General features: G+C 38.4%; 62 protein-coding genes, 1 tRNA gene and 2 pseudogenes (1 of these 65 only partly in view). 46 read left to right on the top strand and 19 right to left on the bottom strand.

Annotated elements, in window-relative coordinates; all coding sequences use genetic code 11:
- Window positions 1-907, bottom strand: partial view of a methionine--tRNA ligase gene (gene metG, locus PHO43_RS03515; protein WP_045089026.1) — the 5' portion only. Its footprint begins 1,160 nt before the window's first position; 907 of the gene's 2,067 nt are visible here — the first part of the coding sequence; it begins with the start codon at window positions 905-907; its stop codon lies beyond the left edge, outside the window.
- Window positions 908-1,028: 121 nt separating this feature from the next.
- On the opposite strand from metG, the gene PHO43_RS03510 reads away from it, so the two are divergent.
- On the top strand, window positions 1,029-1,817 hold the full coding sequence (locus PHO43_RS03510; protein WP_045089027.1) for an SDR family oxidoreductase: 789 nt from the start codon (window positions 1,029-1,031) through the stop codon (window positions 1,815-1,817).
- A gap of 41 nt (window positions 1,818-1,858) precedes the next feature.
- Here the strand turns inward: PHO43_RS03510 and PHO43_RS03505 are convergent, their stop codons facing one another.
- Window positions 1,859-3,574: an alanine/glycine:cation symporter family protein gene (locus tag PHO43_RS03505; RefSeq protein ID WP_288009709.1), complete on the bottom strand. Its 1,716-nt coding sequence runs from the start codon at window positions 3,572-3,574 to the stop codon at window positions 1,859-1,861.
- Window positions 3,575-3,716: 142 nt separating this feature from the next.
- Between PHO43_RS03505 and PHO43_RS03500 the strand changes: the two genes are divergently transcribed.
- Window positions 3,717-5,087 (top strand): Gfo/Idh/MocA family protein, encoded by a 1,371-nt coding sequence (locus PHO43_RS03500; RefSeq protein WP_045089029.1) that lies wholly within the window; start codon window positions 3,717-3,719, stop codon window positions 5,085-5,087.
- 158 nt (window positions 5,088-5,245) lie between these two features.
- On the opposite strand, the gene PHO43_RS03495 is transcribed toward PHO43_RS03500, so the two are convergent.
- The 4 genes from PHO43_RS03495 to PHO43_RS03480 all read right to left on the bottom strand — a co-directional run bounded on the left by PHO43_RS03495 (window position 5,246) and on the right by PHO43_RS03480 (window position 7,263).
- Window positions 5,246-5,803, bottom strand: a complete 558-nt coding sequence (locus PHO43_RS03495; protein WP_045089030.1) for an NADPH-dependent FMN reductase — start codon at window positions 5,801-5,803, stop codon at window positions 5,246-5,248.
- Window positions 5,804-5,962: 159 nt separating this feature from the next.
- Complete coding sequence (locus PHO43_RS03490) at window positions 5,963-6,349, bottom strand: hypothetical protein (RefSeq protein WP_053826733.1); 387 nt, start codon at window positions 6,347-6,349, stop codon at window positions 5,963-5,965.
- A gap of 181 nt (window positions 6,350-6,530) precedes the next feature.
- Window positions 6,531-6,965 (bottom strand): nucleoside deaminase, encoded by a 435-nt coding sequence (locus tag PHO43_RS03485; protein WP_045089032.1) that lies wholly within the window; start codon window positions 6,963-6,965, stop codon window positions 6,531-6,533.
- Between the two features lie 73 nt (window positions 6,966-7,038).
- A complete protein-coding gene (locus PHO43_RS03480) occupies window positions 7,039-7,263 on the bottom strand; it encodes a hypothetical protein (protein ID WP_053826732.1) in 225 nt (74 codons plus the stop codon).
- Between the two features lie 129 nt (window positions 7,264-7,392).
- Here PHO43_RS03480 and PHO43_RS03475 point away from each other — a divergent pair, with 129 nt between their 5' ends.
- From PHO43_RS03475 to PHO43_RS03435, 9 genes are all read left to right on the top strand, one after another.
- Window positions 7,393-7,755, top strand: coding sequence for a YraN family protein (locus PHO43_RS03475; RefSeq protein WP_288011308.1), 363 nt, complete (start codon window positions 7,393-7,395; stop codon window positions 7,753-7,755).
- Window positions 7,756-7,767: 12 nt separating this feature from the next.
- Window positions 7,768-8,130, top strand: a complete 363-nt coding sequence (locus tag PHO43_RS03470) for an MmcQ/YjbR family DNA-binding protein (RefSeq protein ID WP_045089035.1) — start codon at window positions 7,768-7,770, stop codon at window positions 8,128-8,130.
- Entirely contained in the window at window positions 8,114-8,866 is a 753-nt protein-coding gene (locus PHO43_RS03465; protein WP_288011305.1) for a biotin--[acetyl-CoA-carboxylase] ligase, read from the top strand. The genes PHO43_RS03470 and PHO43_RS03465 overlap by 17 nt, the downstream gene beginning before the upstream one ends.
- Before the next feature lie 19 nt (window positions 8,867-8,885).
- Window positions 8,886-9,590: a UMP kinase gene (pyrH, locus tag PHO43_RS03460; RefSeq protein WP_045089037.1), complete on the top strand. Its 705-nt coding sequence runs from the start codon at window positions 8,886-8,888 to the stop codon at window positions 9,588-9,590.
- A gap of 79 nt (window positions 9,591-9,669) precedes the next feature.
- The gene (gene frr / locus PHO43_RS03455; protein ID WP_045089038.1) at window positions 9,670-10,227 is read left to right on the top strand and encodes a ribosome recycling factor; all 558 of its coding nucleotides are present in this window, start codon (window positions 9,670-9,672) and stop codon (window positions 10,225-10,227) included.
- Window positions 10,227-11,189, top strand: coding sequence for a ribosome small subunit-dependent GTPase A (gene rsgA / locus PHO43_RS03450; protein WP_045089039.1), 963 nt, complete (start codon window positions 10,227-10,229; stop codon window positions 11,187-11,189). The genes frr and rsgA overlap by 1 nt, the downstream gene beginning before the upstream one ends.
- A 2-nt stretch (window positions 11,190-11,191) precedes the next feature.
- A complete protein-coding gene (gene cls / locus PHO43_RS03445; protein WP_288011302.1) occupies window positions 11,192-12,616 on the top strand; it encodes a cardiolipin synthase in 1,425 nt (474 codons plus the stop codon).
- Between the two features lie 7 nt (window positions 12,617-12,623).
- A complete protein-coding gene (locus tag PHO43_RS03440) occupies window positions 12,624-13,175 on the top strand; it encodes a shikimate kinase (RefSeq protein ID WP_045089041.1) in 552 nt (183 codons plus the stop codon).
- Window positions 13,176-13,183: 8 nt separating this feature from the next.
- On the top strand, window positions 13,184-14,392 hold the full coding sequence (locus PHO43_RS03435; protein WP_288011299.1) for an alanine dehydrogenase: 1,209 nt from the start codon (window positions 13,184-13,186) through the stop codon (window positions 14,390-14,392).
- Here the strand turns inward: PHO43_RS03435 and PHO43_RS03430 are convergent.
- The 3 genes from PHO43_RS03430 to PHO43_RS03420 form a co-directional block, all read right to left on the bottom strand.
- Window positions 14,389-15,768: an MATE family efflux transporter gene (locus tag PHO43_RS03430; RefSeq protein WP_288011296.1), complete on the bottom strand. Its 1,380-nt coding sequence runs from the start codon at window positions 15,766-15,768 to the stop codon at window positions 14,389-14,391. The genes PHO43_RS03435 and PHO43_RS03430 overlap by 4 nt on opposite strands.
- A 134-nt stretch (window positions 15,769-15,902) precedes the next feature.
- Window positions 15,903-16,394, bottom strand: coding sequence for a 6,7-dimethyl-8-ribityllumazine synthase (ribH, locus tag PHO43_RS03425; RefSeq protein ID WP_045089043.1), 492 nt, complete (start codon window positions 16,392-16,394; stop codon window positions 15,903-15,905).
- A gap of 5 nt (window positions 16,395-16,399) precedes the next feature.
- Window positions 16,400-17,104: a tetratricopeptide repeat protein gene (locus PHO43_RS03420; protein ID WP_288011293.1), complete on the bottom strand. Its 705-nt coding sequence runs from the start codon at window positions 17,102-17,104 to the stop codon at window positions 16,400-16,402.
- A gap of 275 nt (window positions 17,105-17,379) precedes the next feature.
- Here PHO43_RS03420 and PHO43_RS03415 point away from each other — a divergent pair, with 275 nt between their 5' ends.
- From PHO43_RS03415 to PHO43_RS03370, 10 genes are all read left to right on the top strand, one after another.
- Window positions 17,380-17,940: a DUF4468 domain-containing protein gene (locus tag PHO43_RS03415; protein WP_288011290.1), complete on the top strand. Its 561-nt coding sequence runs from the start codon at window positions 17,380-17,382 to the stop codon at window positions 17,938-17,940.
- 224 nt (window positions 17,941-18,164) lie between these two features.
- The gene (gene rpmB / locus PHO43_RS03410) at window positions 18,165-18,404 is read left to right on the top strand and encodes a 50S ribosomal protein L28 (RefSeq protein ID WP_045089046.1); all 240 of its coding nucleotides are present in this window, start codon (window positions 18,165-18,167) and stop codon (window positions 18,402-18,404) included.
- A gap of 32 nt (window positions 18,405-18,436) precedes the next feature.
- The gene (gene rpmG / locus PHO43_RS03405; RefSeq protein WP_053826724.1) at window positions 18,437-18,625 is read left to right on the top strand and encodes a 50S ribosomal protein L33; all 189 of its coding nucleotides are present in this window, start codon (window positions 18,437-18,439) and stop codon (window positions 18,623-18,625) included.
- Window positions 18,626-18,639: 14 nt separating this feature from the next.
- On the top strand, window positions 18,640-18,798 hold the full coding sequence (locus tag PHO43_RS03400) for a DUF4295 domain-containing protein (RefSeq protein ID WP_074010743.1): 159 nt from the start codon (window positions 18,640-18,642) through the stop codon (window positions 18,796-18,798).
- Between the two features lie 151 nt (window positions 18,799-18,949).
- On the top strand, window positions 18,950-19,903 hold the full coding sequence (ftsY, locus tag PHO43_RS03395) for a signal recognition particle-docking protein FtsY (protein ID WP_288009338.1): 954 nt from the start codon (window positions 18,950-18,952) through the stop codon (window positions 19,901-19,903).
- A gap of 20 nt (window positions 19,904-19,923) precedes the next feature.
- The gene (gene rimO / locus PHO43_RS03390; protein ID WP_288011287.1) at window positions 19,924-21,219 is read left to right on the top strand and encodes a 30S ribosomal protein S12 methylthiotransferase RimO; all 1,296 of its coding nucleotides are present in this window, start codon (window positions 19,924-19,926) and stop codon (window positions 21,217-21,219) included.
- A gap of 43 nt (window positions 21,220-21,262) precedes the next feature.
- Window positions 21,263-22,168, top strand: coding sequence for an HU family DNA-binding protein (locus tag PHO43_RS03385; protein WP_288011285.1), 906 nt, complete (start codon window positions 21,263-21,265; stop codon window positions 22,166-22,168).
- Complete coding sequence (locus PHO43_RS03380) at window positions 22,116-22,544, top strand: LysM peptidoglycan-binding domain-containing protein (RefSeq protein WP_045089051.1); 429 nt, start codon at window positions 22,116-22,118, stop codon at window positions 22,542-22,544. The genes PHO43_RS03385 and PHO43_RS03380 overlap by 53 nt, the downstream gene beginning before the upstream one ends.
- Window positions 22,545-22,631: 87 nt before the next feature.
- Window positions 22,632-24,026, top strand: coding sequence for a Gfo/Idh/MocA family protein (locus PHO43_RS03375; protein ID WP_288011281.1), 1,395 nt, complete (start codon window positions 22,632-22,634; stop codon window positions 24,024-24,026).
- Between the two features lie 30 nt (window positions 24,027-24,056).
- The gene (locus PHO43_RS03370) at window positions 24,057-24,836 is read left to right on the top strand and encodes a 3-keto-disaccharide hydrolase (protein WP_288011278.1); all 780 of its coding nucleotides are present in this window, start codon (window positions 24,057-24,059) and stop codon (window positions 24,834-24,836) included.
- A 26-nt stretch (window positions 24,837-24,862) separates the two neighbouring features.
- Here the strand turns inward: PHO43_RS03370 and sucD are convergent, their stop codons facing one another.
- The 4 genes from sucD to PHO43_RS03350 all read right to left on the bottom strand — a co-directional run bounded on the left by sucD (window position 24,863) and on the right by PHO43_RS03350 (window position 28,509).
- The gene (gene sucD / locus PHO43_RS03365; protein WP_045089054.1) at window positions 24,863-25,729 is read right to left on the bottom strand and encodes a succinate--CoA ligase subunit alpha; all 867 of its coding nucleotides are present in this window, start codon (window positions 25,727-25,729) and stop codon (window positions 24,863-24,865) included.
- A 13-nt stretch (window positions 25,730-25,742) separates the two neighbouring features.
- Window positions 25,743-26,888: an ADP-forming succinate--CoA ligase subunit beta gene (gene sucC / locus PHO43_RS03360; protein ID WP_045089055.1), complete on the bottom strand. Its 1,146-nt coding sequence runs from the start codon at window positions 26,886-26,888 to the stop codon at window positions 25,743-25,745.
- 348 nt (window positions 26,889-27,236) lie between these two features.
- Window positions 27,237-27,839: a helix-turn-helix transcriptional regulator gene (locus PHO43_RS03355; protein WP_045089056.1), complete on the bottom strand. Its 603-nt coding sequence runs from the start codon at window positions 27,837-27,839 to the stop codon at window positions 27,237-27,239.
- Complete coding sequence (locus tag PHO43_RS03350) at window positions 27,832-28,509, bottom strand: hemerythrin domain-containing protein (RefSeq protein ID WP_288011275.1); 678 nt, start codon at window positions 28,507-28,509, stop codon at window positions 27,832-27,834. Before PHO43_RS03350 ends, PHO43_RS03355 begins: the two co-directional genes overlap by 8 nt.
- A 211-nt stretch (window positions 28,510-28,720) precedes the next feature.
- Here PHO43_RS03350 and PHO43_RS03345 point away from each other — a divergent pair, with 211 nt between their 5' ends.
- The 4 genes from PHO43_RS03345 (at window position 28,721) to nadD (ending at window position 31,539) form a co-directional block, all read left to right on the top strand.
- Window positions 28,721-29,284: a nitroreductase family protein gene (locus PHO43_RS03345; RefSeq protein ID WP_288009326.1), complete on the top strand. Its 564-nt coding sequence runs from the start codon at window positions 28,721-28,723 to the stop codon at window positions 29,282-29,284.
- A gap of 8 nt (window positions 29,285-29,292) precedes the next feature.
- On the top strand, window positions 29,293-30,435 hold the full coding sequence (gene nspC / locus PHO43_RS03340; protein ID WP_288009324.1) for a carboxynorspermidine decarboxylase: 1,143 nt from the start codon (window positions 29,293-29,295) through the stop codon (window positions 30,433-30,435).
- 173 nt (window positions 30,436-30,608) lie between these two features.
- Window positions 30,609-30,851 carry a GlsB/YeaQ/YmgE family stress response membrane protein gene (locus PHO43_RS03335; RefSeq protein ID WP_045089060.1) on the top strand — a complete coding sequence of 81 codons (243 nt, stop codon included), beginning with the start codon at window positions 30,609-30,611 and terminating at the stop codon, window positions 30,849-30,851.
- A gap of 82 nt (window positions 30,852-30,933) precedes the next feature.
- Window positions 30,934-31,539 (top strand): nicotinate (nicotinamide) nucleotide adenylyltransferase, encoded by a 606-nt coding sequence (nadD, locus tag PHO43_RS03330; protein WP_045089061.1) that lies wholly within the window; start codon window positions 30,934-30,936, stop codon window positions 31,537-31,539.
- Here the strand turns inward: nadD and PHO43_RS03325 are convergent.
- From PHO43_RS03325 to PHO43_RS03310, 4 genes are read right to left on the bottom strand one after another with little or no spacing between them, the layout of a single operon-like run.
- Window positions 31,509-33,740: a tetratricopeptide repeat protein gene (locus PHO43_RS03325; protein WP_288009320.1), complete on the bottom strand. Its 2,232-nt coding sequence runs from the start codon at window positions 33,738-33,740 to the stop codon at window positions 31,509-31,511. The genes nadD and PHO43_RS03325 overlap by 31 nt on opposite strands.
- A gap of 8 nt (window positions 33,741-33,748) precedes the next feature.
- Complete coding sequence (locus PHO43_RS03320) at window positions 33,749-34,597, bottom strand: hypothetical protein (protein WP_053826713.1); 849 nt, start codon at window positions 34,595-34,597, stop codon at window positions 33,749-33,751.
- A 25-nt stretch (window positions 34,598-34,622) separates the two neighbouring features.
- Window positions 34,623-35,855, bottom strand: a complete 1,233-nt coding sequence (gene serB / locus PHO43_RS03315) for a phosphoserine phosphatase SerB (protein ID WP_053826712.1) — start codon at window positions 35,853-35,855, stop codon at window positions 34,623-34,625.
- A 20-nt stretch (window positions 35,856-35,875) separates the two neighbouring features.
- Complete coding sequence (locus PHO43_RS03310; RefSeq protein WP_053826711.1) at window positions 35,876-36,718, bottom strand: DUF4922 domain-containing protein; 843 nt, start codon at window positions 36,716-36,718, stop codon at window positions 35,876-35,878.
- Between the two features lie 115 nt (window positions 36,719-36,833).
- Here PHO43_RS03310 and PHO43_RS03305 point away from each other — a divergent pair, with 115 nt between their 5' ends.
- The gene (locus tag PHO43_RS03305; protein ID WP_045089066.1) at window positions 36,834-37,307 is read left to right on the top strand and encodes a DUF4348 domain-containing protein; all 474 of its coding nucleotides are present in this window, start codon (window positions 36,834-36,836) and stop codon (window positions 37,305-37,307) included.
- A gap of 9 nt (window positions 37,308-37,316) precedes the next feature.
- On the opposite strand, the gene cdd is transcribed toward PHO43_RS03305, so the two are convergent.
- A complete protein-coding gene (gene cdd, locus PHO43_RS03300) occupies window positions 37,317-37,799 on the bottom strand; it encodes a cytidine deaminase (protein ID WP_045089067.1) in 483 nt (160 codons plus the stop codon).
- A gap of 6 nt (window positions 37,800-37,805) precedes the next feature.
- On the opposite strand from cdd, the gene PHO43_RS03295 reads away from it, so the two are divergent.
- The 17 genes and pseudogenes from PHO43_RS03295 (at window position 37,806) to PHO43_RS03215 (ending at window position 51,818) form a co-directional block, all read left to right on the top strand.
- On the top strand, window positions 37,806-38,753 hold the full coding sequence (locus tag PHO43_RS03295) for a glucosaminidase domain-containing protein (RefSeq protein WP_045089068.1): 948 nt from the start codon (window positions 37,806-37,808) through the stop codon (window positions 38,751-38,753).
- Between the two features lie 73 nt (window positions 38,754-38,826).
- A complete protein-coding gene (locus tag PHO43_RS03290; protein WP_045090786.1) occupies window positions 38,827-39,420 on the top strand; it encodes a DUF4290 domain-containing protein in 594 nt (197 codons plus the stop codon).
- A gap of 6 nt (window positions 39,421-39,426) precedes the next feature.
- Window positions 39,427-39,948: a ribosome maturation factor RimM gene (rimM, locus tag PHO43_RS03285; RefSeq protein WP_288009315.1), complete on the top strand. Its 522-nt coding sequence runs from the start codon at window positions 39,427-39,429 to the stop codon at window positions 39,946-39,948.
- A 34-nt stretch (window positions 39,949-39,982) separates the two neighbouring features.
- The gene (locus tag PHO43_RS03280) at window positions 39,983-41,011 is read left to right on the top strand and encodes an ABC transporter ATP-binding protein (RefSeq protein WP_288011272.1); all 1,029 of its coding nucleotides are present in this window, start codon (window positions 39,983-39,985) and stop codon (window positions 41,009-41,011) included.
- Between the two features lie 53 nt (window positions 41,012-41,064).
- On the top strand, window positions 41,065-42,240 hold the full coding sequence (locus PHO43_RS03275; RefSeq protein ID WP_045089071.1) for a 1-deoxy-D-xylulose-5-phosphate reductoisomerase: 1,176 nt from the start codon (window positions 41,065-41,067) through the stop codon (window positions 42,238-42,240).
- A 12-nt stretch (window positions 42,241-42,252) separates the two neighbouring features.
- Window positions 42,253-43,575 carry an RIP metalloprotease RseP gene (rseP, locus tag PHO43_RS03270; RefSeq protein WP_045089072.1) on the top strand — a complete coding sequence of 441 codons (1,323 nt, stop codon included), beginning with the start codon at window positions 42,253-42,255 and terminating at the stop codon, window positions 43,573-43,575.
- Window positions 43,576-43,638: 63 nt separating this feature from the next.
- Window positions 43,639-44,589, top strand: a complete 951-nt coding sequence (locus tag PHO43_RS03265; RefSeq protein WP_045089073.1) for a methylenetetrahydrofolate reductase — start codon at window positions 43,639-43,641, stop codon at window positions 44,587-44,589.
- Window positions 44,589-45,698 carry a DNA polymerase III subunit gene (locus PHO43_RS03260; RefSeq protein WP_288011271.1) on the top strand — a complete coding sequence of 370 codons (1,110 nt, stop codon included), beginning with the start codon at window positions 44,589-44,591 and terminating at the stop codon, window positions 45,696-45,698. The genes PHO43_RS03265 and PHO43_RS03260 overlap by 1 nt, the downstream gene beginning before the upstream one ends.
- 138 nt (window positions 45,699-45,836) lie before the next feature.
- Window positions 45,837-46,979, top strand: a pseudogene (locus PHO43_RS03255) (PSP1 domain-containing protein); the annotation flags it as partial.
- Window positions 46,942-47,463, top strand: coding sequence for a gliding motility lipoprotein GldH (locus PHO43_RS03250; protein WP_288011268.1), 522 nt, complete (start codon window positions 46,942-46,944; stop codon window positions 47,461-47,463). The pseudogene PHO43_RS03255 and the gene PHO43_RS03250, both read left to right, overlap by 38 nt.
- Window positions 47,464-47,545: 82 nt before the next feature.
- On the top strand, window positions 47,546-48,310 hold the full coding sequence (locus PHO43_RS03245) for a Rossmann-like and DUF2520 domain-containing protein (protein ID WP_288011266.1): 765 nt from the start codon (window positions 47,546-47,548) through the stop codon (window positions 48,308-48,310).
- Window positions 48,307-48,828, top strand: a complete 522-nt coding sequence (locus PHO43_RS03240) for a KdsC family phosphatase (protein WP_053826705.1) — start codon at window positions 48,307-48,309, stop codon at window positions 48,826-48,828. The genes PHO43_RS03245 and PHO43_RS03240 overlap by 4 nt, the downstream gene beginning before the upstream one ends.
- A gap of 76 nt (window positions 48,829-48,904) precedes the next feature.
- The gene (locus PHO43_RS03235) at window positions 48,905-49,135 is read left to right on the top strand and encodes a 4Fe-4S dicluster domain-containing protein (protein WP_045089078.1); all 231 of its coding nucleotides are present in this window, start codon (window positions 48,905-48,907) and stop codon (window positions 49,133-49,135) included.
- Between the two features lie 37 nt (window positions 49,136-49,172).
- Window positions 49,173-50,255 (top strand): 3-methyl-2-oxobutanoate dehydrogenase subunit VorB, encoded by a 1,083-nt coding sequence (locus PHO43_RS03230; RefSeq protein ID WP_045089079.1) that lies wholly within the window; start codon window positions 49,173-49,175, stop codon window positions 50,253-50,255.
- 12 nt (window positions 50,256-50,267) lie between these two features.
- Entirely contained in the window at window positions 50,268-50,429 is a 162-nt protein-coding gene (locus PHO43_RS03225) for a hypothetical protein (protein WP_157360202.1), read from the top strand.
- A gap of 42 nt (window positions 50,430-50,471) precedes the next feature.
- Window positions 50,472-51,233 (top strand): thiamine pyrophosphate-dependent enzyme, encoded by a 762-nt coding sequence (locus PHO43_RS03220; protein WP_045089080.1) that lies wholly within the window; start codon window positions 50,472-50,474, stop codon window positions 51,231-51,233.
- Window positions 51,234-51,251: 18 nt separating this feature from the next.
- A complete protein-coding gene (locus PHO43_RS03215; RefSeq protein WP_288011262.1) occupies window positions 51,252-51,818 on the top strand; it encodes a 2-oxoacid:ferredoxin oxidoreductase subunit gamma family protein in 567 nt (188 codons plus the stop codon).
- A 635-nt stretch (window positions 51,819-52,453) separates the two neighbouring features.
- Here the strand turns inward: PHO43_RS03215 and PHO43_RS03210 are convergent.
- A pseudogene (locus PHO43_RS03210) lies at window positions 52,454-53,722 on the bottom strand (DEAD/DEAH box helicase); the annotation flags it as partial.
- Window positions 53,723-53,898: 176 nt separating this feature from the next.
- On the opposite strand from PHO43_RS03210, the gene PHO43_RS03205 reads away from it, so the two are divergent.
- From PHO43_RS03205 to PHO43_RS03195, 3 genes are all read left to right on the top strand, one after another.
- Window positions 53,899-53,983: transfer RNA gene (locus tag PHO43_RS03205), tRNA-Ser, on the top strand.
- A 274-nt stretch (window positions 53,984-54,257) separates the two neighbouring features.
- Window positions 54,258-55,493 carry a site-specific integrase gene (locus PHO43_RS03200; protein ID WP_288011260.1) on the top strand — a complete coding sequence of 412 codons (1,236 nt, stop codon included), beginning with the start codon at window positions 54,258-54,260 and terminating at the stop codon, window positions 55,491-55,493.
- A gap of 84 nt (window positions 55,494-55,577) precedes the next feature.
- Window positions 55,578-56,108 (top strand): ORF6N domain-containing protein, encoded by a 531-nt coding sequence (locus PHO43_RS03195; RefSeq protein ID WP_288011258.1) that lies wholly within the window; start codon window positions 55,578-55,580, stop codon window positions 56,106-56,108.
- The last annotated feature ends 280 nt before the right edge of the window (window positions 56,109-56,388 follow it).

Here is a 56,388-nt window from a genome sequence, read left to right as displayed (position 1 = left end):
CAATACAATGGAACACTATGTTGTCTTTTCCGATGAAATGAATCAGACGGGTATCTTCATCTTTCCACCATTTCTCCCAATCGTCAGGCAGAAGCTCTTTTGTATTAGATATATATCCTATTGGAGCATCAAACCATACATAAAGTACTTTGCCCTCGGCTCCTTCTACCGGCACAGGGACACCCCAGTCGAGGTCGCGACTCACAGCACGAGGCTGCAATCCAAGATCGAGCCACGATTTGCACTGACCGTATACGTTACTCTTCCACTCTTTGTGCTCTTCCAATATCCATTGGCGCAGCCATGATTCATGTTTGTCCAGCGGGAGATACCAATGCTTTGTCTTGCGCATAACCGGTACGCTGCCACTTAGTGTTGATTTAGGATTGATAAGATCGTTGGGACTTAGTGATGTGCCACACTGTTCACACTGATCACCATATGCGTTTTCGTTGCCGCAATGGGGACAAGTGCCTGTGATATATCTGTCAGCAAGAAACTGCTGTGCCTCTTCATCATAATATTGCTCACTCTCCTGTTCACTGAATTCACCTTTTTCATAAAGTTTGCGGAAAAAATCTGAAGCTGTTTCCTTATGAATTTCAGAGGTGGTGCGAGAGTATATATCGAAAGTTATTCCGAACTCCTTAAATGACTTTTTAATCAATTCATGATATCGGTCCACAATATCCTGTGGCGTTACACCCTCTTTGCGGGCCTTTATTGTAATAGGAATACCATGTTCATCAGATCCTCCAATAAAGAGAACCTCTTCACCTTTCAGCCTTAGATAGCGGGCATAAATATCAGAAGGAACATAAACACCGGCGAGGTGACCAATATGCACCGGACCATTGGCATATGGCAGTGCAGATGTAATCAGTGTACGTTTAAATTGTTTTGACATGTCATGTATTAATTAAGTTGCAAAGATAGACAAAATCATAAATATATTTGTTTAAATTTGGTTCCACTTATTACTTATCCTGTGCAGTTTGGATGAATAAACGGAAATTTGTAATTAAGCTATGAACTTAAATTTAAAAGGAAAGACCGCAATTATTGGCGGCAGCAGTAAGGGTTTGGGCAAAGCATGTGCTGTTTCTCTTGCACGTGAGGGGGTAAATGTTGTAATATGTGCAAGAAACGTTGAGGCTTTGAAAAAAACAGAGATGGAGATAGAAGCACATGGAGTTGAGACACTGGCGCTTACTGCTGATATGTCTGTTGCAGATGATAACCGGAGAATAGTAAGTGCTACTATTGAAAAGTTTGGTGGTGTTGATATACTGATAAATAATTCAGGGGGACCAAAACCGGGTACGTTTCGTGAAGTTTCTGAGGATGATATGGATGAGGCTTATAATTCAGTTTTAAAATACAATATACGTATGATAAATCTTTGCCTGCCTTATATGGAGAAAAAGGGGTGGGGCAGAATTATTAATATTGCATCGGTAAGTGTTAAAGAGCCGTTGCCAAATATTGTATTGTCGAATATATTCCGTTCAGCAGTAGTTAGTTACGCCAAGACTATCAGCAGAGATCTGATCCCAAAAGGAATAACAGTGAATACAGTTTGTCCCGGTTACTTTAAAACTGATCGCATAACTCAACTGATAAACAGGGGTGCTGAAGCAGAAAATATCTCTGTTGAGGAGTATGAGAGGAGGGCAATTGAAGATTTTCCTCATAAGCGATATATGGATCCAATGGAGTTGGGTGAGATGGTTTGTTATCTATGTTCAGATCAGGCACGATCAGTTACAGGTACCACTATTCAGATTGATGGTGGACTGGTTAGTGGTTTGCTTTGATTTTAAGACTTTTCTGAATTAGATACACATCTGGAATCTTTTTATTCTTTTGGAACCTTTTCATTGGGATGCTCCTTACGGAAATCAACCCAGTAACTTCCTATTACAGACTTAACCTCTTTGTGCAGTATTAACAGGCCGATCAGATTTGGAACTGTCATAAAGGCTACTGTAAGCATCGACAGGTTCCAGATTATTGTTGTATCTACAAACGATGCAATAAAGAATGCCATAACAAATATTATCCTGTAAATCATAACATATTTTGCCCCAATAAGGTAGGTGATTGCCCTGTCGCCATAATATGACCATGCAATTGCAGTTGAGAACGCAAATAGAAGTAATCCGATAGCTACCACGTATTTGCCAGATTCACCAAGAAAGCTCTGTGTATAAGCAAGAGTGGTGAGTGGCGCACTATGAATAAGTGATTTGCCACTGAAAATAAGATCATTGGGCGTATCAGCTACACTTCCATTTGTTACAACTATTTCGCCACTATATAACACACCTCCTTTTTTTACCACTATATCTTCTGCAAGAGATCGGGCATGAATAATGGAGTTATTGTCAAGGATTTTACCATCGATGACTGTTAAAGTACCTGTGTAAAGCGGAATATCAGATTTGTTATTCAGATAATTACTCAGTTTTGCAACATTATCTTCACTTGATTCAGTATAGCTCCCTGCCAGCACAATAATATCTGTTTTCTGAAACTGATTGGGAACCTTTTCACTCCAAACTCCGGATGAAAGAATAACCATTCCGGTAAGAAAACAGATAATGACAGTATCAATGAATGGCTCAAGAATGGCAACAATACCTTCCGAAACAGGCTCATGTGCTTTTGCAGCAGCGTGTGCAATTGGAGCAGAGCCTTGTCCCGCCTCATTGGAAAAGAGTCCCCTGTTTACCCCATTATTGAATGCAAAAGCGAATCCGGCACCTAGAAATCCACCTATAGCTGAAGTGCCTGTGAATACATTCTCAAATATTGATAAAAATGAAGGAATAATATTTTGATAATTTGAAGCTATTATTGCAATTGCGGTTAGAAAATAGATGATGGCCATGAAAGGAACAAGTTTTTCAGTAACACTAGCAATGCGGCGTATACCTCCAATAATTATAAGAGCCAGTAATACAGCCATTACAGCACCAGTGATTATATGCTGAACTCCAAAAGTGGCAAATATAGCATTGGAAATACTGTTTATTTGAGGCAGACTTCCGGTTCCAAAAGATGAAAGTACAGTTGCAATTGCAAAAAAACCACCCAGCCAGTAACCGGTTTTTATCATTTTATTGTTCTTCAAAGGGATGTTTAGTCGCTTCCTCATGAAATACATGGGTCCACCCGCAACCATTCCTTTCTCATCAAACTCGCGATATTTATGAGAAAGAGTAACTTCAACAAACTTAGTACACATACCCAGAAATGCTGTAACCAACATCCAGAACAGGGCAGCCGGTCCTCCTAAATGAACAGCCAGGGCAACTCCGGCAATGTTACCTGTGCCAACTGTTCCTGAGAGTGCAGTTGCCAGCGACTGAAAATGGGTGGTATCTCCTTTGTCTGTAATTCTATCATATTTGCCTCTTACCACCCTGACAGCATGTCTGAAGTATCTTATTTGAGGAAATTTTAGATATAGAGTGAAAAACAATCCTGTTCCTAAAAGAAGGAAAATAAACCAGTTGTTACCTCCGATGTATTGATGTAATGTTGTAAAGATCTCGTTGAGTTGCTGCATATATAAGCAGAATAATGGTGAGAAAATAATTATACAAAAATTCAAATATATATATTTTTTTTAAACATGCACATTGAGGCTGTTAACTTTATTATCTTTGTAATTCATTAATTACTATATTTGTCAATCAACATTTATTATCATGGATAGACGAAATTTTCTTAAAAAATCAGCTATTACAGCAACAGGTTTAAGTCTGACACCATTAATGGGGAAACCTTTTAACTCAATATTTGGGCAGTCGGCACCTAGTAATAAAATAAAAATAGGATTAATAGGGTGCCGTAATCAGGGGTGGAGTAACCTTACTACATTTTTACAATATCCGAATGTGGAGTGTGTATCTCTTTGTGATATTGATGATCAGTGGCTTTATCAGCGAGCTTCTGAACTGGAGGAGATGACAGGCAAAAAACCTCCTCAGTTGGTAAAGGACTGGCGCCGTGTTATTGACAATAAGGATGTTGATATGGTGATCATTGGGACTCCTGATCACTGGCACTGTCTGCAGACTATTGCTGCCTGTGAAGCAGGGAAAGATGTTTTTGTAGAGAAACCACTTGCGAATACTATTGAGGAGTGCGACCTGATGGTGAAGGCTGCACGTAAATATAACAGGATAGTTCAGGTTGGTCAATGGCAGAGGAGTGATCCTCACTGGGATGAGGCTGCTGCTTATGTGCAGAGTGGAGTTCTTGGTAAAGTTAGAACTGTTAAGGTATGGGCATATCAGACAAGTAAGTGGACACTTCCTGTTGTTCCTGACTCTGCTCCTCCGGCGGGTGTCGATTATGATATGTGGCTTGGACCGGCTCCTAAACGTAATTTCAACCAGAACCGCTTTCATTATAATTTCAGATTTTTCTGGGACTATGCCGGGGGGTTGATGGCCGACTGGGGTGTGCATCTTCTCGACTATGCTATGAAAGGGATGAATGCTGGTTTACCATCATATGTTTATGGTGCAGGTGGTAAGTTTGGGTATCCTGATGATGCTATGGAAACACCGGATACATTAATGGCAACTTATAAATATCCCGATTTTAATATTATTTGGGATCATGCATGTGGAATTGGCAATGGGTTGTTTGACAAACGTGAAGGTGTTGCATTCTTTGGTGAGAACGGAACACTTGTGCTTACAAGAAGTGGCTGGGAGGTAATCCCGGAGCAAGCTGTGAATAGTAGAAATTTCCCATATTGCTATCCATGTGATGATGAAAGAAAACCAAACAGTTTGAGAATGGAGGCGGTTGAAATGCATAAGGGATTGGGAAAGGGACTTTATATGCATGCGGGTAATATGCTTGACTGTATAAGAACCAGGGAACTGCCTAACGCTGATATTGCAATAGGAGCTGAGGTGGCTAAACTGAGTCATATGGCAAATATATCATGTAGGGTAGGTTCTGCATTAAGATGGGATAATAAGACAGGGTTGTTTGATAATGAAGAGGCTAACCTGTTGGCAAAGGCTAATTACAGATCACCCTGGAAGCTTCCTGTTTTGTAATATTAATATTTAGATGAAGTACTATTGATCTGATAAACAGGATAGAAGTGCTTCTCTTAAAACTACTATAAAAAGAACATAAAAGGCAGAATATAGTAAATCTATACTCTGCCTTTAATATTTAGTTATTTGCCTTTTATCTGTGGTCTGTAATGATATTAATCATTATAGAATTTATGGACCCATGCTTCGAATGCTTTCAGCCAGTTATCCAGAAACTTACGAGTCTCGGGATTTGCAATTTCGTTATTCTCATTAAAGAGTGTTGTGGTGTTGCCAATATAAGCTTCAGGTTGTTGCATCATATATACATCAATGAAAACCATTGGCTGACGAAGTACATGGTTTGCAGCCTCTCCACCAAGCGCACTGATTGAACTGCTGACTATTGCACCTGGCTTGCCTCCCCAGTTGTTTTGTCCATATGGTCTTGATCCGACATCGATTGCATTTTTCAATACACCTGGAATTGATCTGTTGTATTCAGGTGTAAAAAACAGATAGCCATCTGCTTCTTTAATTTTTTTGCGGAATTCTACCCACTCTGCAGGTGGATTATGATCCAGATCCTCATTATAATGGGCTAGCTGACCTATTTCAACTATTTCCATATCTAATGTGTCGGGCTGCATTTTAATTGCATCGAGAGCTAATTTTCTGTTATAGGAGTCTTTTCTTAAACTGCCTACTATAACTGCGATTTTTTTCTTGCTCATATCTTTGTTTTTTTATGTTTATATAATTTTATATTTATGGTAACATTTAGATAATTACTTTTTTGTAAAGCAACTAAAAATCAATTACCTGTAAGTTCATATTTGAATATATAAACGCCATATAGAACAATTTGTTCTATAGTTAATATTTATAAGCTATTATTTGGGACGTATCAGTTTTTTTAGAGGAGAGATTTTAGTCTCACCTGTATTTAAGTTTCGAATATAATACTGTACAGATGAATCAGGCTTACTTACAATCATCGAGAAATTATAATTGGGTGGAACAATTACAGGCATTTGATCAATAGGGGATTTGAATGGCTTTATTTCCGATTCAGTAAACTCTCTTCTTAGCTTTTCCCATATACTATTGGGAATTGTATCTCCGGGGTAAAATCTGATTGTGTCTGGCAAGACAAATTCTCGTGGAAGCTGAGGCTTATATGGCAGAAAAAATGTATTGTCCTGAGTTAATACATCTTTTTGAGCAACAAGGGAAAAAGTAATAGATACAATAATACTTATTAGAATGAAGTGTTTCATAATCGTAAATATTATAGAGTTAGTATTGTTCTCAAAAATATTTATTTATTCTGGATTATGATACTGATATGTATTCTAATAACCTAAATTTTAATTATTTAACCTGCATGCTAGGGAGCAGATTAATGTTGTGTGTGACATCAGACTTCAGGTAAATAATAATTTGTAAATTAATCTCAAATCAACGAATGTTCTTAAAAAATGTCTGCATAAGTTCAGAACATTCATTTGCCATAACACCTTTTGTTACTGTAGTTTTTGGATGAAGTAAGAATGGCGAAATTGTTGAGTAACCTCTTTTCTCATCTGAGGCACCATAAACTAATCGTGATAATTGTGCCCAGCGAAGTGCTCCGGCACACATGGGACAAGGCTCTACCGTTACATATAGTGTACAGTCGGTAAGATATTTTCCTCCCAAAACATTAGTAGCAGATGTAATTACCTGCATTTCTGCATGTGCTGTAACATCATTTAGCAGTTCTGTAAGATTATGTGCTCTTGCAATAACTCTTTGTTCAGAAACTACAACAGCGCCGACCGGAATCTCATTTTTATTGAAGGCTTTTTGTGCTTCCTGCAGGGCCTGTTTCATAAAATACTCATCATCAAACATATATCTAACGCAATAAATTATATTATTATTCCCTGATAAAATCTTATTATCGTAATGTTTCAAGCCTCTGCTGTCAACGTCTCATTTCATTTTCTTCAAACAGAGTGGGGTAATCCTTTTCCATACTTTTTAAAACATGAGAAAGAATAGTTTCTCTATACCATCTTGATCTATTAGTAATTTTATATTTCTTAAGATAGAAATGAATTAAATCATACTCCTCTTCAGCAAGAGCAAAGACCACTTTTTTTGTGCGTGGTCTGGTTTTAACGTTCAAACTCTGTTTTTTAGTTCCCATTAAGTTATAATTGAAAATAGGGTATCCCTTTGTACATACAAAAAAACAAAATATTTTCGCTAAAAGGAAGTATTTATGCGGTAAATTTGTATTTTTACACTGTATATAGCGTTTTTCGTACTATATCTGATGGCTGATCATAACGATTTAGGAAATAAGGGTGAAGATAAAGCAGTGGCTTTTCTGAAGTCAAAGGGATATAGGATTATTGAAAGAAACTGGACTTTTCATGGTTACGAAATTGATATCATTGCAGAAGACAGCGAGTTTATAATATTTACCGAAGTAAAGACCCGGGCAACGGATGTCTGGGGAAATCCTGAAGATGCTGTAAGCAGACAGAGAATGAGGAGAATGATAAATTCAGCAAGTCACTATTTGAAAATTAACTGTATTGATAAGCCTGCCAGGTTTGATATTATCGCTATAGTCTGGAATGAAGGCAAACCTGTTCTGGAACATTTTGAAGATGCCTTTATGGCTTTCTTATAGCAGAACCTGATTATGGATATTGAAGAGCTGTTTGATTATTGTATGTCTATTCCCGGTGCAGAGGCTACCACTCCTTTTGATGATGTAACTATTGTCATGAAGGTGATGGGGAAGATGTTTGCATTAATACCAACTGATAATGAAAGGTTTAGCATTACTCTGAAGTGTGACCCTGAAAAAGCAATATTATTGCGTGAATCTTATGAATGTGTGGAGAGCGCATACCACATGAATAAAACCTACTGGAACACAATCTTTCTGGATGGTGATTTGCCGGATAGTGAAATTAAGGTGTGTATCGATAATTCAGTAGAGGAGGTAATAAAGAAATTGCCAAAAAAATTACAAAGGGAATATTATGGAACTTTTAAGTGAAGAAAGATTGGTTGTGCATCTCGACGAAGTGGATTCTACAAATAATTATTTACATAGTCTGGTCAGAAAGCAAAAACCTGAAGAGGGATCTGTTGTAATTGCAGAATTCCAGCTGGGAGGACGCGGACAAATGGGAAATGGCTGGTTCTCAGAAAAAGGTAAGAATCTTCTGTTTAGTTTACTTATCTATCCTGATAATGTGGAGGCAAACGCGCAGTTTATAATTTCCCGTATAGCATCACTTGCTGTAAAAAATACTTTAGACCAGTTTACTGATGATATTCGTATAAAATGGCCTAACGATATATATTGGAAAGATAAGAAAATTGCAGGGATATTGATTGAAAACGATATCAGTGGAAGGGTGATAACAAATTCGATTATCGGAATAGGAATAAATATAAATCAGGATCAATTCCCTGAAGAATTGCCTAATCCTGTTTCATTAAAACAGGTTACAGGGTCTGAGTTCGATAGAGACTATATTCTGGATAATTTCGTTAGAGAGTTCTTTCTTATTTATCGTGAATTCCAGAATGGAAACGAGAAAGCTATAGAAGATGAATATATGCTAGATCTCTATAGAATCAATGATTACTACTGGTTTGAAGATGATAATGGACGTTTTAAAGCAATAATAAAAGAGGTGCTTCCTTCGGGTCATCTGGTACTAAAGACTCTTGAGACAGCTGAAGAGAGAGTATATGCTTTTAAAGAGGTCTCATTCGTGGATTAAGTTGATACAAAAACTAGATATGGAATATAACAGAATTTTACTGAAGCTCAGTGGAGAGTCGCTTATGGGTGACAAACAGTATGGTATTGATGAGGTAAGACTAAATCAATATGCAGAACAGATACATGAAGTGGCTCAAATGGGTATTCAAATTGCAATTGTGATTGGTGGAGGTAATATCTTCCGTGGACTGAGTGGTACCTCAAAAGGGTTTGATCGTGTTAAGGGTGATCAAATGGGTATGTTGGCAACAGTGATAAATAGTATTGCATTGAGTTCTGCGCTCACTAATGTGGGTCAGCGAAACCGACTATATACAGCTATCCGCATGGAGCCTGTAGGTGAATTATACTCTAAATGGAAAGCGATTGAATCAATGGAAAAAGGTGAAGTTGCAATAATTTCAGGTGGTACAGGTAATCCTTTCTTTACTACAGATACTGCCTCTGCATTAAGAGGGATTGAGATTGAGGCTGATGCAATGTTAAAGGGAACCAGAGTTGATGGTGTGTATACTGCTGATCCGGAGAAAGATCCAAATGCTACTAAATTTCAGACTATATCTTTTGATGAGGTTTATAAAAGAGGGCTGAAGGTGATGGATCTGACAGCAACTACTATGTGTAAAGAGAATAATTTGCCGATAGTAGTTTTTAATATGGATATTTACGGAAATCTGAAAAGATTGATGCAGGGCGAAAACATCGGTACTGTGGTTAAATAGTTGTTCTATAGATTTTATTCACTATTTTTGCTTATTAAACAGATTATAACAGAAAAACAAAATAAAACGATATTTTTATATGGATACATTAGCAATAAGACAAGAGGCTGAAGAAAAAATGAAAATGACCCTCGAGTTTTTGGATGAAACTTTTTCACGTATAAGGGCAGGACGTGCAAACACTCATATCCTTGATGGAATTCGTGTTGAATATTATGGAAGTAATGTTCCTCTATCAAATGTTGCCACAGTGACTACACCTGATGCAAAAACGATTGTGGTGCAACCCTGGGAAAAATCAATGCTTAAGGTTGTGGAAAAAGCAATAATGGACTCCGAGGTTGGTATTACTCCCGAAAATAACGGAGAAGTAATTCGATTGGGTATTCCTCCACTTACCGAAGAGCGCAGAAAGCAGCTTGTAAAACAGACCAAGCAGGAAGCTGAGGATGCTAAAATAAGTATTCGAAACGCACGCAGAGAAGGTATGGAAGAGATAAAAAAGGCTGTTAAGAATGGTCTGCCAGAGGATATGGGTAAAGATGGTGAAAATGAACTACAGAAACTGCATGATAAATATATCAAGCGAGTGGATGAGGCTTTTGCCGAAAAAGAGAAAGAAATTTTAACCGTTTAATGGTAAACGAACTTGATGAAAGAACCCGGAAAGGTGTTAAAGGTCTTGTAATTAAGAATACCGGTAACACCTATTTCGTCCGGGATTACAACAATAACGAGTATATATGTAAGGCTAAGGGTAACCTTAGGCTTAAAGGAATAAGGAGTACAAGTCCAATTGTTGTAGGTGATATTGTTTTCATGGATGTTAATGCCGATGGGACTGCTTTTATTTCGGATATAGAAGACAGAAGAAATTATATCGTGAGAAAGGCCTCAAATCTATCAAAGCATTCACATATACTTGCTGCAAATATTGATTTGGCATTGTTCTGTTTTACTGTACGATATCCTGAAACAACTACTGTATTCACAGACAGATTTCTTGTTACTGCAGAAGCATACTCCGTACCCGTACATATTATATTTAATAAGATAGATCTTTTTAATGAAGAGGAAAAAGAGTATCTTGATGCAATAATTAATCTTTATAATACGATTGGTTATCCCTGTCTTAAAACTTCGATGGAAACTGGTGAAGGGGTAAATGAACTGAAAGATATTACTACGGGTAAAACGGTTCTGCTTGCAGGACATTCAGGAGTTGGGAAGTCTACAATAATTAACACCCTGATGAAAAAACAGGTTCAGAAAGTAGGAGAAATATCGGATTACCATTTTAAAGGAAAACATACTACAACATATTCAGAGATGATTGAACTTGATAATGGGGGGTTCATTATTGATACACCAGGCATAAAGGGGTTTGGTACAATTGATATGGGTGTTGAGGAGGTTTCACACTATTTCCCGGAAATATTTAAAATATCAAAAAAATGCAAGTTCAATAACTGCCTTCATGTAAATGAACCTGACTGTGCAGTGCTGGATGCTGTACAAAATCACTATATCAGCGAAAGCAGATACAACTCTTATCTGAATATATTAGTGGATATCAATGAAGGTAAATACCGCTTGTAATCATGCAGATCAACGCAGCATTACTACTGATAATTGAAATTCTATATTTGCTTACAGTTGTGAGTATCGTGGTTGTGGTTATCTCTGAAAACCGTAACCCGATAAAAACTGTTGCATGGATTCTTGCTGTTCTTTTTCTACCTTTTATAGGAATTATCTGGTATGCTATTTTTGGGCAGGATACCACAAGGAAGCATATAATTTCCAAGAGGATGTATAGTAAATTAAAAAGGAGACCTCTTGATGAAATGGGAACACCGGTAGAAATTAAAGTCCCTGATGAGCATGAAAATCTGGTTGAACTGCTTCGTAATATTGATTATAATCCTCTGTTGGGAGGGAATGATGTCAAGATATTCACAAATGCCAAAGATAAGTTCGAACATCTTTTTGCTGATATTGAGAATGCAAAAGAGCATATTCATATAGAGTATTATGTGTTGCAATGTGATGAGATTGGAGAGAAGTTTAAGAATGTTCTAATCAGAAAGGCAAAAGAGGGTATCGAAATTCGTATCATATATGATAGCTTTGGCTCTCGTAAGCTGAAGAAACAATTTATTGAAGATTTCAGGATGGCCGGTATCGAGATAGAGCCGTTCCTAAAGCTATCCTGGAGTTCATTTACCTCAAGACTAAATTATAGAAATCACCGGAAGATAATAGTAATTGATGGTCAGGTTGGCTATGTCGGAGGTATGAATATTGCAGATCGTTATATTAAGGGGTTTGATTGGGGAGAATGGAGGGATACTCATGCTCGTATCGAAGGTAAAGGAGTGCAGGGGCTGCAGTCTGTGTTTCTGATCGATTGGTATTTTGTGTCTCAAACACTTATCACTTCAAGAAAATATTTCCCTTTACTGGAGAATTTTGGAGATGTGCCAATGCAGATTGTAAACAGTGGACCACTAATTGATGATAAAAATATTTCACATGGAATAATCCAGGCTATTTACGATTCTAAGAAATCTATCTTTATTCAAACTCCCTATTTTTTTCCTCCAGAGGCAATGATTGATGCATTGCATGCTGCCGCCATTCGTGGTGTTGATGTAAGAGTGATGATTTCTAAACGCTCTGATGTGGCTTTGGTACAGAAGGCTTCACGATCTTATATCAAGAGTATTCTTGAGTCAGGTGTGAAAGTCTATTTTTATAAAAAGGGTTTCTTACACTCAAAGATGATGGTGTTTGATGACTCACTAACATTAATAGGATCGGCAAATTTTGATACCAGGAGCTTCGAACAGAATTTCGAAGTTGAAGCATTTATATATAGTGAGGAGGTGGCTAATGAAGCAAATGAGATATTTGTTGAGGATCAAAGCCATTCTGAGCAGGTTGTGTTGAAAGAGTGGTTGAAACGTCCATTGTTACAGAGATTTTTTGAATCTGTATTGCGCCTGTTCGCACCTCTGTTATAATAAAAGTATGAAAAGAGTATTTCTAATAGGATATATGGGATCGGGGAAAACAACAGTTGGTAAGAAACTGGCAAGTTTACTCAAGCTCTCATTTATTGATCTTGATGCATATATAGAAGGTAAACACAGGAAGAAAATATCAGAAATCTTTGCTGAGAAAGGTGAGGATGAATTCAGAAAAATAGAAAGAAGAGCTCTTATTGATGTGTCTCAGATTGAAAATGCAATAATATCAACCGGTGGAGGCGCACCCTGCTTTTTTGATAATATGAGTTTGATGAATGAGTCGGGTGTAACTGTTTATATTGAGGCAGATCCGGAAGAACTTGCTGCGAGGCTAATGGCATCTAAGACAGTGCGACCTCTTATTGCAGGGAAATCTAAAGATGAGCTTATACCTTTTATTACGAAACATTTAGCTGATAGAGAGCGTTATTACAGGAACGCAAAAATCATTTATCATACTGAAAGAATGATTTCCAAAGAGGATGTATACCTGACAGTAAATGGAATAGCAGAGCAATTGAATAAATATCTACCTGAAAGTTTTCAGAAATAAACATAGAAATGATCTATAAATCTCAAAAAAAGAATCAGTTTGTAGTAAGTGAACTTATGCTGAAAACTGATAAGCATAAGGTTACAACTGTTATTGGTGTTCCAAAGGAAAATCAGGAAACGGAGAAAAGGGTTCCTATTACTCCTGAAGGGGTGTCATTACTTGTTTCAGCTGGGTACAGGGTGCTGTTTCAGAAAGGTGCCGGATTGACTATAAACTATTCAGATTCATACTACGCTGAATCGGGTGCGGAAATCGTGGATACGGCTAAAGAGGTTTTTCAGGCTGATATTATTTTAAAGATAATGCCTCCCACACTCGAGGAGGTTGAAATGATGCGTCCCAGAACTTCAGTGTACTCTTTTCTTTATCTTCATAACTTGTCGAGAACCCTTCTGGAACATATGATGGAAAAGAGAATAAACGCACTCTCTTATGAGCTGATTAATGATGATACGGGTGCATCTCCTTTTGTAACTGCAATTTCGGAAATAGAGGGTGCCTCATCTATTACTCTTGCGGCAGAGATGTTGAGTAATGCAAATGGCGGTAAAGGTATTCTGCTGGGTGGGATTCCAGGAATTACTCCAGCTGAAGTTGTAATAATAGGTGCTGGTGTTGCAGGTACAATGGCTGCCAGGGTTGCTATTGCAATGGGTGCTTCTGTAAAGATATTTGATAATGATATTATAAAACTTAGGGCAATACGTCACGAATTAGGAAATCCTGTATATACTTCCACGCTGCAACCGAAGGTCTTAAGAAATGTTTTTCGCTCTGCTGATGTCGTAATTGGAGCATTGCAATATATAAACAAAATACATTTTTACAGAATTTCCTCAGACCTTATTAGCGAAATGAAAGAGGGAGCTATTATAATAGACCTTCGAATGGAACAGGGTGGATGTTTTGAAACTACAATGGAAGCATGCTTGCCTGGTCATCCATCTATATTTGAGAAATATGGTGTGCTGCATTTTTGTGAGATGAGTTTGAGTTCACGTGTTGCGCGCACTTCATCAATTGCTTTGAGCAATATTTTTGTATCTATGTTCAATGCAATGGGTGATTCTGGAGGAATTGATCATTTTGCACGGTTTGACCGTGGGTTTGCTTCAGGTTTTTATACCTATTCAGGTAAAATGGTGAATTCTTATGTGGCAAGTCATTTTAATTTGCCTGTTTCTGATATCGGACTATATCTGCAGGGTTTCTAAATTGAACTTAAGTTCGGTTCCTTTAATACTCTTCTTTTTAGTAAAAGATACCAGATAAATAGTATTGAGCCTTTAAATATTGAAGTGATAGTAATTGCCCACCATACACCGGTAACTCCAATTCGTGAACCTAAGAATATTGCAAGTGGTATTCTAAGTGTATTGAAAACAATACTAATTATTGCAGGAGGCGATGTCCTTCCTAATCCGTTAAACATTCCCTGAGTAGTAAGTTCAAGCATCATAAAGAGCTGAGATATTCCCAGTACAAAAAGATATTCTCCACCTGCCATGTAAGCTTCTTTCTCGGGTACAAAAAGCGAGAATATCTCTTTTCCGTAACCCATAAATGCGATACTGGCTATTCCACCCAAAATACCCATTAGAATTAAGGTTGTTCTAAAGGCATTTTTGGCACGATTCATCTTTCCGGCAGCATAATTTTGTGCCACAAAACTACCCAATGCAGTGGAGAATCCTGATGATGAGTTCCATGTGACTCCTTCAATCTGACCACCGGTCGTTTGACTCATTATTCCAAGATGTCCCCCATATAGTGATGCTATGCGTGCAAGGTTCATATTTATAAATGCAAAATATACATTCATGGCGGCAATTGGAAGTCCCAGTTTAAGTATATTTATAGTGTAGCTCTTGCGTGGTCGAATAAAATATGAGAAACCTCCAAATAGACCTCTTTCCTTTTTTAAATGGTTGATAAAAAGAAATACTACAACACCCTGAGATATAATAGTAGCCAGGGCAGCTCCTTTAACTCCCATTTCCGGAAAAGGTCCAATACCGAAAATAAGCAATGGGTCAACTATAATATTAATAATTAATCCTGCAGAATTAAAATAGAATGGTATATCACTTCTCCCTGAGCCAATATATATCCCTGAGAAATTAAGGCCCAGAAATACGAATGGTATTCCAAGTGAAATAATTCTAAGATAACCTTCAGCCTGTGCTGCAATGTCATTTTCGAGTTGATAGAATGAAACATAAGGATTCGGAAAGAGGAAGAAGGTCACTCCAAATGCTATTCCCAGTATTATAGCAATAGTGGTTGTATGAGAAGCATAAATTGAGGCCTTATCTAATCTGCGAGCCCCAATAGATTGGCCAATTGTAATTTCTGCACCAACCTTTGAAATAAGAGCAAAGGAGTTCATCATCCACATCAGCATACCTATGGATCCAACTGCTGCTACCGCTTCGCTTCCAATACGCCCAATCCAAAGAATATCTATGAGGTTATAAGCCATCTGAATAAAACTAATGGCAAGTAGTGGTAATGCAAGTGAGAACAGCTCACGGGTGATATTACCCTGAGTCAAATCACGCACATAATTGTTTGATTGTTGTTCTCTCACAGTTAAATAGGGCTTTTATTATTGCTATTTGAATATTATAGAATATATAATAGCGAGGCTTTTATTTCGGACAGATTAAAAAAAAGAAGTAACCGCTAAGTTACTTCAATAATTTATATATAAATAAATGCAGATTATTTATAACGTTGCTGAAGTTCAATCATCTTCAGAGCAGTGACTGCCGCTTCATCACCTTTATTTCCATGCCTTCCACCTGATCTGGCAATTGCCTGATCCAGAGTGTTAGTAGTAAGTAGTCCAAAAACTACAGGAACATTATATTTTAAATTAAGTTCAGTTGTTCCCTCTGTAACACTGTTGCATACAAAAGTAAAATGAGGTGTTTCACCTTGTATAACGCATCCAAGAATAATTACACTGTCAACATCTGTATTCTCAATGAGTACCTTTGCACCATATGTTAGCTCAAAACTTCCGGGCACATGTTCAATGATTATATCTTCAGCGTCCACACCAAATTTTACAAGTGTGTCATACGTGCCTTTTAACAGGCTGCCTGTTATGTTTTTATTCCAGTCAGAAACAACTATTCCAATCTTTTTTCCTTTGCCATCAGGAATTGAATCATGATCGAATGAAGAAAGATTTTTTAGTTCTGTTGCCATAATATTTATTTAGACTCTTTTTGTAACTCTGCCTGTTTGATGAATTTATCTGCTTCCTGGCCTTCAGGTGAATTCAGATAGTCATTCTTCAACATTGTAAATGTTTCCAGTGCTTTGTCGAAATTGCCTATATGTAAATAAGCTTCTCCTGCTTTTTTGTAATAAATAGGGCTAAGCATATCATCACCTGCTTTTTTAGCAGCTTTCAGATATTGTGAAATAGCTTGTTCTGTTTCTCCCATATTCATGTATACATCACCTATTGCACCTGCTACAGATGGTGTGATAAGGATATCTCCACCTTTAAATTTCTTGAGGTGTTCAAGTGCTTTTTCATAATTACCCAAACGATTGTAAGAGATACCGGCATATGCATGTGCAAGATCAGCTGTTTTTGTTCCTTTGTACTGATCGATAACTGATTCAAAGCCAATATAGTCATTGCCATTGCCAAACAAAGCAAGGGAGTCCTCACCTTCCTGGAAATAGCGTTCACCTTTATATATTGCAGCCTGAGCTTCGTTATTACGAGGCAATTTGTATAGATAGTGGTACGCCAGAAAAGCACCAACAATAACTATTACAACCAGCAATCCGGTTAAAATACTTTTTTGATTTTTTTCGAGAAACTGTTCCGTTGTGGTTAACGCTTCACCAATATTTTCGAAGTTCTTCTCGGCCTTCGATTCTTTAGTTTTTTTAGCAGACATATTTTACTGAAAAAATGTTACGTTTGATTTTTGAGTTGCAAAAGTAATCGTTTTTAGCAGATAAATAAAATTTAATCAGCTGTTTTTAATAAAAAGTGACTGCCTAATTTAATCTTTTTCGTATGTTTGTAGTCAAAGGGTTGTTTTTGGAACATATTTAGTATGATTGAAACTCTAAAATACAAAATAAGTTTTACGGAATTTGAAAATATAATGTTGTCGAGTTTAATGATTTATATATATGTTTCAAGGAATTAAGACCAATATATATAATTATGAAAAAAACAGTACTTACAATAAGCCTTTTACTTGCAATAATACTAAACCTTACAGCCCAGAATGATGCTGTGTTTAGCTCTGTACCAGTTGTTAACGGTAAGGTTGTATTTGAGCAGTTTATTATAACAAATTCAAATAAATCAGCTGAACAGAATTATGCACAACTACAAAATTGGGTGAAATCAAAATATAGCGGAAGTCCCTTACTGTCAGGTATCAGATTTGATGAAAAATCAAATTTCGTTACAGTTAGTGCCGGAACAAATCTCATACTACCGGCAAACAAAGCTGGTGTAAGGGAAGAAATGACAATGAACTACCGTTTTGATGTCTCAATTACAGGTGCCGGATGCATGCTGGTTGTAAGAGATATAACTTATCAGAGTGCGAAGAAAGATGGAGACTCCTTTTTCCCAAAAAAATATACAGCCGAGCAAACTATAACGGATCAATCTGTGAACGTATCCGGAACTGAAGGCGAGCTTAGGGCCAACCTCAGGAAGGCTTCTCTGGATTTCTTAAACGGGCTCTATTCTGAAATAAACAAACTGTTTTAAATTTTTATTTAAAGAGATATTGCAGATTGATTGTATAAGTTTACAGATATATTGAGATAATTACCGAATACAAATTTGAATTAAATAGTTGAACCTGATTGAAATTAATTTACTAAAACCTTTGGTAAATTAAAATTATCTTCTTAATTTTGCGCCCTGATTTGTGAGGAATGTTCTGTTTTTAAGGACGTAAGGAACCAAATAATAAAATACACTATATAGCAATGTCTAAGATTTGTCAAATAACAGGAAAAAAAGCAATGGTTGGAAACAACGTTTCGCACTCTAATACTAAAACGAAACGTAAATTCAACGTGAACTTGTTTAAAAAGAAATTTTATTGGGTGGAAGAAGATGTATGGATCAGTCTGAACATCTCAGCAGCAGGATTGCGTACCATTAATAAAATTGGATTGGATGCAGCAATAAAAAAAGCTGCCGAAAAAGGATATTTAAACGCGTAATCTATACGCAATAAAAAGAGGAGGAAGCAGAGATGGGTAAAAAAGCTAAAGGAAACAGGGTACAAGTGATTCTTGAATGTACAGAACACAAAGAGAGTGGTATGCCCGGTACATCCAGATATATTACAACTAAGAATAGAAAGAATACAACGGCAAGACTTGAATTGAAAAAATACAATCCCGTCTTAAAGAGAATGACCGTTCATAAAGAAATAAAGTAAAATTATTATAGACTATGGCAAAGAAAGCAGTTGCGGGTTTCCGCGATAAGACAACCACTACAGGACGAAGCCACACAAAAGTAATCAGAATGGTTAAATCACCTGAAACTGGTGCATATAGCTTCAAAGAAGAAATGATCCTTAACGATAAGGTAAAAGATTACTTTAAATAGGATATTCGTCGTTGAGGTTAGTACTCACGATAATATTCGTTAATAATATCTAAAAGCTTCCCTGTGCCAAAACGCAGGGAAGTTTTTTATTTACTATTTAGTAGATTTGCAAACATATCAATTCCGCCTATAATTTAATAATCACTTCAATATGGGTTTATTTAACAGATCCTCTAAAGGGAAAAAAGATGTACTCGATAAAGGTCTTGAGAAAACAAAAGTCAGTTTTTTCTCTAAAATCACTCGTGCGGTAGCAGGAAAATCTAAAGTAGATGATGATGTTCTCGATAATCTGGAAGAGGTCCTGGTGTCATCTGATGTTGGCGTTGATACCACATTGAAAATTATTGAAAGAATAGAGGCACGTGTGGCAAGAGATAAGTATGTTGGTACAGATGAGCTAAATAGTATACTACGTGATGAAATAACATTAATGCTCACCGAGAATCAATCAACTGATGTTGAGGATTTCACTGTTGCAGGAGATAAAAAACCTTACGTTATAATGGTTGTAGGAGTCAATGGTGTTGGCAAAACCACAACCATAGGAAAGCTTGCTTATCAGTTCAAACAGAACGGAATGTCTGTATATCTTGGTGCAGCCGACACTTTCAGGGCCGCAGCAGTAGAACAGCTTGACATTTGGGGACAACGAGTCGGAGTACCGGTAGTAAAGCAGAAGATGGGATCAGATCCTGCCTCAGTTGCTTTCGACGCGGTAAGTTCAGCTAAAGCACATAATGCAGATGTGGTAATAATCGATACTGCAGGCCGTTTACATAATAAAGTTAACCTGATGAATGAGCTTACCAAGATCAAGAATGTTATGGGCAAAATTGTTCCTGATGCACCTCATGAAGTTCTTCTTATACTTGACGGATCAACCGGACAGAATGCATTTGAACAGGCTAAACAATTTACTGCAGCTACTGAAGTAACAGGTCTGGTAATTACAAAACTCGACGGAACAGCAAAGGGTGGGGTAGTATTGGGTATCTCAGATCAGTTTAAGATACCTGTAAGATATATTGGTCTGGGAGAACAGATGGAAGATCTTCAGGTATTTCGCAGAAAAGAGTTTGTTGACTCTCTCTTTGGCGAGTAATAGAAAAGGAACGATTTCATATGATAAAGAATAGGATAGATGTGGTAACCATGGGTTGCTCAAAGAATCTTGTAGACTCTGAGCTGCTGATGCGTCAGCTTATCGCTAACGGATATACTCTTGAGCATGATCCCGAAACACCTAAAGGTGAAATTGCTGTTATTAATACTTGTGGATTCATAGGCGATGCAAAAGAGGAGTCTATTAATATGATACTCTCGTTTGCTGAAGCCAAGAAGGAGAGGGGTCTTAAAAAACTTTATGTTATGGGCTGCCTTTCTGAAAGATACAGAGAGGAGCTGCAGAAAGAGATACCAGAAGTTGATAAGTTTTATGGCAAGTTTGATTGGCGAGGACTTATTTCTGATCTTGGGAAATCATATAATAAAGAGCTTGAGTTCGATCGTTCTTTGTCAACGCCACCTCACTACGCATACCTAAAGATTTCGGAAGGGTGCGACAGAACCTGCTCCTATTGTTCTATACCAATTATTACAGGTAAATATAAATCCCGTCCTATCGAAGATATTGAAGATGAAGTTCGCCGTTTAGTTACCGGGGGTGTAAAAGAATTTCAGTTTATTGCTCAGGATCTTACCTATTATGGTATTGATCTCTATAAATCGATGAAACTGCCTGAATTGGTTGAGAGAATATCAGATATAAAAGGGGTTGAGTGGATCCGATTGCATTATGCCTATCCTGCTCATTTCCCTGTCGACCTGCTCAGGGTTATGCGTGAGAGGGACAATGTATGCAACTATCTGGATATCGCTCTTCAGCATATCAGTGACAGGATGCTTAAAATAATGCGCAGAAATATAACCAAACAGCAAACTTATGATCTGATTAAGCTCTTCCGTAATGAGGTGCCGGGCATACATATCCGTACAACAATGATGGTTGGACATCCTGGAGAGACTGAAGAGGACTTCAATGAACTTGTTGATTTCGTAAAGGAGATGAAGTTTGAGCGACTGGGTGCATTTCCTTATTCTCACGAAGAAGATACTTATAACGATAAGAATTACTCAGATGATGTGCCCGCTTCTATTAAACAGGAGCGAATGAATACTCTGATGGAAATGCAGGAGGGTATCGCTCTTTCTGTTAATGAAACGAAGGTTGGGCAGACCATGAAAGTGATCATAGATCGCGAAGATTCGGATTACTTTGTAGGACGAACCGAATTTGATTCTCCTGAAGTTGACGGAGAGGTATTAATCAGTAAGGCCAAAGATCTTGTTGTAGGTGAATTCTACAATGTAAGAATCGAGGCAGCTTATCCTTTTGATCTGCTCGGTACTGTTATTTGAAATTATTTCATTTACCGTATAATCTTAACAAAATCCTAAAGGAATGACACAAAAAGAGTTTATAGCGAAGCTTGCAGCCAAACTTCAGTGGGATGAATCTAAAACTTCTGCGATTCTGAGTGATATTGTAGATGTTCTTACTGAACAGTTGTCTGATAACAATGTGGTGACGGTTGATAATTTTGGTCACTTCTCTACTCACAAATTTCCGGAATATATTTTAGTAGACGCTGAAACTAAGGATCGTTATCTAATGCCACCCGAGGTAGTTGTGCTATTTGAACAGGAAATGGATGATACCTCAGTGTCTGTGGAACCAAAGCACTATATTTCTTTTGAGATTGATGATTCATTTAAAAGCAGTATCAACAGTGCTTTTACTAACTTCGAACCCACGCTGTTAAACGAAGGGGTAGAGTTACCAGGAATTGATGTTATCAGTACCAAGCAGCCTGAAGAAGATGTAGAGGAGATTAAAGACGAAGCTGTTCCGGAAATTGAGAAGTCTGAGATTGAAGAGAGTCTTGTTGTCGAAGAATACGATAATATTCATGAATCAGAAGTAGAAGAAACAGACATTAGTGATGAATCCTCGGAAGATACTGATGATTATAAAGATCTATTAGCCGAAACATCAGAAGATGAGGTAGTTGCTAGTCTCAGCGAGTATGCCGATACTGAAACAGAACCCGATCTTAATTTAGAACCGATGCCTCAAGATCTACCGGAACCACTTTTAGTCAGACAAAGAACAACATTTCCTGAGCATCAGTCCGAACAAGTTTTGCAATCAGGACGGAGTCCGAAATCCAGATCCCGTTCCCATAAAAGCTCCAGAGTTTTTGTTCCTATATTAGGTGGTGTAGTCATTGTTATGGCAACTCTTTTTTTTTTCAATGGCGTTGCAAACAGAAAAAAAACCAATAAGCGAAAAGGACATAGAGGTTGAAACATCACAAGTTTCAAGTGATGCAGAGCAAATCACATACTCCAGTAAAATGGAATCTGATATTGAATCAGATCAAATAACAAATTCCGAAACAGCTGCTGAGAACATTGTAAAACCTGAGAAACAGCTCCCTGCATCAATAACACTTGGTCAAGGGGAAACTTTACGTACAGTCGCACTTGATCTGTTCGGAAGTAAAGAGTTTTGGGTCTATATCTATCAGGAAAACATGCATAGCGTCATAAATCCAAACGTAATCCCTGTAGGTACAAAACTATTACTTCCTGATGTTGAGAAGTATGATATCAATGCCAACGATCCACACTCAATTGCCAAAGCAAAAGAAAAAGGTGCAAGGATAATTAATGGTTTGTAGTATTCTTATATAAAATAAGTATATTTACATTCTTAAGCTATAACTACTCCACCATGAGTCTTTTAAACATAAAAATACTAACATTCTATGCATAAACATTTTGTATTGATAGCCATACTGCTGGCTATGCTACTTACTACTGGTTGCACTACAAACAACAAAACCAAGAGTAGTCAGGTTATTGAACCAATTCAGGTTGATGTGCCTTTACGACCCGAAGGTCAAAAGGATGTTCTGGAACTGAGAACCCCAAAAATTGATACTGTCAGGGTAGGTTTTATTGGCTTAGGTTCAAGGGGACCGGGTGCTGTTCAACGTTATGTACATATTCCCGGTGCAAAAATTGTAGCACTTTGTGATATTTATGAAGAGAATGTGGAAAAAACTCAAGCTATACTTGATAAAGCTGGGTTACCAAGGGCTACAGGTTATAGTGGCAGTGAAGATGCCTGGAAACAGCTGTGTGAGAGCGATCAGGTGGATCTTGTATATATTGCAACCGACTGGAAGAATCATGCAAAAATGATGATCTATGCGATGGAGCAGGGTAAACATGTTGCATGTGAAGTGCCGGCAGCAATGACTCTCGACGAGATATGGGCTATAATAGATACTGCAGAAAGAACTCAAAAGCATGCCATGCAGCTTGAGAACTGTGTATATGATTTCTTTGAACTTACTACTCTGAATATGGCACAACAGGGTGTTTTTGGAGAGGTGCTTCATGTTGAGGGGTCATATATCCATAATCTAAACAACAATTGGGAAAGGTATGTAAACGACTGGCGCTTGCAGTATAATAAAGAGTTTCGTGGAGATGTTTATCCAACTCACGGTATTGGTCCTGTGGCTCAAGTACTTAATATACATCGTGGTGACAGGATGAAAACATTGGTTTCAATGGATACTAAACCGGTAAATCTCCCAGAATATCTTATAGAGAAACGTGGTGTCGACAGAGACAGTGCATATAATTTTGCAAACGGACAGCATACAATGACGATGATTAGTACTGAAAACGGGAAAACTTTGCAGATTCAGCATGATGTAACATCGCCTCGTCCCTATTCACGCATGTATCAGGTGAGTGGAACAAAAGGGTATGCCAATAAATATCCTGTTGAAGGTTATGCTATAGAAGATGAAGGGGAGGGTTTTTCTTCTCACGATTTTCTCTCTCAGGACAATATGAATATGCTTATGGATAAATACAAACATCGTATTCACAGAGAGCTTGAAGAAAAGGCAAAAGAGGTTGGCGGGCATGGTGGAATGGATTTTATAATGGACTATCGCCTCATTTACTGCCTGAGAAATGGTTTGCCTCTAGATATGGATGTGTATGATCTGGCTGAGTGGTGCTCATTAGTTGAGTTGAGTCGCATATCAATTGAAAACAACAACTCACCGGTTGCAATACCTGATTTCACTCGTGGAAACTGGAACCGTATTCAAGGTTATAGCCATGCATTCGCAGATTAAAATTAAATAACATTGTTAATCATTTACATCATGAGACGTCAATTATCGATTATACTAATTGCTATTTCAGGTTTCTACTTTTCTGTCTCTGCACAACAGAAGTATATTGATCTTTTTAATGGTAAGGATCTGAGTGGATGGTATATTTTCCTTAAAGAGAAAGGTGTAAACAACGATCCGAACGGGGTGTTCACTGTTAAAGATGGTAATATTGTAATCTCAGGTGAGGAGTTTGGCTGTATCACAACAGAAGATGAGTTCGAGAACTATAAACTGACAGTTGAATTTAAATGGGGAAAAAGAACCTTCTACCCTCGTGAGGATAGAGCACGTGATAGTGGAATACTTCTTCACTCGGTAGGCGAAGATGGCGCTTCTGACGGTACCTGGATGCACTCTATTGAGTGTCAATTAATAGAGGGAGGTACAGGAGATATAATAGTTGTAGGCGATGGTTCAGAAGATTTTGCTATAACCACCACTGTCAGTGGAAAAACAACGCAAGGTTCTCACTATTTTCAGCCCGATGGTGAACCGCTTACATTTAACGGAGGACGAATAAACTGGTATGGCCGTGATCCTGAATGGAAAGATGTTAAGGGCTTTCGTGGAGCAAATGATCTTGAAAAACCGCTGGGTGAATGGAATCTGATTGAATGTTATGTGAATGGAGATGAGCTGTTGATATATCTTAATGGAAATCTCCTGAATAGGGCATATAATGTAAAACCGAGCAAAGGTAAAATACAAATTCAGTCTGAAGGTGCCGAACTGTTTGTTCGAAAGGTACACCTTACCAGACTGAATTAATAAATACTTATATGACCTTTATTTAATTAAAACCTGTTTAACAGTAGTTGGGGTATCTCTTTTGGTTCTTTTGCCACGGGAACTCCAACTGCTTCAAATGCAGCAATCTTTTCAGCTGCACTGCCTGTACCACTCGAGATTATAGCGCCGGCATGTCCCATCTGCTTTCCCGGAGGTGCCTGTTGTCCCGCAATAAATGCAACTACAGGTTTGGTTACATGGTTCTTTATATATTCTGCGGCCTGCTCTTCAGCATCACCACCGATTTCACCAATCAGAACAATTGAGTCTGTTTCAGGATCTTTCTCAAACATCTCGAGGAGTTCAATGTAATAAAGTCCCACTACCGGGTCACCACCAACACCAACTGCTGTTGATTGTCCTATCCCTTTTTCCGTAAGGTTGTAAACCAGTTCATACGTTAAAGTTCCACTCCTGCTTATTACACCTGTATTTCCCTCTTTAAAAACCAGCGAAGGCATAATTCCAACCAGACTCTTTCCCGGTGACATAAGTCCGGGACAATTAGGACCAATCAAACTGGCTCCTTTACTCTTAATGAAACTGTGTGCTTCAACAACATCAAGTGTTGGCACTCCCTCTGTAATACATACAATTAGCTTTATCCCCGCATCAGCAGCTTCCATCATTGCATCCTTGGCAAACGGAGCTGGCACAAAAATCACCGATGTGTTTGCGCCTGTTTCATTAACAGCATCTCTTACTGTGTTAAAAACCGGAATGTCATCTACAAATTCTCCTCCTTTTCCGGGTGATGTTCCACCAACTACATTGGTTCCATACTCTTTCATTTTTGAAGTGTGAAAACCCCCATCACGACCGGTAATTCCCTGTACTATCAGTTTTGTGTTTTTATCTATCAGAATACTCATAATCTATGTTTTGTCAATATTGATGTTGTTGGGCAAGTTCAACTGCTATTCTGGTTGCTTTACTCATCGTTTTGGCTACATGCAGATCTGTGTCTTTGAGCATAGCGCGACCCTCTTTCTCGTTTGTACCGGTAAGACGAATTACAACCGGGATATCTGTTTTTATCTGTCTGAAAGCCTCCAGAAGTCCTTTAGCCACGTCATCACAACGGGTAATACCACCAAAGATATTAATCAGAACTACTTTCACATTCTTATCGTTAAGCAGTAGTCTCATTGCCTCGATAACTTTGGTTGGACTGGAACTTCCGCCTATATCCAGGAAGTTGGCAGGGTTTCCACCATAAAGTTTAATGATATCCATCGTAGCCATGGCAAGTCCGGCTCCATTTACCATGCAACCAATCTCCCCTCCCAAATTTACATAACTAAATCCCTTGCTTTTAGCAAATAGCTCCTTTTTCTCCTCTTCGGTAGGCTCATTCAAGGCTGCAATCTTTGGATGACGGAACAGTGCATTATCATCGAATGTCATCTTGGCATCAATTGCAATTATCTCTTCTTCCTTAGTGAGAACAAGTGGATTAATCTCAGCCAGCGATGCATCTGTATCAACAAAGAGTTTATACAACCTCTGAATTATAACTGCAGCATTACGTACATGTTTGATATCGTCAAACAGTTTAAAGGCTGCTTCACGTGCAAGATAATCAGGGACGCCAACCAAGGGGTCAATTGCAAATTTATGGATCTTCTCCGGAGTATCTTTAGCTACCTGCTCAATATCCATTCCACCCTCCTTGCTAAGCATCAGGATAGCAGATTTTGAACGTCTGTCAATAACATAGCTTATGTAAAACTCTTTCGCGATGTTGACTGCCTGACCAACAAGTATACGGTCAACCTTAAATCCTTTTATGTCCATCCCCAGAATTGCAGCAGCATGTTTGCGAAGCTCAATTTCGTCACCGGCAAGTTTTACACCACCTGCTTTACCTCTTCCTCCTGTATGAACTTGCGCTTTAACAACCACTTTCTGTGAGTCAATACGCGAATAAGCCTTCACAGCGTCCTCCACCGAACGGCAAACTATACTTTGCTCAACAGGGATTCCGTATGTCGAAAACATCTCTTTTGCTTGGTATTCATGAATTTTCATGGCCCTCAAGTAATATTTTTATATGATAAAGAAATTTTAAAAACTACTATTTTGTAAATCTAAGATAAATGTTTCAAAATGCGATAATCATTTTAAATTTTAACTTAGAAAATCTTCCAAAGGCTTGAAACGTATAAACCCGATGTATTGTTTATTAAATGTTACAAAAAACTGTTGAAGTTTAAAATAGCTGACAGTTTTATTGCTCTTACCTTCTTCTTACCTTCTTCTTACATCGCTCTTATCAACCATATAAAATATTGATGTTTATAAGATTCAAGATTGAACCAGATACGAATAATGTTAAGCTGAGGTGTAACCGATAACTGTCAAATTTAATAAGGATTATCAAATCTCAATATCCTCAATTTCCACAATCTTTTTAGATATTGCATAAATTGTCAGACCGGACTGACTTCTTATTCCTGTTTTTGTAGTAATGTTTTTTCTATGTCTTACAACGGTATGTATACTTATATTGAGCTCATCAGCAATCTCTTTGTTTATTTTTCCGTTCACAATACAGGTGAGAACTTCAATCTCTCTTTTCGTCAGGTTATCGTCATCATCCCTGTTGTTGGTAAGTGATCTGTTTTTATTGTCTATCCGCGAAATCAGGTTGATGATATGTTCAGGCGTATCATATAGTGAAAAAGATGCATCTGTTTCAGTAACAGTTTTTTGCATAAGTCCAAAATCGATACCCAGAATCGAAAGTGAAGGAAACTCCTTTCTTATCTTTTTCACCTCCTTGTCCCTGTTCACAAAATGGAGAGGATTGGCAATAATCTGGTCGATTTTCTCAGTTCTCAGTAAATCCAGCAGTTCATCCAGATTCTCAGCTTTATATATTCGGCAATTGATATCAGACTGATGCAGTATTGAGTATAATCCCTCGAAAATAATTTTCGAACTCTCAACAACAACTATATGAAGAGGTGAACTAAGCATTTTCTTTCTTTTCGATGTTTACACCTGAAGGAATCAGTATTGTTTCCTCAATCAGTGAGTGTACAAACAGATCATACTCAAGTTCATATAGAGCAAAGAACAGTTTCCTGCGCAGATCCAGATCATTATCGATTTTCACATACTTAAGCAGCAGATTCTTAAGGTCATGCAACTTAAGCTCAATGTCAGAATGATGCTCACTATACTCAATAGAAGAATATTGTTCGAAGCTAAAGTCGTCACTACTTTTTTTCAGCAGATTGATAAAATATGGAAAAGCAACATTGTCTTCATAGTCAAGATGTTCAAGCACTTCAGTGAAATATTCATTGAAAAACTTCTCAAGCAGTTTTAACTCCCTCTCGGGATGATTTTTCTGCAACATCTTAATATATGAGTTTATCTGTGGGTACATATCTGAACGATAGTAGTGGTGACTATTTTTCAGAAAATCTATTACCTGCAGCAGATCTTCCTTCGTGTAAGTGTGATTTTTTTTCGTTCCAAAGCCATTATAAAGATTGGCAATATCAACAAAAAGAGTCTCGCTGATTTTATATTGCTTGCAAAGCTGAGAAACAGTAAGATCGCTCACCCTGAAATCTATATTAAAATGTTGCAGCATCAGCAGTAAGCGTGGATTGGCATCTATCTGATCCGCCATTTTCATAGACGGACTCATTTTTGTTGCAGTGAAATGAGGCATGATCTGTTTTATTTTCTTGCAAAAGTAGTAAAAATAGTTGGTTATTTAGAACAATTCCATATAATAAGTTATATAAAGTCACTTATACATCATGTTTTGAAGTTGAATTCAACTACTTGTCATAATAATTCCCTTTTTTTTACTATAATTGCATCTCAATTTCAAACAGATCAAAATGAATAATTTCCAGGATTTACTTATACAGAGACGCAGTATCAGAAAGTATAATGATGAACTGCTTTCACCCGGAGAAACAAAAAAGATTCTGGAGGCAGCACTTCTATCGCCCACTTCTAAGAATAAGCACTCATGGAGTTTTATAGCTGTAGAGGATAAGGAAACAATAGCCAAGTTGGCAGAGTGCAAACCTCAGAGTGCATCTTTTATTACCGAAGCACCCCTGGTAGTAGTAGTTGCAGGCGATCCGCTAATCAGCGATGCATGCATAGAGGATGCCTCAATTGCAGCTATCAACATGCAGCTGCAGGCTGAAGAGCTGAACATCGGCAGCTGCTGGATACAGGTTAGAAATAGGTCATACTCAGATAACATGACATCAGGCGAGTATATAAATGAACTGCTTGATATACCCATGCCTCTAGAGGTAATTTGTATGATTGCTTTTGGTAAAAAAGAGGCAAACAGGAGGCCAGCTGATATAAACAACTTGCGCTGGGAGAAAGTGCATATTGGCAAATACAGGTTAGAGTCAGCCAGTTCAGAACAAGAAGAAAAATAAAAATTAAGATGATAGATATACTAAAAGTACCATCGCCATGCTTTGTAATGGAGGAGGATCTGCTGCGAAAGAACCTGGCATTGATTAAGTCGGTTAGTGACAGAACCGGTGTTGAAATAATTCTTGCTTTTAAAGCCTTCGCAATGTGGAAATCCTTCCCTATATTTCGTGAGTATATTGATCACTCCACAGCTAGTTCCGTTGCCGAAGCCCAGCTCGCTTTTGAAGAGATGGGAAACCCTGCACACACATATGCACCGGCATATACAGATGAGGATTTTCCTCTGTTTATGAAATACAGCAGCCATATTACCTTCAACTCACTTTCACAGTTTGAGCGATTTTATCCACAGGTTTTATCTTCGGGTAAGAATATAAAGTGTGGACTAAGAGTCAATCCGGAGTATTCGGTAGTTGATACAGCTCTGTATAACCCAAGCAGTCCCGGTTCCCGTTTAGGCGTAACATCGTCAAAATTAGGAGATACATTACCCGAAGGGATAACAGGATTACATATGCACAATCTGTGTGAAAATAACTCGTATGATCTTGAGAAAACACTTGAGGTATTGGAGAATAAGTTTGGAAAGTTTTTCGGAAATATTGAGTGGCTGAATCTTGGAGGTGGTCATCTTATGACCCACAAAGATTATGATACTGATCATCTAGTGAATTTGCTTATCAGTTTCAAAAAGAGATACCCAAATCTGGAAATAATTATGGAGCCGGGTAGTGCCTTTGCATGGGAGACAGGAGTATTGGTGGCAACTGTAGCTGATATTGTAGAAAACAATGGTGTTAAAACAGCAATGCTTAATGTCTCGTTTTCATGCCATATGCCCGATACATTGGAGATGCCATACAAGCCAAGAATCAGAGGAGCTTACCAGGAGCCGGTAGAGGGTAAACCAACATACCGTATGGGTGGAAATAGCTGTCTTAGTGGAGATTTTATGGGTGACTGGTCATTCGACAATCCTCTTAAAATTGGAGACAGGATTGTGTTTGAAGATATGATACACTATACCACTGTTAAAACAACTATGTTTAATGGTGTTTCTCATCCATCGATAGGAATATGGACCAGTGAGAATGAATTTAAACTTTATAGGAAGTTTGGCTATGAGGATTATAAAAGCCGTATGAGCTAACATCTTGTAATATAGTTATATGTGAAGTATTTGTTTGCACTTATCATTAAAAATTTCGTAACATCGTTTTAAGTTTTTGTGTTAATGTTAAACTATTTATAAGTTTTCATTGTTTAATTATCAGATTTGTTAATACAATATTGACAAAAATTATTAACTAAAAACTTTACAATATGGGATGGTTATGGTGGATAATTATCGGAGCAATTGCCGGATGGCTTGCAGGTAAATTAATGAGAGGCGGAGGCTTTGGACTCTTGGTCAACATTATTGTAGGTATTGCCGGTGCAATAATCGGCGGGTGGGTTTTCGGCCTTCTCGGTATATCAGCAAGTGGTATTTTAGGAAGTCTTATTACCGCACTGGTTGGGGCAATTTTATTACTTTGGATTATATCACTGTTTAAGCGAACGTAGATATTATTCATCTAAAGGCACTAATAAAGATCGGTACTTCTAGAAAAAGGGGTATCGGTTTTTTTCTATAATCATAAATAAAATGCATAAAAGAGAGATAGGTATATTTTCAGGTTCATTCAATCCAATCCATAACGGACATTTGATGCTTGCAAGCTATCTAAGTGAATTCACCTATCTGGATGAGGTGTGGTTTGTGGTAACCCCTCATAATCCGCTGAAAGATACTAAAACCCTGATTGAAGATGATGTCAGGCTTGAAATGGTCAAGATCGCAGTGGAAGGGTATAAAAAGCTGTCAGTATCAGATGTGGAGTTTAATATGCCGCGACCATCTTTCACGATAGATACCTTAAATAGACTTTCTATAGAAAACCCGGATATAAACTTCACACTGATAATAGGAGCTGACAACTGGTCGATTTTTAACCGTTGGAAAAATGCTAATGAGATTATAAGCAAATATAAAGTACTTATCTATCCAAGAGCAGGCAGCGAGATTATTATTCCTGATTCATACGGACAAAATGTACAGTCAGTTAATGCACCTGTAATAGAGGTTTCCTCTACATTTATACGCAAATGTATCAGTGAAGGGAAAAGTATGCAAGCATTTGTGCCTGAAAAAGTGTATAAGTATATAATTGAGAAACGACTCTATTTGACCTCTGAATCACCCGAGTCATAAAGCATTTTATCGATAATTACAGGCAAAATATCAGTATCTACACCAGCCTCCTGTAATTCGTCAATATCATCCTTAAGCATTTTCAGGAAAGTATCGAAACTGCCAGTCTGCTTATATGATAGGGCATACAGTTTTACTGCATCCCTGTTATTTGAAAGACAAAGTTCAACATGCCCTGCGTTGAGATAGTCATGAGCATTTGGTTTGTTTTCAAGAATCCGCTTGTAGTATCTCTGTGCAATATCAAACTTCCTTGATAGGAATGCACACCATGCGATCGATCTCCATGCACGTGTGTTATTGCTGTTAATAAGCTCCACCTTGAAGTAGTAGTTAAGAGCCTCATCATACTGCTTCAGTTCAAGGTAACAGTGACCAATATTAAGCTGTATATTCAAATCATCAGGTCTGAACTGCTCAAGACGGCGATAATATTCCAAGGCTGTATCAGCCTCCTTCAACACCCTGTAACAGTGGGCTATACGGTTAAGCAGCCATGTGTTGTTGTCCTCAATCAAGTCGGCATGCAGATAAGCATCAAGTGCCCCTCTTATATCTGCCATCATCTGCTTACAGAATCCTATTTTTTGCCACACCTCACTGTTTCCCGGCACTTTCCCTGCCAGCATATTATATGCACCAAGTGCTTCATTGAAGTTGTTTTTCTCAAAGTAATAGAGAGCAATTTTCTCTAGATTTTTAGTTTGCAGTACAATCGGCTGAAATGCCTCTATCTCGTGATAATTGAGCGGGAGACTGAATATGTCAGTGAAGTCGGCTCTACGAGGATGTAGCTTGTAAAAACGATAAAGATCCTGTATATACTGTTTGATTATTGTAGATTCCTTCTGATAAGGATTCAGTGTCATCTCCTCCTCCTGAATCTTTTTCAGTTCATCACCTTCAGAGCCAAGCTGATTAATCATCATACTGCGGTATTGCTCAGGCATCATCATAACACTGAAAGAGAGAGAGTACTTGTCGGAATTACATATTATTGAAGAGCCCAGCATAGTATCGATAAACTGATCACTTTCACCCGATTTGGAGAGCAGTCGCTGGAGACTACTATGTTGGGGATCATATGGCATAAACCAGTTACTCATCTCATTAAAGAATGGATAGTTCTTAAGATTAGAGAAAGTAGAGTGAAATACATCAGCACCCTCAAGCTGCAGATCAGAAAACTCCTTAAGCTTATCTGTCAAGCCACTTTCTTCAAGTATCTTCTGCCATTCAGGATTTTTATCATCAATACCACTTTCTTCCATCCATTCGTCAAGCTTTATCTTCTTGCCAATCATGGGACTCAGTTTCATCATCTCAGGAATTATCTCCTCAGTCAGTCTCTTCGTAATCTTCTCAGTCTCATGAGCCTGAATAAACCCGAGTACAGTAGCCATAAACCGTCGGGTAAACTGTGCATCATCCGACAGTAGTTTCAGTCGGTCACTACATTCCGGATATAGATGCCACCTTGTTCTGTATCGCTGAAAAATTGGAATAATACCGGTTATTGCGCGAGCAGATATTTCAGCTTCATGTCTGCGGCAAACATCAAGCAAAAAAAGTACTTTTGCAGCATCAAAACGCTGCATTATATTAAGTGTAATTGCCGAAATCAACATACACTTATCATTCACAGGTATTGTCTCATTCTCAATAAAACTATGTAGCGATTTTATGAAATCAGCATTAGCTCTTGGAGAAACAAAAATTGAATAAAACAGATCTCTAACACTATTTTCATGAGCAATAGCACACGGTATTTTTCGTAATTCTTTTTCGGGGCCTTCGTCCAGTAGTTCAATAATTGAGGAGATGTCTGTCTGTTTTACAATGGTGTGTATATATTCATCGATTGAGATTGTATTACGAACATTCATTAATCTTTCTCTCTCGAAAAAAAAAGATGAACTATCCCTTACAAGCAGATTCTCGGCAGCATCATCAGTAATAGAGTAAATATCGCGAATAAGCTTATTATAGATTTTATCCTGATCCGGGTCACCCTTACCTTCAACAAGGTAATGGAGCATAAATTTATAATTTGTTTCCAGCTCATCAATTTTTTCGGAAATAGCCCAATTATGTTGCAGTTCAATAAGCTCTTTCACGCTATCAATTGCATGCTTTAATTGTTTCTCTTCTATAAAACTATGAATTTCTCTTACTTTTCTATTTATTTTAGTTGGACTCATAAATTCCTTTATGTTGTTTTTTCTTTTATAATAAGTGTGGATGGCAGAAATTCAATCCAGGGTAATGAGGTGGCAATCAGTTTGTACCACCCATCTATGCCAAAAATACAGAGATCCTGATTTATTATAAAATCGTTATCAATCTTTTTGTTTACGTCCCACAGATACATTCTATCATCAGCTTTTTTTACATAGGTCTGATATATCTTCTGCATCTTGGGATTTGACTCAATAGCTCCAATTGCATCCCAAACCATTATATCAACATTCTCTTTTTGTACAAAACGCATTGTTGTGTAAGGAATTGCCTGAATATCAGTTGTACTTAATATTGGAACAAATATATTTTCAATACGTTTCAGGTTGTTATAAATAAACAAACCTATAGAAATAGAGTTCAAATCAAGCAGTGAAGTGATGTTGTTCATCATTTCAAACTCATTCTCTGTAAACTGCTCCTGTATGTATGCGTCAGAATTGGCAGGGTCGCTCTTTAACCTGTTATATTTCTGAAATATATCAGGAGACAGAATACTCCTGTTAATTCCAGCCACAATGAAATCGCTATTCTGCTCTTTTGAAACATTGATAATTTCTGATACGTAATTATCATATCTTCTGGCAAAATAACGAATAGTGAGTTTGCTCTTATCAATGATGTCTATGAAATCTTCTAATTTATTTTGATTATCATGATTCTCTTTTTCAATCAGATGTAGAAAGGTGGCAGTGGATTTTTCAGATCTTGATCCGGCTAAACTTACTGCCATTCTGCTTAAAACCCGGCCTATCTCAGGATCAGTGAAACAGACAAGAACATTAAGCGGCTTCTTTAAAATATTTTCAACAGATTCCATAAATTATAAAATTTAAATAGCAGAATCAACCTTTAAGCATCTCACTGTCGAGCATAGAGTCTTTATATCCAAGGAAGTACAATATACCATCGATACCCACAGACGATAGTGATTGCCCAGCATTTTGCTTAACCTTTGGCTTAGCATGGAAAGCGATACCCAGACCGGCGATACCAAGCATTGGAAGGTCGTTTGCCCCATCTCCAACTGCTACAGTCTGCCTTATATCAATCTTCTCTACCTGTGCTATAAGCGAAAGAAGCTCAGCCTTCTTTTTTCCGGTTATTATATCGCCCAGATAGTTACCGGTTAGTTTACCATCAACAATCTCCAGCTCATTTGCATACATATAATCAAAACCATACTTGTCCTTAAGGTAGTTACCAAAATAGGTGAAGCCTCCAGATAGAATTGCAGTTTTGAAGCCAACTTTCTGGAGTACCTTCATCAGTCGGCCCAAACCTTCCGTAATTGGCAGATTCTCAGCCACCTCTTTAAGGACAGATGCATCGAGACCTTTCAATAATTTAATCCGCTGTTTGAAGCTCTCCTCAAAATCGATATCGCCATGCATTGCCGACTCTGTAATGGCTTTTACTTTATCCCCAACACCAGCTCTTTCGGCAAGTTCATCAATCACTTCAGTCTGAATAAGTGTAGAGTCCATATCAAAGCATATAAGACGACGCATCCTTCTATACATACTCTCTTCCTGAAATGAGATGTCGAAATTAAGTTTGGATGAGAGCTCAAGGAACGACTGCTGCATTTTATTCCTGTCTGCCAGGCTTCCGCGTACAGATAGTTCAACGCACGACTTAGCAGCTCGCTGTTTTTCATCAAGCGGGATACGACCTGTCAGTCGTATCATATTATCGATATTAAGATTTTGATCTGCAATAATTCTGGAAACGGCTGCAATCTGTTCTGCCGTGAGTATTCTTCCCAGCAGCGTTATGATATACCTGTTCTTGCCCTGCATTGCTACCCAGTTTGAGTACATTTCTGCCGAAATAGGAGTAAATTTGATATTCACATCCATCTCATATGCTTTGAAAAGCAGATCCTTGAGGATTTCACCAGAATTGTTGTGCATCGATTTAAAAAGTATACCTATTGCTACATTTCTGTGGATGTCCGACTGACCAATATCCAGAATAAATGCACCATGCTTTGCCAGAATCTCGGTCAAAGCAGCAGTTAAACCCGGTTTATCCTCTCCATTAATATTGGCTAAAATAATTTCTGAATTTTCCATTTTAATTTTTTATTATGTTGTTACATAATTGGTAAAGATACCTGCATATAGATATCTTCAATATCCTGTTTTTCTATTTTGTTGAAATCCTCCTCTCTCACAGTGATGATCATTCCCGACATATCAAGGGCTCCAGGACTTATCAATAGTTTCTTACTGCCCTCTTCATAATACTGTTTTGGGCGATGAGCTTTTCTTGGGAAAATATGTATTTTGTATCTGTCTCCCTCCATAAAGGTGATAATGTTTAACATCGGCTCCTCTTCTTCAGGCTGAAGAGTGCGGAGATACTGATAAACCTCTTCAAAAAGCTCAGTGCATTCAGAAATAGTTGACCCCTCGATGATAAGGCATGATCTCAATTCATTGTCACCCTGTGTAAGTTCTGCTGTTTTGAGTCCTGCCTGCAGATGAAAATGATCTGGTGCTGAAGCACCGCTTTTCGGACCGTTGTAGAAAACCACATAATCCGGCAACTTTTCAGTCAACGTAAGCATTTCACCTACCTTATGCCTGATGCGCTGAGGAACATGTGAAAATAGCGGAATGGTCAGATGGTTTCTGAGAATTGGGAAAGGGTTACATAAAATTAAATATTTATCTAAAAATATTATACCCTTCTGTTCCGATGGTCGGTTTTGTTCACACAAAAAACAGGGTCTTTCATCGATAAACTTTTTATCTATTTTTGCTCCTGTAGATGTAATTCTTGCAGGGTTGAACTGAACTTTTACAGAGATGTTGTCTCCCCAGTTAAGCTGTTTAACCATCACATCATCAAGTTTAAGAATTGCATCGTTCAATTGAGGCCACTCTTTTTTCTGTAAAGAGAAAAGATTTTCTATATCGTTCTGTAAGCTCATTATAATATTTTTTTGTAGTAACAAAGATAAGGATAATTTTTACTATTTGGTTATCAAGTTTTTTTATACCTTTGTGAGACAATAGAGGGGTTATTTAATTTACTTTTTATAACAAATGAAAAAAGCAGCTTTTTTATTTTTCTGCATTATTTTGGTGTTTCTCATCTCATGCACTCAAAACAGAGGTGAAAAGGGTATGAAAGGTAAAGAGATAGCTGATTCGGCTCTTACAGAAGAATTTGAGGTTGAAGAGTTCAGTGAGTTTATGGAAAGATTCAGTTTGGAAGAGTCATTTCAACTTCAAAGAATAAAATTCCCAATAAGTGTTATCGTTCCTGATACAGGCAATGAAGGTATGGCTCCAATCAGGGAAGTGATTGGCAGGTATGACTGGGAACCGCTTGACCTGACATATGATAGTACTTACTTAACCAGGCCATATGATCAATATTACCAGGTTGTACGCTTCAATAATGATACTGCGGTTGTCGAGATAAGAGGTATTGACAATGGTATTTACGCAGATTATTACTTTGAGCTTATCGACAGGAAATGGTATCTTGTAACACTCTATGAAGCCTCTTTCTAAGAGATTCAGCTATTTCTTGAGCATTTCGTCACCAAAACTTAGTGGTAAAAGATCTTTTATACTGCTAACAACATAAACTGAGTCGTTACCGCACATCATAACCTTCATTGGTGAATTGAACCGGTTCTCTGCCTCAAGTAGTACCTGCCTGCATCCACCGCAAGGAGTGATTACATCTTTTGTAAATTCCCCTTTATTCCATGCTGCTATAGCGATAGCTTCAACTTTCTGATCAGGATATTTGGAATGAGCATAGAAAACAGCAGTTCTTTCAGCGCATAATCCCGAAGGGTATGCAGCATTCTCCTGATTATTTCCGGTGATTATTTCACCATTGGCCAATAATGCTGCAGCACCCACGTGAAACTCAGAGTATGGTGCGTAAGAGTTTAATGTTGCATTTTTAGCTGCTTCAATAAGTTTTTTTTCGATATCGGAGCACTCCTCTATCGGATAAACAGTTATCTTTGTGGATAAATTGATTTCTTTCATATTATAATGCAATATTTATCTTACAAATATACATTTATTTCATCGTTAACGCTATTACTATCATTTTTATTTAATATTTCTAACCTGTCAGCTCAATCTGGGGTAAGAACATATGAATTATACATTGAAAGATATAGTGATCTGGCTATACAGCATATGGATAAATATGGTATTCCTGCATCCATAACGCTGGCACAGGGTATATTAGAATCGGGTGCAGGTATGAGCGATCTGGCAAGACGATCGAATAATCATTTTGGAATTAAATGTCATAGCGTGTGGAGCGGACCCAGAGTGTATGCCGCAGATGATACGCCAAATGACTGTTTCAGAAGTTACAGCAGAGTTGAGGATTCATATCAGGACCATTCAGAGTTTTTAGTAGGTAGTGCCAGATACAGATCTCTGTTTGAGCTTTCGATTACGGATTATAAAGGATGGGCAAGGGGACTACAAAAGTCGGGCTACGCAACAGATAAAGCCTATGCCAATAAGCTTATAAAACTTATAGAGGATTATGAACTTTACAGGTTTGATGACAAGAAGTATCGACGCGGAGTTAGCAAACGCGACCGTGAAGCTATTCGTTCGGCAGAGTCTTCAAGGGCATCATGGACACATGAGCCTTATATAACACATGGACTGGTATATGTGATTGCTGTAGATGGTGATACGTTTGGAAGTATTGCAAAAGAATTTGGTTTCAGTGAAAAGGATTTACTGAAATTCAATGAGGTGCCTGAGGATTTCCCACTTAGTGAAGGTGATATAGTATATTTTCAGAAGAAGAAGACAAGGGCGGACAAGCCTTATGAATATCACACGGTGCAGGTAGGTGAATCTATGTACAGTATATCTCAGACTTATGGAATACAACTGAGGAACCTGTACAGGCTGAACAAAAAGAGTTATGAATACATTCCTGAAGAGGGTGATGTGCTAAAATTAAGATGATTTCATTATGATATGAATGAAAATATTTTTTTCATTTGTATGAATAAAAAAATAAAAGATGAGAAATATGGAAATGAAATATAATACTCAAAAAGAGAAACTTATAATGCCTGAATACGGACGCAATATCCAGAATATGGTAAATCATTGCGTAAGTATTGAAGATCCTGAGGAGCGTAAAAGATGTGCCAATGCAATAATTGATGTTATGGGCAATATGTTTCCTCACCTTCGCGATGTTAATAATTTCAAGCATATCCTTTGGGATCATCTTGCAATCATGTCGGATTTCAAACTGGATATTGATTACCCATATGAGGTAATTAAAAAAGAGGAACTCTATTCTTCTCCGGGACGACTAGAATATAGTCGCCCAAGCATGAAATATCGTCATTACGGTAAAATTCTTGAGAGGATAATCAACATCGCCACAAAAATGGAGGATGGAGAAGAGAAGAAACAGCTGGTTAAACTGATTCTCAACCAGATGAAGAGATCATATGTTCAATGGAACAAAGCAATTGATGATGAAAAGATCTTTGAAGATTTAAGAGAGTTGTCGGGTGGAAAACTTGATATTAAGAGTGAAGACTATTCAATTCCTGAAATAAAAGTTACACCAAGCCGCACTAAACTTAAGAATATAAAATATCAACGAAAAAGATAAAAAAGGATGATCTCAGAAAAGGATATCATTAAAATTGGCAGCACTCAAAAGCCTTATGGAATAAAAGGGGAGATAGTCATACTTTTTTCAAGGGAAGAATTTGCTGAAGCTGATTCCGAGTACTATTTCCTAATGATTGATGGTATCCCTGTTCCTTTTTTTATTGAAGAATTTACATTCACAACAGATCGGTCTGCACGTGTTAAATTTGAGGATATTGAGGATGAAAAAGATGCTTCTAAGTATTTGAATCTGGATGTGTATATACCACGCAGCATTCTCACTGAGGAAAATCCTGAAATAGAAGAGAGCTGGCACCTGTTTGTGGGTTATGATATTGTGGATCAGAGTGGAAATATGATTGGCACTATCAGCGATGTTGACGATTCTACATTAAACGTGCTTTTTATACTATCGAAAGATGATGAGGAACTCCTTATTCCTGCTACAGAAGATTTTATTATTATGATAGACGATGAGAATAAAGTAATCGAGATGAATCTTCCAGAAGGTCTTATTGATAGTTAATAGTTGTAACTGGTTACAGATCACATATAATCGAATGCCTTTCCTTCAAATTTCAGATGTAACAATAGGTTATACAGCAAAAAACAGGCTAAATGTAATACAAACAGGCCTGAATCTAACTGCTGAGGAAGGAGAGCTTATTGTTCTGGTCGGCAAAAACGGTTGTGGTAAATCAACACTCATAAGATCTATTGCCTGCCTTCAACCAATTTATGGAGGCAGAATAACACTTAACGGGAAAAATTTAACTGAACTCTCACCGGCAAAGAGAGCGCGACTACTTTCGATAGTGCTTACTGAACAGCAATCAGTTGCCTCTTTTACAGTCAAAGAACTTATATCAATTGGGCGCGATCCATATACAGGCTGGTTGGGTAAACTTACTGATAAAGATATAAGGATTGTTTCGGAAGCTGCTGAACTCACTTATCTTAAAGGGTTCGAATATAGAAACATTCATGAGCTCTCTGACGGTGAGCGGCAACGTGTGTTTATAGCAAGAGCTCTGGCACAGGATACCCCAATGATAATTCTTGATGAGCCTACTTCTCACCTCGACCTGCCAAACCGTATAAATATTTTGCTTCTTCTCCAGAAGCTTGCACGTGATACCGGAAAGACGATTATAATTTCTACTCATGAGCTGGAGACCGCTATGCAGGTGGCCGACAAGCTCTGGATTATGGAAAACAGGGGAGGGGTTACAGTTGGTATTCCTGAAGATATGGTTCTTAACGGTAGTTTTGATAAGGTATTTCATCATCACAATTATGAGTTTGATAAAGAGTATGGAAGTTTTGTAGTGCAGAAACAGCTGGATAAAAAAATAACAACTTTCGTAGATAAACCTGATGGTTTAATAGCAAGATGGACTACAAAAGCTCTTTCGAGAAAAGGATACAGGATTGTTGAAGATGCTCCCGTGAGACTTTACGTTGATGAGGGTAGTCGCACCTGGACAATCAGAAAGGATAACCAGTCACTCGTAACCTATAGCATTGAAGATGCATTACGGGGAATAAACGAACTTTATCAACCCTCCAATTCGTCAGCAAACCTGTAGAATGCCTCTCAATTTTTTATTATCTTTGCAAGATTTCAGGTGAAATAAACAACATGCAATTAAAGAAACGACATATAGCTATTCTTGGTTCTACAGGCTCGATAGGCAGACAGGCACTGGATGTGATTTCAAACCATCCTGAAAGGTTTGAGCCCTACGCACTTGTGGCAAATAATAGTGTTGAACTACTTATACAGCAAGCTCGTACTTTCATGCCAGAGGTTGTTGTAATTGCAAACGAGGATAAGTATGATCAGCTAAAATCTGCATTGAGTGACCTGCCGATCAAGGTTTGGTGTGGCAGCAAATCAATAGAGGAGGTTGTGCTTGATGAGAATATTGATATGGTGCTTACGGCAATGGTGGGTTTTTCAGGTTTAAAACCAACTATTAATGCTGTAAAAGCCGGGAAGGCAATTGCTCTGGCAAACAAGGAGACGCTGGTTGTTGCGGGAGAACTGATTACATCTCTTGCAATAGAAAACAGAGCAGCCATACTGCCTGTTGATTCTGAGCATTCAGCTATTTTTCAATGCTTGAATGGAGAAGGGAACAATAATGTTGAGAAATTGTTATTAACTGCTTCAGGCGGACCATTCCGCAGCTTTTCCAAAGATCAGCTGCAGAGTGTTACCAGAGATCAGGCGCTTGCTCATCCAAACTGGAGTATGGGGGCAAAGGTTACAATCGACTCATCAACCCTCATGAACAAAGGTTTTGAAATGATTGAAGCAAAATGGCTGTTTGGAGTGGACTCTTCACAGATAGAGGTGCTTGTTCATCCGGAATCTATTATTCACTCGATGGTACAGTTTGAAGACAAATCAATTATTGCACAGTTGGGACAGCCTGATATGAGAGTTCCCATACAATATGCTTTTTCATATCCTGAGAGACTGAAAACTGAAGTAGATGAGGTGGACTTTTTCAAGCTTTCGCAGCTTACCTTTGAGAAGCCCGATCTGAATAGGTTTCCTAACCTCAGCTATGCTTATGAAGTTATAAAAACAGGTGGTAATATGCCATGTATACTCAATGCAGCAAATGAGATAGCTGTAGAACTTTTCCTTCAGGAAAGGATTGGGTTCCTGGATATGAGCCTGTTGATTGAGAAAACATTACAAAAAGCTTCGTTTGTGAAAAATCCATCGCTTGAGGATTACTTGCAGACTGACAGTGAGACAAGAGATATAGTTACAGAATTATTCAAAACACACATTACTGTGTGAAAAATTTAGTGGATGGAATCATTTTTAATTAAAGCGTTGCAGCTCATAATGAGCTTATCGATTTTAGTAATCGTACACGAGTTTGGGCATTATATTTTCGCGAGAATGTTTAAAATCAGGGTAGAGAAGTTCTATCTGTTTTTTGATGCAGGCTTCGCACTTTTCAGATACAAACCGAAAAATAGTCAAACCGAGTATGGTGTTGGCTGGCTTCCTTTAGGAGGCTACGTTAAGATCTCCGGTATGATTGATGAATCAATGGATAAAGAGCAGATGGCTCTGCCTCCGCAACCATGGGAATTCAGAACCAAGCCGGCATGGCAGAGGTTGCTGGTAATGGTTGCAGGTGTCTTCTTCAATCTTATCCTGGCATTTTTTATCTATTCCATGGTTCTATTTGCATGGGATGATACATATCTGCCTCTTGAAAATGTTACTCAGGGGATGGAATTTAGCACTGCAGCTAAAAAAGCAGGTTTTCAGGATGGTGATATTCTATTGATGGCTGATGGTAAAAAGCTTGAAAGATTTGGAGTACGTACACTGCTTGATGTGGCTGATGCTGAGGTAGTAACTGTAAAAAGAAATGGAGATATTATTGATCTGAAAATGGAAGAAGGGCTGATGAAGAATCTGCTTACTGACAAAGAAGGATTTGCAACATATCGTATACCTACTGTAATTTATGATACGATGGAAGGTAGCTCTGCAGAGCTGGCCGGACTGACAAAAGGTGACAGTATAGTAGCCGTAAATGGTGTAACTACTCCATCATTTGCAGATTTGCGAAATATCCTTGATGAAAATCGTGACGGTGAAGTAGCCCTTGATTATTATAGGGGTGGTATCCAATATTCAACAACAGCTAAGCTTGATTCTGCAGGAACACTTGGATTTTATGTAATGCCTGCAGCCATGGTTTACAATACCCATACACTTACATATGGCTTTTTTGAATCTTTCCCTGCCGGGATGAAAATGGGTATTCAGACATTAAAAGACTATATTGCACAATTCAAATATGTGTTCACTAAAGCGGGAGCTTCTTCCCTTGGAGGATTTGGTGCTATTGGTAATTTGTTCCCTGCACAGTGGAACTGGCAGTCATTCTGGATGATGACCGCATTTCTGTCTGTTATTCTTGCATTCATGAATATTCTGCCTATACCTGCACTCGATGGGGGCCATGTAATGTTTTTGATATATGAAGTTATTACAAAGCGCAAGCCCAATGAGAAGGTAATGGAATATGCACAGATTGCTGGAATGGTATTGCTGTTTGCATTAGTGCTGTATGCAAATGGAATGGATATTGTAAGAGCTATCTTTAAATAAATTTTTACTGAATAATCAGAATAGTTTATTAATCGGTTGATCTAAAGAATTAAAGTGTATAGTATGAATATTCCAGAATTAATTGGAAAAGGAGGTAAAACAGCTTTTTCTTTTGAATTGCTGCCTCCCCTGAAGGGAAACAGTATACAGCAGGTGTACAGGACTATTGATCGCTTGATAGAGTTTGATCCAAAATATATTAATATTACAACTCATCATAGTGAAAACATATATAAAGAGGATAGCAATGGTGTTTACCGTAAGGTAAATGTCAGAAAGCGTCCGGGATCAGTTGCGATTGCCGCGGCAATTCAGAACAGATATGGGGTGACAGCTATTCCTCACATTATATCACAGGGATTTACAAAAGAAGAGACCGAGTATGCACTAATAGATCTCTCTTTTCTTGGCGTTACCAATCTGCTGTTATTAAGGGGAGATACAAAAAAGCTTGATGCTGATCAGAGAGCGATGGATAGTCATAAGAATGCAACAGGACTGCAGGAACAGGTTAATAACTTTAACAAAGGCATCTCTTTCGATGGATCTCCTTTAGCTCCTCCTGAAGTTCCTTTTTCTTACGGAATGGCTTGTTATCCCGAGAAGCATGAGGAGTCTCCAAATATGGAGTCGGAGATATTCTTCACCAAGATGAAGGTGGATAATGGGGCAGAATATCTTGCAACTCAGATGTTTTTCGATAACAGGAAATATTTTGAATTTGTTGACAGATGCAGAGCTGCAGGAATAACAGTTCCAATTATTCCCGGGATAAAACCTATTAACTTAATGAGTCAGCTTACTGTACTTCCGCGTATTTTCCGAACAGATATTCCGGAAGAGCTTGAGAAAGAGCTTCGTAAATGTAAAAGTGATGATGATGCCAAAGAGGTAGGTGTTGAGTGGTGTATCAAACAGTGCAAAGAGTTGATAGCTGCCAACGTACCAAGCATACACTTCTACTCACTAATGGCTACAGAAAGTATTTACAGAGTAGCAAAAGAGATATATTGATGTATTTTCGTGATGTTATAGGACATAGTGATATAAAACAGCATCTTACCGAGAGTGTCAGACGAGGGAAAGTGCCTCATGCAACAATGCTCTACGGTCCCGAAGGTGTTGGTAAACTACCTCTGTCCTTAGCATACGCAAGATATCTTAACTGTGCAGATCGTGGTATAGATGACTCTTGTGGTAAATGTCCCTCATGTCACAAGTTTGATAAACTGGCACACCCTGATCTCCATTTTGTATTTCCCGTGGTGAAGTCAAAAGTGAGTGACGACTATCTGCCACAGTGGCGTGAATTTTTATCCGGTAGTGCCTACTTTAATCTCAATCAATGGTTAGCATACATTAATGCAGAGAATGCTCAGGGTGTCATTTACTCAAAGGAGAGTGATGAGATAATCCGAAAGTTGAATCTTAAGGTTTATGAAGCTCCATATAAAGTGATGATTATATGGCTTCCTGAGAAAATGCATGATTCCTGTGCAAATAAGCTTCTGAAGATGATAGAAGAACCACCTGGTAATACAGTATTTCTGCTAATATCTGAAGATAGGGAAAATGTGTTGCAAACTATATGGTCTCGTTGTCAACCCTTACGGATAAATTCAATTGGTGATGAAGAGATGATAAGGGTTATTCAGCAAAATTTTGATTTGGAAGCCGACGAAGCCCAGACAATAGCACATATTGCCAACGGAAGCTATACCAAGGCGGTTGAAATGATCAACTCTTCTGACGATACCCGCTTTTTATTTGAACTGTTTGTAAACATGATGCGAAGTTCAGTATCGGGTAACATTAAATCAATCAAGCAGTCAGCCAATGAAATTGCGGGAATAGGGAGAGAGATGCAAAAAAGCTTTCTCAGCTATTCGATAAGGATGTTCAGGGAGTATTTTGTGAATAATCTTGGAGCACCTGAAATGGTTTATATGAATGATTATGAACAGGATTTCGGTGAGCGTTTTTCTCCCTTTATTAACGAGAAAAACATTGAGAAATTCAATGAAGAGTTCTCTCTTGCTTATCGGCAGATAGAACAGAACGGAAATGCAAAAATTATTTTCCTCGATCTTTGTTTAAAAGCAACAATGCTTTTAAGGAAATAATTTGTAACTTGCATTATATTTTACTATTAAAATAAACAAAAAGTCTCGCTTTTCAATCCTAAAAAGCGATTTATATATATGGACAGAGAAATATTAGCAGATAAACTGGCGGACATTGTACCTGCAAAAGAGACTACTATACGAAATACTAAAAGTTGTAAGGGATGTACACGCCATACAAATAAACTTCACATATATGACTGGCTTCACGACTTTCCTGAATTTCAGGATCTCACAAAAATGGTGGAGGTTCAGTTTAAAAATACAAGAAAAGGGTATTACATAAACAGTAATGATCTCAAGCTGGAACTGGGTGATCTGGTAGCCGTTGAGGCTACTCCCGGACATGATATTGGTACTGTTACTCTAACCGGGAAACTGGTAGAGAAGCAGATGAAGAAAAATAATTACCGGGAGGATGCAAATGGTGGATTGAAACGTATTTATCGTATTGCACGTCCCGCCGACCTGGAAAAGTATGAACAGGCAAAAGCGCGTGAGCAGTCGACCATGATTCGTTCACGTCAGATTGCCGAGGAGCTTGGACTGCAGATGAAGATTGGCGATGTTGAGTATCAGGGTGATGGTAATAAAGCTATCTTTTACTATATCGCTGATGAGAGAGTCGATTTCCGTCAGTTAATCAAAGTGCTGGCCAGTGAGTTCAGAGTAAAGATTGAGATGAAGCAGATTGGTGCCCGTCAGGAGGCAGGACGAATTGGAGGAATTGGTCCCTGCGGACGCGAAATGTGTTGTAGCAGCTGGGTGTCAAGTTTTGTCTCTGTATCAACAAATGCAGCCCGTTGTCAGGATATATCAATCAATCCACAGAAGCTTGCGGGTCAGTGCGGTAAACTTAAATGCTGCATGAATTACGAAGTTGATATGTATGTTGAAGCACAGCGCAGTCTTCCTTCACGTGAAATTGTTCTTCGCACCAAAGATGCAGATTACTATCATTTCAAAACCGATATTCTGGCTGGGATGATTACCTATGCGACAGACAAGAATGGTATGGGAAATCAGGTGACTATACATAAAGACAGGGCTTTCGAAATTATTGGAATGAACAACAAGGGTTTAAAACCTGATAAGCTTGCTCCTGAAAACCAAAATAATGATCCAAACAAGGAGGTTGTATATAACAATGATATACTTGAAGATCAGAGTATAACCCGATTTGATAATACTGCTAAGAGTAAAAACAAGAAAAAGAGAAGGCCTAGAAGAAGAGCTTCAGGTAATGCAGGAAACAATAATCAGAAAAATAACAGATCGTCAGGTGATAAAAAGGAATAAAATCCTCTTTCTATTAGTCGGTACGCTATTTATAACACATACGTCCTGTTCTGATGGAGAGGTTTATTTTAGATATCATCATATAGAGAGAGGGAAATGGTATAGTGATAGTGCGTTGACTTTCACTATGGATTCTATCGGCTTTAATCCTGCTGCCAGACATGATTTATCAATAGAGCTTACAACTGCTAATATCTATCATTATAAAGATATATGGATGCAGGTTGAGCATAACCTTATCGACACTATTTACAGATGCGACACCTTGCATTTCAGGCTGACAGATGATTATGGTAAATGGCTGGGCAGTGGGACAGGTGGTTTGCACCAGATATCACTCCCATATAAGTCAGATATACCACTCGACACATCGCGTCTATATATTTTGCAAATCAAACAGATAATGAAAGATGACCCACTAATCGGTGTTGAAAAGGTGGGTATTAAAATAATAGAGAAAATTTGATGACATTTAATCTTAATTGAACTATTAATTAGTTAATAGTACGTCCGTTTGAGTTAGAGAGAATTACATGTTATTTAAAAAAATGAGAATAGTATTTTTAGGATCGGGAAATGTTGCAACGCATCTGTCGTTTGCACTTAAGAAAACCGGAAACGATATTATTCAGGTTTACAGTAAAACTCTGGAAAATGCTGAGTTACTTGCCTCAAAGGTAGATGCTGATCCAATAGACGATATTAAGTTGATAAACACCAATGCAGACCTGTACATTTTTTCAGTAAAGGATGATATACTACCTGAGATTGTGGAGCATATGCCTGAAACCACTGGAATATGGGCTCACACCGCCGGGAGTATGCCGATGTATCTCTTTTCAGCTAAACGAAGAGAGGGATATGGAGTAGTTTATCCATTGCAGACATTCAGTAAGAGCAGAGAGGCAGACTTCAGTAATATTCCTTTTTTTATTGAAGGAGACAACCCTAAAACAGAGCATATTCTAGTGGAAACTGCTAAATCGATTTCCGGTAATGTGAGACTGCTTGATAGTGAGAAAAGAAGATACCTTCATCTGGCAGCAGTATTTGCAAATAATTTCAGTAATCATATGTTTACGCTGGCATCAGAGATATTAGATCAGGAAGGAGTCTCTGCTGAAGTATTAAAACCATTAATAAGTGAAACTGTGGCCAAGGTAATGGTTATGGAGCCTAAAAAGGCACAAACCGGACCTGCCGTAAGATATGATGAAAAGGTTATTCAAAAACATCTGGATCTGATACAAGACAACGACACGAAAAAAATATATGAATTAATAAGCAAAAGCATAAATAAACATTCTAAATGAGCGCAATAAACTACGATCTGACAAAGATTAAATCATTTATTTTTGATATTGATGGTGTATTATCAAAACAGACAATCAATCTTTCAGCGGATGGTGAGCCACTACGTACAGCTAATATACACGACGGTTATGCATTAAACCTTGCTGTTAAACTTGGATATGGCGTGGCAATAATTACCGGAGGAAATTCAGACTCAGTAAAAGTACGTTATGAATCACTTGGTATTAAGGATATATATATGAAGTCAGGAATTAAAATGAATGATTTTCTTGACTATATAAATAGAACCGGATATAAACCAGAAGAGATAATTTATGTGGGTGATGATATACCCGATTATAAAGTAATGAAAGCTGTTGGTCTGCCCATTGCATCAAACGATGCAGCTCATGAAATAAAAGCTATCGCAAAATATATCTCTCCAAAAAAAGGGGGAGAAGGGGTTGCCCGTGATGTAATTGAGCAGGTTCTGAAAGTTCAGGGACATTGGATGAGCGAGACAGCTTTTGGTTGGTAATTATTAAAGTTTTTAACCTGTTTAATCATTTAAAACAGGTATATTTGCAAAAATAAAATAAAAAAACCTCCGGATAATGGCAAAATTCATTGGTTATGTTGTGGTAGATAAAGATCACTGTAAAGGGTGTGATCTTTGTGTTGTATCATGTCCAACTGACGTTCTTGAACTTGAACCACGCGAAGTTAACGATCGCGGGTATCACTATGTGTATATGAAAAATCCCGATGATTGTATTGGATGTGCAAACTGCGGATATGTTTGTCCGGATGCATGTCTTACAGTTTACAAGAAAAAAGTGGGCTAATTTTTTTACACCTTATAAATTTTTTTAAAATAATAGTATGTCAGAAGCGATATCTTTGATGAAAGGGAACGAGGCCATTGCCCATGCAGCAATTCGTTATGGTGTTGATGGCTATTTTGGGTACCCGATCACACCACAGTCTGAAATTATTGAAACCTTAATGGCTGAAGCACCATGGAATACAACCGGAATGGTGGTGTTACAGGCTGAAAGCGAAGTAGCTGCAATAAACATGGTATATGGTGGAGCAGCATGTGGAAAATACTCGATGACCTCATCTTCCAGCCCGGGAGTTAGTCTCAAGCAGGAAGGAATTTCTTATATGGCAGGTGCTGAGCTGCCAGGACTTATTGTAAATGTAATGCGTGGCGGACCGGGTTTGGGTACAATACAGCCATCGCAGGCTGATTACTTCCAGACTGTAAAGGGTGGGGGACATGGTGATTATAAACTTATTACTCTTGCTCCTAATTCGGTTCAGGAGATGGCCGACTTTGTGGGCTTGGCTTTTGATCTAGCTTTTAAATACCGCAATCCGGCAATGATTCTGACTGACGGAGTAATTGGTCAGATGATGGAGAAGGTGAAACTTCCCGATTTCAAACCAAGAAGAACAGAACAGGAAATACGTGAACAGTGTCCCTGGGCAACACTTGGGAAGACCCCTGAAAGAGGTCCTAACATCATTACCTCGCTTGAACTTGATTCAGCATCTATGGAGAAAAATAACATTCGTTTCCAGGCAAAATATCGTCAGATTGAAGCAAACGAAGTACGTTATGAAGAGGTTAAATGTGATGATGCTGAATATATAATAGTTGCATTTGGCTCAACTGCTCGTATCTGCCTTAAAGCAATTGAGATGGCCAGACAAGAGGGCATAAAGGTTGGTCTGGTTCGTCCTATCACCTTATGGCCTTTCCCAGCTAAGATACTCAATGAATATGCAGGCAAGGTTAAAGGGATGCTAACTGTGGAGATGAATGCCGGTCAGATGGTTGAAGATGTACGCTTATCAGTCAATGGTAAAGTACCAGTTGAACATTATGGCCGACTCGGTGGTATTGTTCCAACTCCAGACGGTGTTCTTGATGCTTTAAAAGAAAAAATAGTAAAATAAAAACCTTACGTCATGGATCCAAAAATAAGAAATTTGTTTCTGTTGCTTTTCCTATTAGCGTTTATCGCAACAATTGTAATTTACTTTTCAACCGATAAGGATATGAAACTCACCTGGTGGTCAGGAGGAGCAGCAATAATATTTTATCTGATCTACAGGTTCAGTAAAAGGTAAACAGTATCGTGCGATACAATTGAAAATAAATAGTTTAATCGAATGAATAGAGAAGATATAGTATGTCCGGAAAATTTGATTTACTCAAAACCGGATATCATGAACGAAAATTATATGCACTACTGCCCGGGCTGTTCTCATGGAGTAGTACATAAAATAATTGCGGAGGTTATAAAAGAGCTTGGACTTCAGGAGAAAACAATTGGAATTGCACCTGTTGGTTGTGCAGTATTTGCGTATAACTATCTTGATATTGACTGGCAGGAAGCTGCTCATGGTCGCGCTCCCGCTGTTGCCACTGCGACAAAACGACTCCTTCCTGATAAAATGGTATTCACATACCAAGGTGATGGCGACCTTGCCGCAATTGGTACTGCTGAAACAATCCACACTGCAAACAGGGGTGAGAATATTGCCATAATATTCATAAACAATGCAATTTATGGTATGACAGGTGGTCAAATGGCTCCTACAACACTGGAGGATATGAAAACATCTACAAGTCCTTTCGGACGTGACACCAGCAGTATGGGTCGTCCTCTTAAAATACTTGACATGCTTGCACAGCTGGATGGCGTTTGCCTGGCCAGTCGCACAAGCGTGCACACTGCAGCTGCAGTAAAGAAAACCAAGAGACTTATCAAGCTTGCATTTGAAAACTCAATGGCAGGTAAGGGCACATCAATCGTAGAGGTTGTTTCAACTTGCAACTCAGGTTGGAAAATGACACCTGCTGCAGCAAATGACTGGATGGTTGAAAATATGTTCCCGGTGTTTCCTCTTGGTGATTTGAAAAACGTTTAAAAACTTTAATTATATAAAATGCTACAGGAAATTGTAATTGCTGGTTTTGGTGGTCAGGGTGTTTTGTCGATGGGCAAGATACTGGCTTATTCAGGTATCATGGAGGGTAAAGAGGTGTCTTGGTTTCCGGCTTATGGACCAGAGCAAAGAGGGGGAACAGCAAATGTTACAGTGATCATTTCTGATGAACCAATTAGCTCTCCTGTTGTTAATAATTATGATGTTGCAATTGTTCTTAACCAACCATCACTAGACAAGTTTCAGGACAAGGTTAAGCCTGGTGGGATCCTTATCTACGATGGATATGGTATCAACAATAAAGTGCAGCGCACCGATATAAATATATATCAAATCAATGCGATGGATGAGTCGGTGAAGATGGAAAACAGTAAAGTTTTTAATATGATTATTCTGGGAGGATTACTCAAAATCTCTTCTATGCTTAAGATAGAGAATGTGATGAAAGGACTTAAGGAGACTTTGCCTGAGCGTCATCATTATCTGTTGCCGATTAACGAAAAAGCTATTATTCGTGGAATGGAAGTAGTGGAACTGGAAAACAGAGCAGTTTTAGCAACTGTTTAATTAATAAAGATAAAAGCTGAAAATATTCTGAGATTATAAAAACATTATCATAAAGCGGATGGAATAGGATCAAAAACTATCTTTCCGATTAGGAGCCGGTCTGATGCCTGTCAGTCCGGCTTCGCGATTTATTTAGAGCCGAATGGCCACCAACTCCACCACTTTTTTTTAGCCGTTTTCTCCTGCTGTTTTACCGATTCATTTTTAACTTTAGCAGAGTCCTGTTTTTTCGCAACAGCTTTCATCTTTCGTGAGCCAGTATCTCTTCCTTTACCTGATTTTACTTCAGCTGATACTCCTTTTTTACCGGTTTCTGCGGCAGATATATCCGACCTGTTAAGATCTTTTTTCTTTACCAACCTTTTGTTTGTAGATTTACCAGGGGTTGTATTATTTGAATCCTGCTTATTTGATTTAACCTTACCCTGAGCAGTTTTAACATTCTGTTGAGTATTTTCTTGAACCAGTTTTCTTTTTCTATTATTACGATTATTCCTTTTTCTATTCTGATTATTGTTGCTGTTCTCTTTATTACTCAGGTCGTTTTTTAGATTCTCGTTCTCTTTTGTCACATTATTTACAGACTCTTCTTTAGAACCCTTAATTGTACGATTCTTATTCCCTTTACGCTGTTTATTCCCGGATCTTGCAGATTTCTCCACTTTTTCTCTCTTATCATTAGCACCCGGTTTAGTTGAAGACCTACTTTTTGATGAATTTCTCTTTGTACCTTTTTGCTTTCTGAACTCTTCAGGATTATATTCAGGTGTTTCACCAAGTTCACTTGGTACAGGTATTCTATATATCTTTTTCTGAAGGAACTGTTCTATCTTCTCCAACAGATGCTGATCTTCCGGTGAAACAAAAGTTATTGCCATTCCTGAATCACCTGCACGTGCAGTTCTCCCTATTCTATGCACATAATCCTCCACATCGTAAGGTACATCAAAATTTATTACAAGGGTAATATCATCAATATCAATGCCTCGTGAAACAATATCAGTGGCTACTAAAATATCAATTCTTTCATTTTTAAACTCACGCATGACATGCTCACGCTGTGACTGATCCAGATCGGAATGCATCTCACCTACAGAAAGGTCCATCTTCTGAAGTGTTTTAGCAATCTCTTTTACCTTCTGTTTTTTTCCAGAGAAAAGTATAACCTTGTGAGGCTTTTTATTTTTGAAAAGGAGTTTAAGAATCTCCATTTTCTGTGACTCATAACAGATGTAAGACGACTGAATAATTGATTCAGGTGGTTTTGCTACAGATATAGTTATCTCTTCAGGATTTCTAAGAATTGTTTTTGCCATCTGTTGGATTTTAGGTGGCATGGTTGCTGAAAACATTACAGTCTGCCTATCTTTTGGAAGCAGCTTCACTATCTTCATGATATCATCATAGAATCCCATATCCAGCATCCTGTCAGCCTCATCAAGGATGAAATATTTAACTCCTGAGAAATCGATATTATAAAGATTTATGTGTGATAATAACCTTCCCGGAGTTGAAATCACCACATCTGCCCCATTTAAAAGTCCTTTTTTCTGAACATCCCATGCCTCACCATCATTACCACCATAAACCGCAACCGAAGAAAATGGAGTATAATAAGAAAAACCTTCCATCATCTGGTCGATCTGTTGAGCCAGCTCTCTCGTTGGAGCCATAATAATTGCATTTACCTTATTTTGATCATGATCATCTGTTTGCAGATTATTTAAAAGTGGAAGCAAAAATGCAGCAGTCTTGCCCGTTCCTGTTTGTGCACAGGCTATAACATCCTTTTTCTTGAGCAGGATAGGAATTGCCTGTTCCTGAATAGGAGTAGTTTCTTTAAAATTCATTGCATCCAATCCTTCTAAAAGAGAATCTGTTAAGGGAAGTTCGGTAAATAGCATATGATAGTTTATTGTTAGAGTAGAATATATGTTTGAGGTATGTATAAAAGTACTTTACAACACTCAGTTTATACAAAGATACAACGAAATATTGATTTTTTTAAATTGAATAAAAATATTCCTGATTTTGTCTTTTTTATTAAGAGAATTAATCATATCTTTGCACTCGATTTTTAGGAGAGATGGCAGAGTGGTCGATTGCGGCGGTCTTGAAAACCGTTGAAGTGCGAGCTTCCGGGGGTTCGAATCCCTCTCTCTCCGCTGAACTAACCGGACAAAACCGGACAGTAAGCAGACAAGTCCCACAAATTCAATGATTTGTGGGACTTTTTTCATCCCCTTGTGTCTGCCTTAAAGTACACCTTTTCGCCCCTGAAAGACAAAGTTCGTAACCTAACTTGTACCCCCGACAAACAAAAGCGGAAAGGGGGTACAGATTGTCCGAAATTGGCGAAGTCCTGTCGCTATTTGGCTTGCCTGCATAGAACTCATTTTAAGAGATTTACAATAGTTTTGCAACTTAAAGAAGTGAGTTATGAAATCAACATTCAACATTTGCTTTTACGCAAAGAAAGACAAGCAGAAAGCCAACGGTGCGTACCCCATTTTCGCCCGTATCACAGTGGACGGTGTGGCGAGCCGTTTTAATACCAAGCTGGACGTGCTGCCCTCTATTTGGGACGGTAAAATGGGCAAGGCTACCGGACGTACTTCGGAAGCCAGCCGCATAAACCGTATGCTGGATGATATAAACGCATCTTTGAACACCATTTACCACGAAATGCAGCGGCGTGACAACTACGTGACCGCCGAGAAAGTGAAGAACGAGTTTTTGGGGCATAGCGAGAGCCACGAAACTATCCTTATCCTGTTCCAAAAGCACAATGACGATGTGAAGCAGCTTGTGGGTATATCCAAGACGATAGCGACCTACCGCAAGTATGAAGTCACCCGCCGACACCTTGCCGAGTTCATTCAAAGCAAGTACAACGTATCGGACATATCCATAAAGGAGATAACGCCGATGTTCATTACCGATTTTGAATTGTACTTGCGTACAGCTTGCAAATGCGGCTACAACACTACCGCCAAGTTCATGCAGTTCTTCAAGCGCATCATCATCATAGCCCGTAACAACGGCATATTGGTAAACGACCCGTTCGCCAGTTATAAAATCCGGCTGGAGAAAGTGGATAGGGGCTACTTGACGGAGGACGAGATAAAAATCATCCTCAAAAAGAAAATGGTTTCCGAACGGCTGGAACACGTCAGGGACTTGTTCATCTTTGCCTGCTTCACCGGACTTGCCTACATAGATGTAGCCGGGCTTACACAAGACAATATCCGCAAATCCTTTGACGGCAACCTTTGGATAATGACAAAGCGGCAAAAGACCAATACGGACGTGAATGTTCCCTTGCTGGATATTCCCAAGATGATTTTGAAGAAGTACAAGGGCAAATTGCCGAACGGTAAGATACTTCCCATTATCAGCAATCAGAAGCTGAATGCGTACTTGAAAGAGATTGCCGATGTATGCGGGATTAAAAAGAACTTGACATTTCACCTCGCAAGGCATACTTTCGCCACGACCACCACGCTTTCAAAAGGCGTACCCATTGAAACGGTCAGCAAGATGCTGGGACACACGAACATTGAAACGACCCAAATTTACGCCCGCATAACTAACAGTAAGATAGGCAGCGATATGCAAGGACTTGACAAGAAGTTTGTCGGCATCGAAAAGATTTACAAGGAAGTAGCCATGTAATCTTGATTATTGGGAACTGGTCACAAATTGTGACCAGTCCTTACTATTGTTCCAACATTACTTAATCCCCTAAAATATACAATTATGGATTTACAGATTATCCAAAACAAGATTTTTGAAGTCAGAGGTTGCCGGGTGATGCTCGATTATCATTTGGCAGAACTCTATCAAGTGGAAACACGAGCCTTGAAGCAGGCGGTCAAACGCAATATCGAGCGTTTCCCCGGTGATTTTATGTTTGTTCTCACCAAAGAGGAAGCTAACTTATTGTTATCCATAGGGGTATCACAAAATGTGATACCTCCTGATTATAACTTCGGTGTAGCCATGCCTATGGCTTTCACGGAACAGGGCGTAGCCATGCTGTCCTCTGTTCTCCGCTCCAAAGTAGCCATAGAGGTAAACATTTCAATTATGCGGGCTTTCGTCCTCATGCGCCAAATGGTAATCGGTTACGAGGAACTGTTAAAGCGTATCGAGGAACTGGAGGTAAGCACCGATGCGCAGTTCAATGAACTGTACCAAGCCCTTACCCAGCTTCTAAGTCAGTCGCAGCAGCAAAAAGAACGCCGTCCGATAGGTTTTGTTACCTATGAGCGTTCAGGTGACAAATAGGTAACGATTTCGGTAACGAAATCCCACTTAACAACCTATATCCCGGTGTTGTACATTCTTCCATCTTGCGGGCAGTCCGGCGACTACCCGCATTTTTCATATCCTTTTCCAACTGGCACATTCCCCGGAACGCCATCCGTGCGTGGCATGGCTGACTGTATTCCGTGAAAAGAGCCGTTGGAAACCCGCACAAGCGTTTTGCAAGCAAGCTCACAACACCCTTGCCTTTCCCGCCCACATGGAGTTTTCCCTAAAAGATGAAAGAGAACAGGCACTTTTC

The organism is Lascolabacillus sp. (genome assembly GCF_028696275.1).
GTDB classification, from domain to species: Bacteria; Bacteroidota; Bacteroidia; order Bacteroidales; family Dysgonomonadaceae; genus Proteiniphilum; species Proteiniphilum massiliensis.
This window is presented reverse-complemented; position numbering and strand designations above follow the sequence as displayed.

Excerpts from the sequence above, each read along its gene's own strand:
- PHO43_RS03215 (WP_288011262.1), top strand. The coding sequence starts at position 51,252 with ATGCTACAGGAAATTGTAATTGCTGGTTTTGGTGGTCAGGGTGTTTTG.
- PHO43_RS03465 (WP_288011305.1), top strand. The coding sequence starts at position 8,114 with ATGGAACTTTTAAGTGAAGAAAGATTGGTTGTGCATCTCGACGAAGTG.
- pyrH (WP_045089037.1), top strand. The coding sequence starts at position 8,886 with ATGGAATATAACAGAATTTTACTGAAGCTCAGTGGAGAGTCGCTTATG.
- PHO43_RS03510 (WP_045089027.1), top strand. The coding sequence starts at position 1,029 with ATGAACTTAAATTTAAAAGGAAAGACCGCAATTATTGGCGGCAGCAGT.
- PHO43_RS03235 (WP_045089078.1), top strand. The coding sequence starts at position 48,905 with ATGGCAAAATTCATTGGTTATGTTGTGGTAGATAAAGATCACTGTAAA.
- PHO43_RS03385 (WP_288011285.1), top strand. The coding sequence starts at position 21,263 with ATGACACAAAAAGAGTTTATAGCGAAGCTTGCAGCCAAACTTCAGTGG.
- rimM (WP_288009315.1), top strand. The coding sequence starts at position 39,427 with ATGATCTCAGAAAAGGATATCATTAAAATTGGCAGCACTCAAAAGCCT.
- PHO43_RS03480 (WP_053826732.1), bottom strand. The coding sequence starts at position 7,263 with ATGGGAACTAAAAAACAGAGTTTGAACGTTAAAACCAGACCACGCACA.
- cdd (WP_045089067.1), bottom strand. The coding sequence starts at position 37,799 with ATGAAAGAAATCAATTTATCCACAAAGATAACTGTTTATCCGATAGAG.
- frr (WP_045089038.1), top strand. The coding sequence starts at position 9,670 with ATGGATACATTAGCAATAAGACAAGAGGCTGAAGAAAAAATGAAAATG.
- PHO43_RS03485 (WP_045089032.1), bottom strand. The coding sequence starts at position 6,965 with ATGTTTGATGATGAGTATTTTATGAAACAGGCCCTGCAGGAAGCACAA.
- PHO43_RS03230 (WP_045089079.1), top strand. The coding sequence starts at position 49,173 with ATGTCAGAAGCGATATCTTTGATGAAAGGGAACGAGGCCATTGCCCAT.
- PHO43_RS03250 (WP_288011268.1), top strand. The coding sequence starts at position 46,942 with ATGCAGGAAACAATAATCAGAAAAATAACAGATCGTCAGGTGATAAAA.
- serB (WP_053826712.1), bottom strand. The coding sequence starts at position 35,855 with ATGGAAAATTCAGAAATTATTTTAGCCAATATTAATGGAGAGGATAAA.
- PHO43_RS03320 (WP_053826713.1), bottom strand. The coding sequence starts at position 34,597 with ATGGAATCTGTTGAAAATATTTTAAAGAAGCCGCTTAATGTTCTTGTC.
- PHO43_RS03295 (WP_045089068.1), top strand. The coding sequence starts at position 37,806 with ATGCAATATTTATCTTACAAATATACATTTATTTCATCGTTAACGCTA.
- PHO43_RS03375 (WP_288011281.1), top strand. The coding sequence starts at position 22,632 with ATGCATAAACATTTTGTATTGATAGCCATACTGCTGGCTATGCTACTT.
- PHO43_RS03240 (WP_053826705.1), top strand. The coding sequence starts at position 48,307 with ATGAGCGCAATAAACTACGATCTGACAAAGATTAAATCATTTATTTTT.
- PHO43_RS03280 (WP_288011272.1), top strand. The coding sequence starts at position 39,983 with ATGCCTTTCCTTCAAATTTCAGATGTAACAATAGGTTATACAGCAAAA.
- PHO43_RS03400 (WP_074010743.1), top strand. The coding sequence starts at position 18,640 with ATGGCAAAGAAAGCAGTTGCGGGTTTCCGCGATAAGACAACCACTACA.
- PHO43_RS03305 (WP_045089066.1), top strand. The coding sequence starts at position 36,834 with ATGAAAAAAGCAGCTTTTTTATTTTTCTGCATTATTTTGGTGTTTCTC.
- PHO43_RS03440 (WP_045089041.1), top strand. The coding sequence starts at position 12,624 with ATGAAAAGAGTATTTCTAATAGGATATATGGGATCGGGGAAAACAACA.
- PHO43_RS03475 (WP_288011308.1), top strand. The coding sequence starts at position 7,393 with ATGGCTGATCATAACGATTTAGGAAATAAGGGTGAAGATAAAGCAGTG.
- PHO43_RS03335 (WP_045089060.1), top strand. The coding sequence starts at position 30,609 with ATGGGATGGTTATGGTGGATAATTATCGGAGCAATTGCCGGATGGCTT.
- PHO43_RS03370 (WP_288011278.1), top strand. The coding sequence starts at position 24,057 with ATGAGACGTCAATTATCGATTATACTAATTGCTATTTCAGGTTTCTAC.
- PHO43_RS03220 (WP_045089080.1), top strand. The coding sequence starts at position 50,472 with ATGAATAGAGAAGATATAGTATGTCCGGAAAATTTGATTTACTCAAAA.
- nspC (WP_288009324.1), top strand. The coding sequence starts at position 29,293 with ATGATAGATATACTAAAAGTACCATCGCCATGCTTTGTAATGGAGGAG.
- PHO43_RS03495 (WP_045089030.1), bottom strand. The coding sequence starts at position 5,803 with ATGAGCAAGAAAAAAATCGCAGTTATAGTAGGCAGTTTAAGAAAAGAC.
- PHO43_RS03490 (WP_053826733.1), bottom strand. The coding sequence starts at position 6,349 with ATGAAACACTTCATTCTAATAAGTATTATTGTATCTATTACTTTTTCC.
- rseP (WP_045089072.1), top strand. The coding sequence starts at position 42,253 with ATGGAATCATTTTTAATTAAAGCGTTGCAGCTCATAATGAGCTTATCG.
- PHO43_RS03505 (WP_288009709.1), bottom strand. The coding sequence starts at position 3,574 with ATGCAGCAACTCAACGAGATCTTTACAACATTACATCAATACATCGGA.
- sucD (WP_045089054.1), bottom strand. The coding sequence starts at position 25,729 with ATGAGTATTCTGATAGATAAAAACACAAAACTGATAGTACAGGGAATT.
- PHO43_RS03420 (WP_288011293.1), bottom strand. The coding sequence starts at position 17,104 with ATGTCTGCTAAAAAAACTAAAGAATCGAAGGCCGAGAAGAACTTCGAA.
- PHO43_RS03350 (WP_288011275.1), bottom strand. The coding sequence starts at position 28,509 with ATGAAAATGGCGGATCAGATAGATGCCAATCCACGCTTACTGCTGATG.
- rpmG (WP_053826724.1), top strand. The coding sequence starts at position 18,437 with ATGGGTAAAAAAGCTAAAGGAAACAGGGTACAAGTGATTCTTGAATGT.
- ribH (WP_045089043.1), bottom strand. The coding sequence starts at position 16,394 with ATGGCAACAGAACTAAAAAATCTTTCTTCATTCGATCATGATTCAATT.
- PHO43_RS03290 (WP_045090786.1), top strand. The coding sequence starts at position 38,827 with ATGAAATATAATACTCAAAAAGAGAAACTTATAATGCCTGAATACGGA.
- rimO (WP_288011287.1), top strand. The coding sequence starts at position 19,924 with ATGATAAAGAATAGGATAGATGTGGTAACCATGGGTTGCTCAAAGAAT.
- cls (WP_288011302.1), top strand. The coding sequence starts at position 11,192 with ATGCAGATCAACGCAGCATTACTACTGATAATTGAAATTCTATATTTG.
- PHO43_RS03260 (WP_288011271.1), top strand. The coding sequence starts at position 44,589 with ATGTATTTTCGTGATGTTATAGGACATAGTGATATAAAACAGCATCTT.
- PHO43_RS03415 (WP_288011290.1), top strand. The coding sequence starts at position 17,380 with ATGAAAAAAACAGTACTTACAATAAGCCTTTTACTTGCAATAATACTA.
- PHO43_RS03310 (WP_053826711.1), bottom strand. The coding sequence starts at position 36,718 with ATGAGCTTACAGAACGATATAGAAAATCTTTTCTCTTTACAGAAAAAA.
- PHO43_RS03470 (WP_045089035.1), top strand. The coding sequence starts at position 7,768 with ATGGATATTGAAGAGCTGTTTGATTATTGTATGTCTATTCCCGGTGCA.
- PHO43_RS03380 (WP_045089051.1), top strand. The coding sequence starts at position 22,116 with ATGGCGTTGCAAACAGAAAAAAAACCAATAAGCGAAAAGGACATAGAG.
- PHO43_RS03195 (WP_288011258.1), top strand. The coding sequence starts at position 55,578 with ATGGATTTACAGATTATCCAAAACAAGATTTTTGAAGTCAGAGGTTGC.
- PHO43_RS03275 (WP_045089071.1), top strand. The coding sequence starts at position 41,065 with ATGCAATTAAAGAAACGACATATAGCTATTCTTGGTTCTACAGGCTCG.
- rpmB (WP_045089046.1), top strand. The coding sequence starts at position 18,165 with ATGTCTAAGATTTGTCAAATAACAGGAAAAAAAGCAATGGTTGGAAAC.
- PHO43_RS03355 (WP_045089056.1), bottom strand. The coding sequence starts at position 27,839 with ATGCTTAGTTCACCTCTTCATATAGTTGTTGTTGAGAGTTCGAAAATT.
- PHO43_RS03200 (WP_288011260.1), top strand. The coding sequence starts at position 54,258 with ATGAAATCAACATTCAACATTTGCTTTTACGCAAAGAAAGACAAGCAG.
- PHO43_RS03435 (WP_288011299.1), top strand. The coding sequence starts at position 13,184 with ATGATCTATAAATCTCAAAAAAAGAATCAGTTTGTAGTAAGTGAACTT.
- PHO43_RS03345 (WP_288009326.1), top strand. The coding sequence starts at position 28,721 with ATGAATAATTTCCAGGATTTACTTATACAGAGACGCAGTATCAGAAAG.
- PHO43_RS03325 (WP_288009320.1), bottom strand. The coding sequence starts at position 33,740 with ATGAGTCCAACTAAAATAAATAGAAAAGTAAGAGAAATTCATAGTTTT.
- PHO43_RS03245 (WP_288011266.1), top strand. The coding sequence starts at position 47,546 with ATGAGAATAGTATTTTTAGGATCGGGAAATGTTGCAACGCATCTGTCG.
- PHO43_RS03225 (WP_157360202.1), top strand. The coding sequence starts at position 50,268 with ATGGATCCAAAAATAAGAAATTTGTTTCTGTTGCTTTTCCTATTAGCG.
- ftsY (WP_288009338.1), top strand. The coding sequence starts at position 18,950 with ATGGGTTTATTTAACAGATCCTCTAAAGGGAAAAAAGATGTACTCGAT.
- rsgA (WP_045089039.1), top strand. The coding sequence starts at position 10,227 with ATGGTAAACGAACTTGATGAAAGAACCCGGAAAGGTGTTAAAGGTCTT.
- nadD (WP_045089061.1), top strand. The coding sequence starts at position 30,934 with ATGCATAAAAGAGAGATAGGTATATTTTCAGGTTCATTCAATCCAATC.
- PHO43_RS03500 (WP_045089029.1), top strand. The coding sequence starts at position 3,717 with ATGGATAGACGAAATTTTCTTAAAAAATCAGCTATTACAGCAACAGGT.
- sucC (WP_045089055.1), bottom strand. The coding sequence starts at position 26,888 with ATGAAAATTCATGAATACCAAGCAAAAGAGATGTTTTCGACATACGGA.
- PHO43_RS03265 (WP_045089073.1), top strand. The coding sequence starts at position 43,639 with ATGAATATTCCAGAATTAATTGGAAAAGGAGGTAAAACAGCTTTTTCT.